Raw genomic sequence first — 56,578 nt, forward strand, 5'->3', positions numbered from 1 at the left:
AAGGTCACCAAGGAGACGTTCACCGACGAGGAGACCGAGCGTGTCCTGTACGGCTTCCTCTCCAAGGCGCTGTACGACAACGGCCTGTACTGCCGCCCGGTTACGGGCAGGGGCGGGGAGGGGAACAGGCTCGCCGCAGGCGCCCCGCCCCCATCCCCACCCCTGCCCCCCCACCCCGCCAGGCGCTACCGCTTCTTGCCGCCCTGCTTGGGATCCAGCAGCCCCGCCCGCCGCAGCGCGTCGGCCATCGCCCCGTTCGCCGGCGCCGCGGCCGGAGCCTGACGACCGCCGCCGCCACCACCGTTGCCGCCGCCACCGCGCCGGTCACGCCCCTGGCCGCCGGCCTGACCGCCACGCGCGCCCGGGCCGCCCTGGCCCTGACCTTGGCCCTGCCGCTGCCGCGGCGGACGCCCGCCGCGCTCACCGGCCGAGCCGCGCTCACCGGCCGGTCCGCGTTCGCCACCGGAACCGGAACCGGCTCCCGCACCCGCCTCGTCGTCCAGCCGCAGAGTCAACGAGATCCGCTTCCGCGGGATGTCGACCTCCATCACCTTCACCCTGACGATGTCCCCCGGCTTCACGACATCGCGGGGGTCCTTCACGAACGTCCTCGACATCGCCGAGACATGCACCAGGCCGTCCTGATGCACCCCGACGTCCACGAACGCGCCGAACGCCGCGACGTTCGTCACGACGCCTTCCAGCACCATTCCGGAGGCCAGGTCGCCGATCTTCTCGACGCCTTCCTTGAAGGTGGCCGTCTTGAAGGCCGGACGCGGGTCGCGCCCCGGCTTCTCCAGCTCCTTGATGATGTCGGTGACGGTCGGCAGCCCGAACTTCTCGTCCACGAAGTCGTCGGCCCGGATGGACCGAAGCACGCCCGTGTTGCCGATCAGTGAGGCGACGTCACTTCCCGTCCGCTTCACCATCGCGCGGACCACCGGATACGCCTCCGGGTGCACACTGGACGCGTCCAGCGGGTCGTCACCCCGGATCCGCAGGAAGCCCGCGCACTGCTCGTACGCCTTCGGGCCCAGCCGGGCCACGTCCTTGAGGCCCTTGCGGGAGCGGAACGGGCCGTTGGCGTCGCGGTGCGCCACGATGTTCTCGGCGAGCCCCGAGCCGATGCCGGAGACCCGCGAAAGCAGCCGGGCCGACGCGGTGTTGGCGTCGACACCGACCCCGTTCACACAGTCCTCGACGACCGCGTCGAGCGACCTCGACAGCTTCACCTCGGACAGGTCGTGCTGGTACTGCCCGACCCCGATGGACTTCGGATCGATCTTCACCAGTTCCGCGAGCGGGTCCTGGAGGCGGCGCGCGATGGACACGGCGCCGCGCAACGAGACGTCCATGTCCGGGAGTTCCTGCGAGGCGAAGGCGGAGGCCGAGTACACGGACGCGCCGGCCTCCGACACCATCACCTTGGTCAGCTTCAACTCCGGGTGCTTGTCGCACAGCTCACCGGCGAGCTTGTCCGTCTCGCGCGATGCCGTGCCGTTGCCGATCGCGATCAGGTCGACGTCGTGCGCCTTCGCCAGCTGCTCCAGCTTGACGAGCGACTGGTCCCACTTGTTGGCCGGGACGTGCGGGTAGATGACATCGGTCGCGACGACCTTGCCGGTCGCGTCGACGACGGCGACCTTCACTCCCGTACGGAATCCGGGGTCGAGCCCCAGTGTGGCCCGCGTCCCGGCCGGCGCGGCGAGCAGCAGATCACGCAGGTTGGACGCGAAGACGCGTACCGCCTCGTCCTCCGCCGCGGTGCGCAGCCGCAGCCGCAGGTCGATCCCGAGGTGGACGAGGATCCGGGTGCGCCAGGCCCAGCGCACGGTGTCGCCCAGCCACTTGTCGCCGGGGCGCCCCCGGTCGTTCACGCCGAAGCGGCGGGCGACCATGTTCTCGTAGCCGGACGGGCCGGGCGCCTCGGACGGCTCCTCCGGTTCCAGGACCAGGTCGAGGACGTCCTCCTTCTCGCCCCGGAGCATCGCCAGCACCCGGTGCGAGGGCAGTGCGGTGAACGGCTCGGTGAAGTCGAAGTAGTCCGCGAACTTGGCGCCGTCCTCCTCCTTGCCGTCCCGCACCTTGGCCGTGAGCCGACCGCGCGTCCACATGCGCTCCCGCAGGTCGCCGATCAGGTCGGCGTCCTCGGAGAAGCGCTCGGTGAGGATGGCGCGGGCCCCCTCCAGAGCCGCCGCGGCGTCCGCGATGCCCTTGTCCGCGTCGACGAAGGACGCGGCCGCGGCGAGCGGGTCCGTCGACGGGTCGTCGAGCAGCCCGGAGGCGAGCGGTTCCAGACCGGCCTCCCGGGCGATCTGGGCCTTGGTCCGCCGCTTCGGCTTGAACGGCAGATAGATGTCCTCAAGGCGTGCCTTCGTGTCGGCCGCCCGGATCCGGGCCTCCAGCGCCTCGTCGAGCTTGCCCTGCTCCCGTACGGATTCGAGGATCGCCGCACGGCGCTCCTCCAGCTCCCGCAGATAGCGCAACCGCTCCTCGAGCGTGCGCAGCTGCGCATCGTCGAGCATCTCGGTCGCTTCCTTGCGGTAGCGCGCGATGAACGGCACGGTCGATCCGCCGTCGAGCAGCTCGACGGCCGCCTTCACCTGTCGCTCGCGTACGCCGAGCTCCTCGGCGATCCTGCCTTCGATGGACGTCGTCACGGTTCTACCGACTCGCCTTCTCCTGCTGGCTGTGCTGGTCGGGCCCGGGGTCGGCCGTGCCGGCCGGCCCGGAGCCGCTCGTCTGCATTGTGCCGGGTGGCCGGGCGCCGTGTCGCCCGACCACCCCAGTTACCGGCCGCCGGTTTCCGGCAGGTCAGCCGGTCGCATCCGACGGGAACGCACCGGCGGCCAGCGCCGTGCCGAGGAATCCGCGTCCCAGCTCGGTCAGCCGGGCCACCCCCGCCCCGCCGAGGTGTTCGTACGGGGCCAGGTCCATCCGGTCCGTCGCCTCCTCGATCCCGGCCCGCAGCGCGGTGCCGGCCTCCGTCAACTCGCCCTCGGCGGTGAGCAGTCCGCGCTCGCGCAGCCGCTCAGACGCCGCCTCCCAGTCGGTGCGGCGCCAGCCGCGGGTGGCCAGGATCCAGCGAGGTGCCATGCCCTTGCCGGTGGCGGTGTGGCTGACGAGCGCCTCCAGCGGGTCGAGGCCGGCGGCAAGCAGCGCCACGAGGTGCGCGTCGCCGCGGTGCTCGCGCAGCAGGGTCGCGGCGTGCCAGTACGCCAGGTGCGGCTCCTCCGGCACCGGAAGATCGGCGTGCGCCGCGTAGAGCGGCCGGGCGTGTCGTGTGCAGCCCTCCGTGGCGCGCAGGGCCAGCTGCGCGGCCTCGGCCAGTTCGGGGGAGGAGATGATCTCCTCGCCGAGCAGCCGGCGCAGCGTCGAGTCGGCGGCACGCAGCCGCGCCGCAAGGACCGCCTCGGGGGAGGCGATGTCCCAGACGGCGGGCACGTGCCTGGCCACGAGCTCGTGGTTGAAGTTGTAGAAGGTGGCGGTGACCGTACCCGGACCGACGGCGCCCAGAGCGGCCGCGCGCGCGGCGAAATAGGCGGCGGAAGGGTCGTCGATCCCGATCCCGCCGAGTTCCTTGCCGAGGTCGGGGGAGAAGTAGAGCGCGGAGTGCAGCGGGTTGAGGGCGTTGTGACAGCGGCGGCCGGCGCGGGGCGGGAGAGTACTCATATCTTCACGTTACCGACTGGTCGGTACGGCCCGGAAGTCCGGGGGGACCGTGACATGCGCCGCATCCGGGCATGGCAGAAAAGGTGGGGATCTCGTCATTGCGGCCAATCGCGGGGGCGCCCAGGATGGCTGACATGAAGCAGCGATCCGTACTCGTCGTCCTCTTCGACGGCATCCAGAGCCTCGATGTGACCGGCCCCCTGGAGGTCTTCGCCGGCGCGTCCCGGTTCCCGGAGGTCTCGTACGAGCTGCGCACCGCCTCCCTGAACGGCGCGCCGGTGCGTTCGTCCTGCGGTCTGACGCTGGTCCCCGACCGCAGTCTCGCCGACGCCGGAACGCCCCACACGCTTCTCGTCCCCGGCGGCCAGGGCACCCGGGACCCCGACCCCGCCCTCGTCGACTGGCTGCGCGAACACGGCCCGTCCCCCGAACGGCTCGTCTCCGTCTGCACCGGTGCCCTGCTCCTCGCAGCGGCCGGACAGCTGGACGGGCACCGGGTGACCACGCACTGGAACGCGTGCGACCGTCTGGCTCGCGCCCACCCGGCGGTCGAGGTCGATCCCGAGCCGATCTTCGTACGCGACGGCCGCCTCGCCACCTCCGCCGGGGTCACCGCGGGCATCGACCTCGCGCTCGCCCTCGTCGAGGAGGACCACGGCCGGGAGGTGGCGCTCACGGTGGCCCGGCACCTGGTGGTCTTTCTGCGCAGACCCGGGAACCAGTCCCAGTTCAGTGCCCAGCTCACCGCCCAGACGGCCCGTCGTGAACCGCTGCGCGAGGTCCAGCACTGGATCACCGAACACCCGGGCGAGGACCTCTCCGTGGACGCCCTCGCCGCCCGCGCCCGGCTCTCCCCGCGTCACTTCGCCCGCGCGTTCCAGACCGAGACCGGGATGACGCCCGGCCGGTACGTCGACCGCGTCCGCCTCGAACAGGCCCGCCGGCTTCTGGAGGACACCACCGACGGCGTCGCGGGGATCTCACGCACCTGCGGATACGGCACGCCGGAGGCGATGCGCCGGGCGTTCGTCAAGGCCCTGGGCGCGGCACCCGCCGAATACCGGCGGCGCTTCAGCTCCCACCCGGCGGGTGAGGCCGCCGACGTCACCGAGTACCTCACTCACTGACCCTCACTCACTGACCGGAAGGCAGGCAGCCACCCATGCAGATCGCCATCCTCCTCTTCGACCGCTTCACGGCGCTGGACGCCGTCGGACCGTACGAGATCCTGTCCCGCGCTCCCGGTGCCGAGACCGTCTTCGCAGCCGAGTCCGCCGGTGCGGTGCACAACGACAGCGGCAGCCTGACGCTGGTCGCCGACCTGGCGCTGGACGACGTCCCGGCCCCCGACCTGGTGATCGTCCCCGGCGGCCCGGGACAGAGCGCTCAGATGGACAACGAGACTCTGCTCGGCTGGCTGCGCCGGGCCGACGCGACCAGCACGTGGACGACCTCGGTCTGCACCGGTTCGCTGTTGCTCGCGGCCGCCGGACTCCTGGACGGGCGGCGCGCCACGTCGCACTGGCTGGCCCTCGAACAGCTGAAGGAGTACGGCGCCGAACCGACCGGCGAACGCGTGGTCACCGATGGCAAGTACGTCACCGCCGCAGGCGTCTCGTCGGGCATCGACATGGGTCTCACCCTGCTCGGCCGGATCGCGGGTGACGAATACGCCCAAGCCGTGCAGCTGCTCACGGAGTACGACCCGCAGCCGCCGTACGACTCGGGATCTCCCGCGAAGGCCCCGGCCGCGGTCGTCGAGGAGTGGCGCGGGAAGAGCCGCTTCATCCTTCGGTAGCAGGGGCGACGTGCTCCCCGTCCGGCCAGGTGAAGCGTGGCGGACGTCGCTCCAGGAATGCGGCGACACCCTCCGCGGTGTCGCCGCTGCGGCGTGCCTGTTCCGCCCAGTGCGCGTCCCGGTCCACCCGCCCCGCGGCGAACTCCTTGGCTGCCGCCTGGGTCAGCCGGGAACGGGACAACAGGGTCGCGACGTAGGCGTCCACCCGCTTGCCCAGCTCGCCGACGGGCAGCACCTCGTCCACGAGACCTGTCCGCAGCGCCCGGTCCGTTCCGATGAGTTCGCCGGAGAACAGCAGGTGCTTGGCCGTCGCCGGGCCGGTCAGCGCGACCAGCCGGCGGGTCGACGACGCCGCGTACACGACCCCGAGTCTGGCCGGAGTGACGCCGAACGACGCACCCTCCTCCGCGAACCGCAGATCACAGGCCGCAGCCAGCTGGCTGCCCCCGCCCACGCAGAAGCCCCGCACCGCGGCGAGCGTCGGGCGGGGGAAGGCGGCCAGCGCCTCCTCGGCGGCCACGGCGAGTCCCTGCGGGGCGCCCGAGGGGTCGCGGAGCGAGGAGATGTCCGCACCCGCGCAGAAGGTGTCGCCGGCGCCGGTCAGCACCAGGGCGCGCACCGACGGGTCGGCGGCCAGCCCTTGGAGCAGCACGGGCAGGGACTGCCACATCGCGGTCGTCATCGCGTTGCGCTTGGCGGGGTTGCTGATGACGACGGTGGCGACGCCGTCCACGACGGTGTGCTCCAGCCGGGGTTCCGTTCGGTCCATACGCCGGATGCTATCCATGCCGTTCGAACCTATGATCAAGAAGGGGTCGCGAAGCAGGCACGCAACCCGAGGAGCTTCAGGTGGCCGATCCCGTGAAAGAGGGCAGGAAGCTCACCCGCAGTTTCAGCGGTCTGGCCCTGCTCGGCGTCCTGCTTGTCGTCGCCGGCCTGGTCGGCCTCGTCTACACGGGCGTGGCGACGCTCACCTCGATGATCCTCTTCGGCTGGCTGTTGCTCATCGGTGGCATGGTCGGGCTGCTCCACGCGATCCAGTCGCGCGGCACCAGCTACTTCTGGCTGGGCGTGGTCGTCGCGGCACTGAACATCGCCGCCGGAGTCGTCGTCATCCGTCATCCCCACGGCACAGCCGAGGCGCTGACCATGTTCGCCGCGCTGCTCTTCCTGACGGGCGGGGTGTTCCGCCTCGTCGGCAGCGTCGTGGTGCGGGGGCCCCAGTTCGGCTGGACGCTGCTGCAGGGCGCGTTCGGGCTGCTGCTCGGGCTGCTCGTCCTCTTCGACTGGCCGCACAGCAGCCTCTATGTGCTCGGCTGCTTCTTCTCGCTCGCTCTGCTCTTCGACGGGCTCGGGCTCATAGCGGTCGGCGTCGGGGGCCGCCGGATCGTGTCGATGGTCTCGGACCAGATGGCGCCCGGCAAAGACATGGACGGGCTGCCGGAGGAAGGTCAGAAGCGGTCCGAAAGTTGACGTATCCGCACTGGTTCGGTCAAGTTCCGTCGATTGGGGTCGACTTCTGTTCAGTGGTACGGACCGAACCGACTACGCCCCGCACCCTGTACTCGACGTGCAGTCACCACCGAGTGGAGAGCGGGTACCGGACAATGGAGAGCCGCGGGAGTGTCCCCGCCCGGCCCGTGTCGTACGAGGGGGTCTGGCGGTTCACCGCCCCGGCCACGGACGTCTCCGTACCCCAGGCCCGGCACGCCGTACGCGATCTGCTGGAACGCCAGGGCGTCCCCCTCGACGACGACATCGCCCAGGGTCTGCTGCTCATCGTCTCCGAGCTGGCGACCAACGCCGTGAAGCATGCCGCGCTGCTCTCGCCGGAACTCGCTGTCGAGGTCGCCGTGGGCGCCGAATGGATCAGGGTGTCCGTCGAGGACAACCACCCCTACCGGCCGACGGCGCTGGAGACGGACTACGCCCAGACCGGTGGGCGAGGCCTGCTGCTGGTCCGTGAGATCACCCGGGAAGCGGGCGGGACCTGCGACGTGGAGCACACCGCAGGCGGCGGAAAGGTCATCTGGGCGGCGCTGCCGCTCAGTACGCGCCTGTGACCCTTCCGCGCCGGCGGCACGCACCTACCAGCCGGCGGCCGGCCCCGTCAGCTCCCGGATCGCGGGACGGGCGGCGTCCAGCACGGTCATGAACCAGGCGGAGAAGGGGGCCTGGGCATGCCGCTCGGTCAGCTCCGCGGCCGTCACGAACACCGTCTCGCCCACCTCTTCCGGGTCCGGGCGCAACCGCTCCTGGGCCATGCCCACGAAGAGGTGGTTGAACTCCTGCTCGACCAGACCCGACGCGGGATCCGGGTGGTTGTAACGCACCGTGCCGGCCTCGGCCAGCAGCGAGGGCGAGATGCCCAGCTCCTCGTAGGTCCGCCGGGCGGCGGCGGCGAAGGGCGCCTCGCCCGGATAGGGGTGGCCGCAGCAGGTGTTGGACCAGACACCGGGGGAGTGGTACTTGCCGAGTGCGCGGCGCTGGAGCAGCAGCCGGCCCTGCTCGTCGAAGAGGAACACGGAGAACGCCCGGTGCAGTTGGCCGGGTGCCTGGTGGGCGGCGAGCTTCTCCGCCGTGCCGATGGTGGTGCCGTTCTCGTCGACCAGTTCGAGCATGATCGCTTCTGCTGCGCCGTTCGACGAGCTGTTCGCCGCGGTGGCTGGTGTGGTCGGCATACCCATCCTTCGCTATGGTCCCGGCCCCGTGCGCCGGTCCCGTCGAGTCTGCTCAAGTCTGCCGTACAAAAGCGGCTTGTCCGCACTTCGGGTCCTGGCATGTCCGGCCCCGCGGCACCGCCCGGGCCCAGGGCCGGACGGGGCATCAGACCCCGAAGGCGGCCGGATACTCAATCGTGCCCTGCGGAACCGGCACGGAATCATCGAGGACCAGGGCCATCATCGCTTCGTCCGGCACCTCGAAGCCCGCCCGGATTCCGTACCGCGACGCGGGCACGAAACCGAACCTCGGGTAGTACTCGGGATGGCCGAGGACCAGGACCAGTGGCTCCCCGCGCCGTCGTGCGGCATCGAGCAGGGCCCGCACCACGGCCTGCCCGGCGCCCTTGCGCTGACAGGCCGGGACGGTGGCCACCGGGGCGAGCGCCAGTGCCGGTACGCCTCCGACCAGACAGCGGCTCAGCAGGGCGCAGGCGGCGAGGGAGCCGTCGGCGGCCTCGGCGACATACGACAGTCCGGGCAGCCAGGCCGACGGGTCCTTGCGCAGGGCGTCGACCAGATCGGCCTCCGCCTCCGTCGGGAACGCGGCGGAGTTGACCGCGTGCACGGCGGCGGTGTCGCCGGCGGTCTCGGGGCGGACCGTCCAGGCGGCGACGGGGCGCGGATGCTCCGGACCGCGGTCGGACGGAGACGAAGGCGCGATGCTGTCGGGGGAGTGGTTGTTGTCGGTCAACGTGGGAAACCCTTGAGTGTGTGGGCTCCGGCCGACGGGCCGACTCGGTGCGAGCCGGAGTGTCAGCCGAGAGGCCCGGAGCGGGAGCGGGACCGGTCGGTGCGCCGGGCGGGCGCCTGCGCGGCGGTCATCAGCCCCAGCTCCTCTCTCGTACACGGAATCTCTCGCGGGCGGAGGTTCGTACGCCGCTCCGAAACCCTACACCTCGAGATCATCCGGCCTCCCCGCCTCAGTGGCAGAGCTTCGCCTCGTGCTCGGCGTGGCCGCTCGGCTCCAGCTGGAACGTGCAGTGCTCGACGTCGAAGTGGTCGCCGAGGCAGCCCTGCAGTTCGTGGAGGAGCTTCTCGTGCCCGATCGAGTCGAGGACCTCCTGATGCACCACCACGTGGGCGGAGAGCACCGGCATTCCCGAGGTGATCGTCCAGGCGTGCAGGTCGTGGACGTCCAGCACCCCGGGCAGGGCCGTGATGTGGTCGCGCACCTCGTCCATGTCGACCCCCGGGGGCGCCGACTCCAGCAGCACGTTCAACGTCTCGCGGAGCAGCTTCACCGTGCGCGGGACGATCATGAGGCCGATGACCAGCGAGGCCACCGGGTCCGCGGCCTGCCAGCCGGTCGCCAGGATGATCCCTGCCGAGACCAGCACGGTGACCGAGCCCAGGGCGTCCGCGAGCACCTCCAGGTAGGCGCCGCGCACATTGAGGCTGTCCTTCTGCCCGCGCACGAGCAACGAAAGCGACACCATGTTCGCGACCAGGCCGACCAGGGCGAAGGCGATCGTCAGCCCGCCCCGCGTCTCGGCCGGGGTGATGAAACGCTCCACCGCCTCGTAGAGCAGATAGCCGCCCACCCCCAGCAGCAGGACACAGTTGGCCAGCGCCGCGAGGATCTCGGCCCGGGCGTAGCCGAAGGTCCGGTTGGGCCCGGCCGGCTTGTTGGCGAAGTGGATGGCCAGCAGCGCCATGCCCAGTCCCAGGGCGTCGGTCGCCATGTGGGCCGCATCGGCGATCAGTGCGAGGGAGCCGGACAGGGCACCTCCGGCGACCTCCATGACCGCCACGGCGAGCGTGATGCCCAGCGCGATCCTCAGCCGGCCCTTGTACGCGGCGGCTGCCGTGCCGGTGGGCGCGGGCCCTCCGTGCGCATGTCCGTGATCGTGCCCTGCCCCCATGGGGACGCCTCCCGGTCGTCTGCGGACCCGGACGTGAGCGGCCCGGGCACTGTCAGTGAACTACGGGTGGGGGGTATCGGGCAACACGGCACTGAACACCGTTGTCAAATGCTCTGACCTGCGGAAATGGTCGCAGGTCAGAGCGGTGGAACCACCCGTCCGGCCGTCTACGACGCGGGGGTTTCGGGATGGTGCAGCAGCCAGCCCTGCCAGGCCGACCCGACCATCTCCCGCACTCCGCGCCGAGCCGTCCAGCCCAGCTCGCCGGACATCCGTTCGCACGAGGCGACCGCTTGCGCGGCGTCCCCGGCCCTGCGCGGCTCGATCTCCGGCTTCAGGTCGTGGCCGGTGACCTCCGCGACCAGATCGGCGAGCTCGCGCACCGAGACGCCCTCGCCTCGGCCGATGTTCACGGTCAGGTCTCCGGGGCCGTCCTGCGCGGCCAGTCGCCGGGCAACGGCCAGGTGGGCGTCGGCCAGGTCGGCCACGTGGATGTAGTCGCGGATGCAGGTGCCGTCGGGTGTGGGGTAGTCGTCACCGAAGATCCGCGGCGCCTCACCGCGCGTCAGCCGGTCGAAGAACATCGGGATCACGTTGAAGACGCCCGTGTCCGACAGGTGCGGCTCGGCGGCGCCCGCCACGTTGAAGTAGCGCAGGCAGCCAGTGGACAGTCCGTGCGCCTGCCCGGCCGCCCGCACCAGCCACTCGCCGGCGAGCTTGGTCTCACCGTACGGATTGATGGGGAGGCAGGGAGCTTCCTCGGTGATGAACTCCACCTCCGGAACGCCGTAGACCGCGGCCGACGACGAGAACAGGAAGCGCCGCACCCCGGCGGCCACGACGGCCTCCAGGAGGACGGTCAGCCCGCCGATGTTCTCCCGGTAGTACAGGAGCGGCTTCTCGACGGATTCGCCGACCTGCTTCCTCGCGGCCAGATGCACCACACCGGTCACCTCGTGCTCCGCGAGCACCCGGTCGAGCAGCGCGCGGTCGGTCGCCGAGCCCCGGACCAGTGGGACGTCGTCGGGCAAGCGGTCCGGATTGCCGGCCGAGAGGTCGTCGACCACGACCACCCGCTCCCCGGCGCTCCTCATCGCCCGCACCACGTGTGCCCCGATGTATCCAGCTCCGCCTGTGATCAGCCATGTCATGCCGGTCAGACTACGACCGACCGTCACCTGGGCGGCAGCGGTGCGTGCCCGGCCCCGCGACGCCGCCCCCTGGGCCGGGCCGGCCCGGGACCGACCGGCGAAGGGTTGTCGCGCACCCGCGTTTTGTCAGGCGAGGCGGCCATCGACGATGATGATCGCGGACGGGTCCGCATGATGCCCGTCCATGCGGAACGGAGCCCGAACGGGCAGTGAAATCCTGCTTCCGTTCATCCGATAGCCTCTGCCGACATGCCGCCGGCCGTATTCAGGGCCGCACTGTCGCGCGCCGACCCGTGTCAGCACCAAGGAGTGAGTTCGTCTGTCGACCGCCATTCTCACAGGTGCTCCGGTGCCCGGATCGTCGCTCCAGGATGATCTGAGGTCACTGGGCTTCGACGTACAGATCGCTGCCGATGTCACCGAGGCGGTCCGGTTGCTGTCCGCGGTTCCGGCCGAGAGCCGCGTCGCCCTCGTCGATCCCCGTTTCGTCGGCCACGTTCACGCCCTGCGGCTCGGACTGACCGACCCCCGTTTCCCGGCCGCCGCCGTGCCCGGTGCGCTCACCGCGCAGCCGGAGGCGCGCCCCGCCCTGGTCAGCGCCCTGCGCACCACCACCACGGCGGTCGGCGCGGGCGTCCCCGCCGGGCCGCCCGGCAGTACCGCCGTGGCCACCGACCGCACCGTGCCGGGGCGGCTCGCAGCCACGATGGACGCCGAGGGCACCGCGGTCCAGCGCCCGGACCTCGGCTCGCTCGTCGCCGCCGTGCCGACGGACGACGCCGCACGCGCCACCGCGCAGTCCGGCGTCGCCGCCGTCGACGACGAGGCGGTCCGGCTGCGCAGCGCCGTGAAGGCCCGCGACGGCTTCTTCACCACGTACTGCATCAGTCCGTACTCGCGCTACATCGCCCGCTGGTGCGCGCGCCGCGGGTTCACCCCGAACCAGGTCACCACCGCGTCCCTGCTGACCGCGCTGATCGCGGCGGCCTGCGCGGCCACCGGCACCCGTGGCGGATACGTCGCCGCCGGGCTGCTGCTCCTCTTCTCCTTCGTGCTGGACTGCACCGACGGGCAGCTCGCCCGCTACTCGCTGCAGTACTCGACGATGGGCGCGTGGCTGGACGCCACCTTCGACCGGGCCAAGGAGTACGCCTACTACGCGGGCCTCGCACTCGGCGCCGCCCGCAACGGTGACGACGTGTGGGCGCTGGCCCTCGGCGCGATGGTGCTCCAGTCCTGCCGTCACGTCATCGACTTCTCGTTCAGCGAGGCGAACCACGACGCGGTAGCGAACGCCAGCCCCACGGCCGCACTCTCGGACAAGCTCGACAGCGTCGGCTGGACGCACTGGGTGCGCCGCATAATCGTGCTCCCGATCGGTGAGCGCTGGGCGATGATCGCCGTACTGACGGCGCTGACCACCCCGCGGATCGTCTTCTACGCACTGCTCGTCGGCTGCGCCTTCGCGGCCTGCTACACCACGGCCGGCAGGCTGCTGCGCTCCCTGACCCGCAAGGCCCGCCGCACCGACCGCGCCGCCCAGGCCCTCGCCGACCTCGCCGACTCCGGTCCGATCGCCCAGCTCGTGGCGGCCCGCGGCCCCCGGATCCCGGGCGCCTGGGGCGCCCCGGTGGTGGCGGTCGTCGGGACCGGCGCGCTGATCGCCGCCGCACTGCAGCAGCCCTTCGGCAGCCGGCAGATGATCGCCGCCGCGGTGTTCTACGCGATCTGCTCGGGCATAGCTGTGGCCCGCCCCCTCAAGGGCGCACTCGACTGGCTCCTGCCCCCTGTCTTCCGCGCGGCGGAGTACTGCACGATGCTCATCCTGGCCGCCCGCAGTGACATCGACGGCGCGCTTCCCGCGGCCTTCGGCCTCGTTTCTGCGGTCGCCTACCATCACTACGACACGGTCTACCGCATTCGAGGCGGCACCGGCGCCCCGCCCCAGTGGCTGGTGCGCACGATCGGCGGGCACGAGGGCCGGACCCTGGTGGTGGCCGTATTCGCAGCCGTGCTCACCGGTGCATCCGGCTTCACCGTGGCCCTCACCGCCCTCGCGGTGGCCATCGCGCTGGTCGTGCTGGTGGAGTCCATCCGGTTCTGGGTGTCCTCCAACGCGCCCGCCGTTCACGACGAAGGAGAACCCGCATGATCGGCCTCGTACTGGCAGCCGGCGCAGGACGGCGCCTTCGCCCCTACACCGACACGCTCCCCAAGGCCCTCGTGCCGGTGGACGGCGACAGGACGGTCCTCGACCTCACGCTGGCCAACTTCGCCGAGATCGGACTCACCGAGGTCGCGATCGTCGTCGGCTACCGCAAGGAGGCCGTCTACGACCGCAAGGCGGAGCTGGAGGCGAAGTACGGCCTTACGCTCACCCTCGTGGACAACGACAAGGCCGAGGAGTGGAACAACGCCTACTCGCTGTGGTGCGCCCGTGAGGTCCTGGGACGCGGGGTGATCCTCGCCAACGGCGACACCGTCCACCCGGTCTCCGTCGAGCGGACCCTGCTGGACGCACGGGGCAACGGCCGGAAGATCATCCTCGCCCTCGACACGGTGAAGAACCTCGCCGACGAGGAGATGAAGGTCATCACGGACGGCGACAAGGGTGTCCGGCGCATCACGAAGCTGATGGACCCCGCCACCGCCACCGGCGAGTACATCGGCGTCACCCTCATCGAGGCAGAGGCCGCCGAGGAGCTCGCCGACGCGCTCAAGGCTACGTTCGAACGCGACCCGGACCTCTACTACGAGGACGGCTACCAGGAGCTCGTCAACCGCGGCTTCACCGTCGACGTGGCCCCCATCGGCGAGGTGACCTGGGTCGAGATCGACAACCACGACGACCTCGCCAGGGGCAGGGAGATCGCGTGCCGGTACTGACCCGACTCATTCCCTCCCCGGTCTTCGTCGACATCAGCCGGGGCGCCATGGACGACCTGGCCGGTCTCCTCGTCGACCAGCGGATCTCCGCGTCCGGCAGGCTCGCGATCGCCATCAGCGGCGGCTCCGGGCAGGCCCTGCGGGAGAAGCTCGCCCCGGCTCTGCCGGGCGCCGACTGGTACTGCGTCGCCGGGGGCGACATCGACTCCGCGGTGAGGCTGGCCGACGAGATCAAGGGCAAGCGCTACGACGCCGTGGTCGGCCTCGGCGGCGGAAAGATCATCGACGTGGCGAAGTACGCCGCGGCCCGGGTCGGCCTGCCGCTTGTCTCGGTCGCCACGAACCTCGCCCACGACGGTCTCTGCTCGCCCGTCGCGACCCTGGACAACGACAACGGCCGGGGGTCCTACGGGGTCCCGATGCCGATCGCCATGGTCATCGACCTCGCGGTGATCCGCGAGGCCCCGGACCGTTTCGTGCGCTCCGGTGTCGGGGACGCGATCTCGAACATCTCCGCGATCGCCGACTGGGAACTGTCGCACGAGGTCAACAACGAGCAGATCGACGGACTGGCCGCCGCCATGGCCCGTACCGCCGGCGAAGCCGTCCTGCGGCACCCCGGCACGGTCGCCGACGACGAGTTCCTCACGGTCCTCGCCGAGTCGCTGGTGCTCTCCGGCATCGCCATCTCGATCAGCGGGGACACCCGCCCGTCGTCCGGCGCCTGCCACGAGATCAGCCACGCCTTCGACCTGCTCTTCCCCAAGCGCGCTGCCAGCCACGGTGAGCAGGTCGGCCTCGGCGCGGCCTTCGCCATGCATCTGCGGGGCGCCCGTGAGGAGTCCAGGCTCTTCGCCGACGTACTCCGACGGCACGGTCTGCCGGTCCTGCCCGAGCAGATCGGCTTCACGGCCGACGAGTTCGTGCAGGCCGTCGACTACGCGCCGCAGACCCGCCCGGGACGCTTCACGGTCCTGGAACACCTCAACCTGTCCACCGACCAGATCAGGGACGCGTACGCCGACTATGCCAAGACCATCAGTAGCTGAACTCCGTCCCGTCGTTCACCCCCCGGGCGTCAAGGACCGGCGCAGCGGCGAACACTGGGCGGGCCGGATATACATGCGCGAGGTCTCGCTGCGTGTGGACCGGTACCTGGTGAACACCAAGGTGACCCCCAACCAGCTGACGTACCTGATGACCATCGCCGGTGTGCTCGCCGCTCCGGCCCTGCTCGTCCCGGGCATTCCCGGCGCGCTGCTCGGCGTCCTCATGGTCCAGCTCTACCTGTTGCTGGACTGTGTCGACGGCGAGCTCGCCCGCTGGAAGAAGCAGTTCTCCCTGGGCGGGGTCTACCTGGACAGGGTCGGCGCCTACCTCTGTGACGCCGCCGTGCTGGTCGGCTTCGGCCTGCGCGCCGCGGACCTGTGGGGCACCGGGCGGATCGACTGGCTGTGGGCCTTCCTGGGCACGCTTGCCGCGCTGGGCGCCATCCTGATCAAGGCCGAGACCGACCTGGTCGGGGTCGCACGCCACCAGGGCGGGCTGCCGCCGGTCAAGGAGGCCGCCTCCGAGCCGCGCTCGTCCGGCATGGCGTTTGCCCGCCGGGCCGCCGGTGCGCTCAAGTTCCACCGGCTGATCCTGTGCGTCGAGGCGTCGCTGGTCATCCTGGTCGCGGCCGTTCTCGACGCGGTCCGGGACGACCTGTTCTTCAGCCGTCTCGCGGTCGCGGTGCTGGCCGGCATCGCCCTGCTGCAGACCCTCCTCCATCTCGTGTCGGTCCTGGCATCGAGCAGGCTGAAGTGAGCACCCCCATGAAACTCGGCGCGGTCATCATCACGATGGGCAACCGCCCGGTCGAGCTGCGCGCCCTGCTCGATTCGGTCGCCGGGCAGGAAGGCGACCGGATCGAGGTCGTCGTCGTCGGCAACGGCTCCGCCGTCCCGGACGTACCCGCGGGCGTGCGGACCGTCGAGCTGCCCGAGAACCTGGGCATCCCCGGCGGCCGCAACGTGGGCATCGAGGCCTTCGGTCCCTCCGGAGCCGATGTCGACGCCCTGCTCTTCCTCGACGACGACGGGCATCTGCCGCGCACCGACACCGCCGAGCTGTGCCGGCAGGCGTTCGAGGCCGATCCGAGGCTCGGCATCATCAGCTTCCGGATCGCCGACCCCGACACCGGTGAAACCCAGCGCCGCCATGTGCCGCGGCTGCGCGCCGCCGACCCGATGCGGTCCTCGCGGGTGACGACCTTCCTCGGCGGCGCCAATGCCGTACGCACCAGGGTCATCGCCGAGGTCGGTCCGCTGCCGGGCGACTTCTTCTACGCGCACGAGGAGACCGACCTCGCCTGGCGGGCGCTGGACGCCGGCTGGCAGATCGACTACCGCGCGGACATGGTCCTCAACCACCCCACGACCGCTCCGTCCCGGCACGCCGTCTACCACCGCATGGTGGCCCGGAACCGGGTCTGGCTGGCCCGGCGCAATCTGCCCGCGCCCCTGGTCCCCGTGTATCTCGGCGTGTGGCTGCTGCTGACCCTGCTCCGCAAGCCCTCGGGCCCGGCGCTGAAGGCATGGTTCGGCGGCTTCCGCGAGGGCTGGTCGACACCCTGCGGACCGCGCCGTCCGATGAAGTGGCGTACGGTGTGGCGGCTGACCAGACTCGGTCGCCCCCCGGTGATCTGAGAGGTCGCCTCTGGGAGCATGAGGCGTATGTTTTCTTGTCGGGACCTGTCCGCCCTGAGCCGCGCCCGCGACTGGCTGCGCGTTTTGAACACGAGAGTTTCATCTGGTGAGTGACACAACCCATGACGGTGCTGTTGCGTTGAGCACCCCGCCATCGGTCGACGACGGCCTGAGCCCTGCCGAACTGGCCGCGAAGTACGGTCTGACGGTCAGCGGCGCCCGGCCCGGGCTCTTCGAGTACATGCGCCAGCTCCGCGGGCGACGCCACTTCATCCTGGCGTTCTCCCGGGCCAAGCTGACCGCTCAGTACAGCCAGGCCAAGCTGGGCCAGCTGTGGCAGGTGGCCACCCCGCTCCTGAACGCCGCGGTGTACTTCCTCATCTTCGGCCTGATCCTCGGCACGAAGAGGGGGATGACGCAGGAGGTCTTCATCCCGTTCCTGGTGACCGGGGTCTTCGTCTTCACCTTCACCCAGAGCTCGGTGATGGCCGGGGTCCGCGCCATCTCCGGCAACCTCGGACTGGTGCGGGCGCTGCACTTCCCGCGTGCCTCGCTGCCCATCTCGTTCTCGCTGCAGCAGCTCCAGCAGCTGATGTACTCGATGATCGTGCTGGTCGCCGTCACCGTCGGGTTCGGCAGCTACCCGAGACTGTCCTGGCTGCTGGTGATTCCCGCGCTGGTCCTGCAGTTCTTCTTCAACACCGGACTGGCACTGAGCATGGCGCGGCTCGGGGCCAAGACGCCCGACCTGGCCCAGCTGATGCCGTTCGTGATGCGGACCTGGATGTACGCCTCCGGCGTCATGTTCTCGATCCCGGTGATGCTGGCGGACAAGCCGGCCTGGATCGGTGATGTGCTGCAGTACAACCCGGCGGCCATCTACATGGACCTGGTCCGGTTCGCCCTGATCGACGGTTACGGCTCCGAGAACCTGCCGGAGCACGTCTGGGTGGTGGGTCTCGCCTGGGCGCTCGTGGTGGGTGCCGGAGGCTTTGTGTACTTCTGGAAGGCAGAGGAGCGGTACGGCCGTGGCTGAGGACAACACCGCGGGGCGCGTCCCCACTGTGATCGCCGACGATGTGCACATCGTGTACCGCGTCAACGGCGGCGGCGGTGGCAAGGGCGGTGCCACCGCGGCACTGAGCCGGATACTGCGCCGCGGCAAGGGCGAGGAGCGCGGGATCCGCAAGGTGCACGCCGTGCGCGGCGTCTCCTTCACCTCGTACCGGGGCGAGGCCATCGGTCTCATCGGGACGAACGGCTCCGGCAAGTCCACCCTGCTGCGGGCCATCGCCGGACTGCTGCCGACCGAACACGGCAAGGTGTACACGGACGGTCAGCCGTCGCTGCTGGGCGTGAACGCGGCGCTGATGAGCGACCTGACGGGCGAGCGCAACGTCGTGCTCGGCGGGCTCGCGATGGGGATGAGCCGCGAGGAGATCCGCGAACGCTACGACAGCATCGTCGAATTCTCCGGCATCAACGAGAAGGGCGACTTCATCACCCTGCCGATGCGGACGTACTCCTCCGGTATGGCCGCCCGGCTGCGCTTCTCCATCGCCGCCGCCAAGAACCATGACGTCCTCATGATCGACGAGGCGTTGGCGACCGGTGACCGGAAGTTCCAGATCCGCTCCGAGGCGCGTATCCGGGAGCTCCGCAAGGAGGCCGGCACCGTCTTCCTGGTCAGTCACAGCAACAAGTCGATCAGGGACACCTGCGACCGGGTGCTGTGGCTGGAAAAGGGCGAACTGCTGATGGACGGCCCGACCGACGAGGTCCTCAAGGCGTACGAGCGCGAGACCGGCAAGTAGGGCGTCGCCGCCTTCACCCACCGCAGCGGCCTCTGCCGGAGCCTTCCGGCAGAGGCCGCTGCGCTGCCTCCGGATCGTGGGCCCGTCCCGGGCCTCCACGGCTCGCCGTACGGGGCCCGGCAAGATCTCCTCCCGCCGGATGACGTCAATTTCCTTGCGCGAGGGGAAAGTTGACAGGGCATAGCTCGAAGGTGCCGCGCGCCCCGCACCCCGGCGTATGGATGAGCGTTGTACAACGTAAGCTGTAGCGGTGCTGATTCGTAGCAAGTGGGGCGATACCGCCTGGGTGGACGGCCCGTAGTCGTCCTCCGCACTGGGGAGAGCGGGCGGCGTGTCCGGAATGGGATGTTTTGGGTCAGCAGTGTAGAACGGGAGATGTGACGGCTATGACGGAAGATCTCCAGCTCCGAGGTGCTCACGCCGTCCCCGCGCAGGGCGGTACGCAGTGAGCCGTACCCGACAGGCGCGGCTTGATTCCGCCGTACCCGGAACCCTTGACAAGGCCGCCGACGAGAATTTTCCGGTGGCCCCCTTCTTCCTGCCGCGGGCCTGGCGCGACGACTTGATGGCCGTCTACGGCTTCGCCCGGCTCGTCGACGACATCGGTGACGGCGACCTCGCCCCCGGCGGCGCCGACGCACGGCACCTCGGTCTCGATCCGGCCGAGGGCGAGGACCGGCTGGCGATGCTGGACGCGCTCGAGGCCGACCTGCGCAGGATCTTCGCCGCCACCGGTGAGACCCCGCACCACCCGCTCCTGCAGGCGCTGCGCCCCACCGTGCGGCGGCGCGCCCTCACCCCCGAACCCTTCCTCGGCCTCATCGAGGCCAACCGGCAGGACCAGAAGATCCGTCGCTACGGGACGTACGAGGAGCTACTCGCCTATTGCGAGCTCTCTGCCAACCCCGTCGGCCGCCTGGTCCTCCAGCTCACCGGAACCGCGAGTCCCGAGCGCGTCCGCCGTTCCGACGCCGTCTGCACCGCGCTGCAGATCGTCGAGCATCTCCAGGACGTCACCGAGGACCTCGGCCGTGACCGGATCTATCTGCCGGCCGACGACATGGCCAGGTTCCATGTCACCGAATCCGACCTGGCGGCCCCCTCCGGGGGCGCAGCGGTACGGGCACTGATCGCGTACGAAGCCGAACGCGCCGGGAATCTGCTGAATGAGGGCACCCCTCTGGTGGGTAGCGTCCACGGCAGGCTCAAGCTGCTTCTCGCCGGATTCGTGGGAGGGGGGCGTGCCGCCCTCACCGCGATCGCGGCCGCCGGGTTCGACGTACTGCCCGGACCCCCCAAACCCACCAAGCCCAGCCTGCTGCGCGAGGTGGGAGTTGTTTTGCGAAGAGCGCGTAGAGAGGGGTGAGCCGGACCGTGGAGGGACAGACGACGTACATGTCGGCACCGGTACAGGCCGCATACAGTTACTGCGAGGCGGTCACCGGACAGCAGGCGCGTAACTTCGCGTACGGCATCAGGCTGCTGCCCGTCGAGAAGCGACAGGCCATGTCGGCCCTGTACGCCTTCTCCCGGCGGGTGGACGACATCGGTGACGGCGAACTCGAGCCGGAGACCAAGCATGTCCGCCTGGAGGGCACCCGTGCGGTGCTGGACCGGATCCGCGACGGAGCGGTCGACGAGGACGACACCGACCCGGTGGCCGTCGCGCTCGCCGATGCCGCCCGCCGGTTCCCGCTGCCGCTCGAAGGGCTCGACGAGCTGATCGACGGCGTGCTGATGGACGTGCGCGGTGCGACCTACGAGACGTGGGACGACCTCAAGATCTACTGCCGGTGTGTCGCGGGCGCCATCGGCCGCCTCAGCCTGGGCGTCTTCGGTACGGAACCCGGCGCCCCGGGCGTCGAGCGCGCCGCCGAGTACGCCGACACGCTCGGCCTCGCGCTCCAGCTGACGAACATCCTGCGCGACGTGCGCGAGGACGCGGGCAACGGGCGCACCTACCTGCCCGCCGACGACCTCGCCAAGTTCGGCTGCTCCGCGGGCTTCCACCGGGCCACCCCGCCGCCCGGCTCCGACTTCGCCGGGCTGGTCCACTTCGAGGTCAGGCGTGCCCGGGCCCTGTTCGCCGAGGGCTACCGGCTGCTGCCGATGCTCGACCGGCGCAGCGGTGCCTGTGTGGCGGCCATGGCCGGCATCTACCGCCGGCTCCTCGACCGGATCGAGCGCGACCCCGAGGCGGTGCTGCGCGGCCGGGTCTCGCTCCCGGGCCACGAGAAGGCGTATGTGGCGGTGCGCGGACTGTCGGGTCTCGACGCGCGCCACATTTCACGCCGCACGACCAGGGGGCGTGTCTGAATGCGTCACACGGACATCTCGCGCACCATGTGCATCATGGATGATCACTCCGCACGACGGGCAACCCACTGCCACGCGGATGCGTCCCTGACGGAGAAGACCTGGCGAGAGGGGGACGCATGACGGACGACGCGATGCGTTCCTCCCGCGCGGTCGTGATCGGCGGCGGGCTCGCCGGCATCACCTCCGCCCTGCGCCTGGCCGACGGCGGGCTTGACGTGACCCTGCTGGAAGGGCGGCCCAGGCTCGGCGGCCTCGCCTTCTCCTTCCGGCGCGGGGAGCTGACGGTCGACAACGGCCAGCACGTCTATCTGCGCTGCTGCACCGCCTACCGCTGGTTCCTCGACCGGGTCGACGGCACGCGTCTGGCCCCGCTGCAAAACCGTTTGGACGTGCCGGTTCTCGATGTGGGACGGCCCTCGGGGCCCCGACTCGGACGGCTGCGCCGCAACGGCCTGCCGGTTCCGTTCCACCTTGCCGCCGGACTTGCCGCCTACCCGCACCTCTCGCTCGTCGAGCGCGCGAGCGTCGGACGGGCCGCGCTGGCGCTCGGCCGGCTGGACCCGGACGACCCCGCACTCGACGACACCGACTTCGGCAGCTGGCTCGCCCGGCACGGTCAGTCGCCCCGCACCGTCGAAGCCCTGTGGGACCTGGTCGGCGTGGCCACGCTCAACGCCACCGCACCGAACTCCTCGCTGGCCCTGGCCGCGAAGGTGTTCAAGACCGGACTCCTCTCCGAGCCCGGCGCCGCCGACATCGGCTGGGCGTCCGTGCCGCTCGGGGACGTACACGACACGCTCAGCCGCAAGGCCCTGGACTCCGCCGGTGTCCGCACCGAACTGCGGACGAAGGCCGGCGCGCTCACCCGTACCGACGACGGACGCTGGGTTGTCGACACCGGCGCCGAGCGGATCGAGGCGGACACCGTCGTGCTGGCCGTACCGCAGCGCGAGACGTACGACCTGCTGCCCGAGGGCGCCCTCGACGAACCGGAGCGGCTGCTGGAGATCGGCACCTCGCCGATTCTCAACGTGCACGTGGTCTACGACCGCAAGGTGCTCAGGCAGCCGTTCTTCACCGCTCTCGGCTCGCCGGTCCAGTGGGTCTTCGACCGGACAGAGGCCTCCGGTCTCACCGGACCCGGCCAGTACCTCGCGGTTTCCCAGTCCGCGGCCGAGGAGGAGATCGACCTGCCCGTCGCCGAGCTCCGCGCGCGCTATCTGCCCGAGCTGGAGCGGCTCCTGCCCGCCGCCCGCGGGGCCGGCATCAGGGACTTCTTCGTCACCCGGGAGCGTACGGCGACCTTCGCGCCCGCTCCGGGCGTCGGCCGGCTGCGACCGGGGACACGCACTCGCGCCCCCGGCCTCTTCCTGGCCGGCGCATGGACGGCAACCGGATGGCCCGCCACGATGGAGGGCGCCGTCCGTAGCGGTGCCGGCGCCGCGGACGCCGCACTCCTGGCGCTCGGCCACCCCCACGAACATCCGCTGCAGGAGGCGGCATGAGCAGTACCACCGGAACAAGAGGAGAGTCAGTGACCCCGGCGAATCCGGCTTCCGACACCGTGGCGCACACCACGGACGTCACCGCGCTTCTGGAGCGCGGACGGGCCCTTTCCACGCCGGTGCTCCGGGCCGCCGTTGACCGGCTCGCACCGCCCATGGACACCGTGGCCGCCTATCACTTCGGCTGGATCGACGCCCAGGGCAGGCCTTCCGACGGCGACGGCGGCAAGGCCGTCCGCCCGGCGCTGGCCCTGCTGTCCGCCGAGGCGGCCGGAGCCGCGGCCGAGGCCGGCATCCCCGGCGCCGTGGCCGTCGAGCTGGTACACAACTTCTCGCTGCTGCACGACGACCTGATGGACGGCGACGAGCAGCGGCGCCACCGCGACACGGTCTGGAAGGTGCACGGCCCCGCCCAGGCGATCCTGGTCGGTGACGCACTGTTCGCACTGGCCAACGAGATCCTGCTGGAGCTCGGGACTGCCGAGGCTGGCCGTGCGGCCCGACGGCTGACCTCGGCCACCCGCAAGCTCATCGACGGGCAGGCCCAGGACATCTCCTACGAGCACCGCGAGCGGGTCACCGTCGAGGAGTGCCTGGAGATGGAGGGCAACAAGACGGGCGCCCTGCTCGCCTGCGCCTGCTCCATCGGGGCAGTGCTCGGCGGCGCCGACGACCGGACCGCCGACGTCCTGGAGGAGTACGGCTACCACCTCGGCCTCGCCTTCCAGGCGGTCGACGACCTGCTGGGGATCTGGGGCGACCCGGACTCCACCGGCAAGCAGACCTGGAGCGATCTGCGCCAGCGCAAGAAGTCCCTGCCGGTCGTCGCCGCGCTCGCCGCGGGCGGGCCGGCCTCGGAGCGCCTGGGCGAACTGCTCGCCGCCGACGCGAAGAGCAGCGACTTCGACAGCTTCTCCGAGGAGGAGTTCGCCGCCCGTGCGGCACTCATCGAGGAGGCGGGCGGCCGCGAGTGGACCGCCCAGGAGGCCCGTCGTCAGCATGCGGTCGCCATCGAGGCGCTGCATGGTGTGGACATGCCCGAAACAGTGCGGGCGCAGCTCACGGCGCTCGCGGACTTCGTCGTCGTACGAAAGAGATGATGACCATCCCCACAATATGACTCGCAGTCGCCGGCCGGTGTCCGTCACGGGCACCGGCCGACGGAGACCCCAGCACAGCAGAGGACCAACTGCACGAAGGGGAAGCCATGACAGCGACGACCGACGGAAGCACCGGGGCTGTGGACCCCAGCGCAGCCTCGGCCAGTAGACCGACAACCGAATCAACCATCGCCGCGGACGACGTACTCGCCGCCGCGCGGCGGGCCGCGGAACGCTCGGTGGAGCACCTCCTCGGCAGGCAGGACGAGCAGGGCTGGTGGAAGGGAGACCTCGCCACCAACGTCACCATGGACGCCGAGGACCTCCTGCTCCGGCAGTTCCTCGGTATTCAGGATCCCGCCACGGTCCAGGCGGCCGGCCGCTTCATCCGCGGTGAACAGCTCGGCGACGGCACCTGGACCACCTTCCACGGCGGCCCCGGGGACCTCTCCGCCACCATCGAGGCGTACGTGGCACTGCGTCTGGCAGGGGACCGGCCGGACGAACCGCACATGGCCCGTGCTGCCGGATGGGTCAGGGAACAGGGCGGGATCGCGGCGAGCCGCGTGTTCACCCGGATCTGGCTGGCCCTCTTCGGCTGGTGGAAATGGGACGACCTGCCGGAACTCCCGCCCGAACTGATGTTCTTCCCCAAGTGGGTCCCGCTCAACATCTACGACTTCGGCTGCTGGGCCCGCCAGACCATCGTGCCCCTCACCGTCGTCTCCGCGAAGCGGCCGGTACGGCCCGCACCCTTCGCCCTGGACGAACTGCACACGGATCCCGGCGAACCGAACCCTCCCCGCCGCCCCGCCCCGGCCGCCAGCTGGGACGGCGTCTTCCAGCGCCTCGACAAGGCGCTGCACCTCTATCACCGGGTCGCCCCGCGCAGGCTGCGCAAGCTCGCCATGAACGCGGCCGCCCGCTGGATCATCGAACGCCAGGAGAACGACGGCTGCTGGGGCGGCATCCAGCCGCCCGCCGTGTACTCCGTCATCGCTCTGCATCTGCTCGGCTACGACCTCGACCACCCCGTGATGCGGGCCGGGCTCGAGTCGCTCGACCGGTTCGCGGTCTGGCGCGAGGACGGCGCCCGCATGATCGAGGCCTGTCAGTCCCCGGTCTGGGACACCTGTCTCGCCACCATCGCGCTCGCCGACGCCGGGGTCGGCGCCGACCACCCCGCGTTGGTGAAGGCGGCGGACTGGATGCTCGGCGAGGAGATCGTGCGACCCGGTGACTGGTCCGTGCGCAGGCCCCAACTGGCCCCGGGCGGATGGGCGTTCGAGTTCCACAACGACAACTACCCCGATATCGACGACACCGCGGAAGTGGTCCTCGCGCTGCGCCGGGTCCGCCACCCGGACCAGGCGCGGGTCGAGGCCGCCATCGAGCGCGGGGTGCGCTGGAACGTCGGCATGCAGTCCCGCAACGGCGCCTGGGGGGCTTTCGACGCCGACAACACCAGCGCGTTCCCCAACCGGCTGCCGTTCTGCGACTTCGGCGAGGTCATCGACCCGCCGTCCGCCGACGTGACCGGGCACGTGGTGGAGATGCTCGCCATCGAGGGCCACTCCGGGCATCCCGCGACCCGGCGGGGAATCGAGTGGCTGCTCGCCGAACAGGAGGCGGCCGGCGGCTGGTTCGGCCGCTGGGGCGTCAACTACGTCTACGGGACCGGGTCGGTGGTGCCCGCCCTGGTCGCCGCAGGGCTGCCCGCCTCGCACCCCTCCATCCGGCGCGCGGTCGGCTGGCTGGAATCCGTCCAGAACGACGACGGTGGCTGGGGCGAGGACCTGCGTTCGTACGACGAGGACAAGTGGATCGGCCACGGAGCCTCGACGGCGTCCCAGACGGGCTGGGCCCTGCTCGCCCTGCTCGCCGCCGGACGACGGGACACCGTGGCCGTCACCCGCGGGGTCACCTGGCTGGCCGAGACCCAGCAGGCCGACGGTTCCTGGGACGAGCCGTACTTCACCGGGACCGGCTTCCCGTGGGACTTCTCCATCAACTACCACCTCTACCGTCAGGTCTTCCCGCTCACCGCACTCGGACGGTATGTGCACGGCGACCCGTTCGCGGGCCGCACGGCGGTCCGTGAGGGGGCCTGATGGGCGATGCCCCGGGGCCGGCCGGCCCCACCGCTCCGCTGCTCATCGCCTGCGCGCTGGGCATCGAGCACCTGGCCCTGCGCACCGGCAGGGCCAGGGCGGGCGCCGCACCGGGCCCGGTGACCGTACTGCGTACGGGCATGGGGCCGAAGGCGGCCGAAACGGCCGTGGCGCGGGCGCTCGGTGAAGGCCGGGCGCTCGGCGCCGCTGTCATCGCCTCAGGGTTCTGTGCCGGACTCGCACCCGGTATGCACCCCGGGGACCTGGTGGTGGCCGACGAGACCCGGGCGGACGGGCAGTCGGTCGCCTGCACCGGCACGGAACTGCTCGCCGACGCCCTTGCCAGGGCCGTACCCGGACGCACCGTCCACACCGGTCCGCTGACCGGCTCCGATCATGTCGTCCGAGGGCATGAGCGGGCCGCGCTGCGGGCCACCGGAGCGATCGCGGTGGACATGGAGTCCGCCGCGACCCTGCGCATCGCCCTGCGGTCCGGACCACGCCCGGTTGCGGCCGTACGGGTGGTCGTGGACGCTCCGGAGCATGAGCTCGTCCGCATCGGCACGGTCCGCGGTGGAATATCGGCATTCCGCGTTCTTCGTGCAGTCCTGCCGGCTTTCTATGAATGGCACCGATCTTTACTGCTCCCCAGGAGGTGAGCTAGATGGCCATGCCGCTCCGTCAGTCCATCAAGGTTGCGACGTACCTCATTGAACAGAAGCTCCGAAAGCGGGAGAAGTTCCCGCTGATTGTCGAGCTGGAGCCGTTGTTCGCCTGCAACCTCGCCTGCGAGGGCTGCGGGAAGATCCAGCACCCGGCCGGAGTCCTCAAGCAGCGCATGCCGGTGGCCCAGGCCGTCGGCGCCGTGCTCGAATCGGGCGCCCCGATGGTTTCCATCGCGGGCGGCGAGCCGCTGATGCATCCGCAGATCGACGAGATCGTCCGGCAACTGGTGGCGAAGAAGAAGTACGTCTTCCTCTGCACCAACGCGATGCTGATGCGCAAGAAGCTCGAAAAGTTCACCCCCTCGCCCTACTTCGCGTTCGCCGTCCACATCGACGGACTGCGCGAGCGTCACGACGAGTCGGTCGCCAAGGAAGGGGTGTTCGACGAGGCGGTCGCGGCGATGAAGGAGGCCAAGCAGCGCGGCTTCCGCGTCACGACCAACTCCACGTTCTTCAACACCGACACACCCCAGACCATCATCGAGGTCCTCAACTTCCTCAACGACGACCTGAAGGTCGACGAGATGATGATCTCGCCCGCCTACGCCTACGAGAAGGCACCCGACCAGGAGCACTTCCTGGGTGTCGAACAGACCCGCGAGCTGTTCAAGAAGTCCTTCGCGGGCGGCAACCGGGCCAGGTGGCGGCTCAACCACTCGCCGCTCTTCCTGGACTTCCTGGAGGGCAAGGCCGACTTCCCGTGCACGGCGTGGGCCATCCCGAACTACTCGCTCTTCGGCTGGCAGCGGCCCTGCTACCTGATGAGCGACGGGTACGTGCCGACGTACCGGCAGCTGATCGAGGAGACCGACTGGGACAAGTACGGCCGCGGCAAGGACCCGCGCTGCGCCAACTGCATGGCGCACTGCGGCTACGAGCCCACCGCCGTACTCGCCACCATGGGGTCGCTCAAGGAATCCCTGCGTGCCGCGCGGGAGACCATCGGCGGGAACCGGTGAGGTGACGAACGCCGGAGAGCCGATCGCACCGGCTCTCCCCGGGCTGCCCGCCCGGCCGCTCGCGATGCGCCGCCCCTCGCGGCGCATCCAGGCCGGGCAGGCAGCCGTCGGCGGGTGAGATCCCGCCGAGCGCATGGACGGCGTGGGGGCACCGACGGGGGTCCCCACCTCACCGTGAGCCGCTGACAGGACCAGAGAGGGGGCCCGGGCATGACGCTGTTGCAGTCCATCCGGGGGCCGCGCGATCTCAAGGCGCTGAACGAACCGCAGCTCGGTGAACTAGCCGAGGACATCAGGAAGTTCCTCGTCCAGGCGGTGGCCAGGACCGGTGGCCATCTCGGCCCGAACCTCGGCGTGGTGGAGCTCTCCATCGCCCTGCACCGGGTTTTCGACTCGCCCGTGGACCGGATTCTGTGGGACACCGGCCATCAGAGCTACGTACACAAGCTGCTCACCGGGCGGCAGGACTTCTCCAAGCTGCGCGGCAGGGGAGGCCTCTCCGGCTACCCCTCGCGTGCCGAGTCCGAGCACGACGTCATCGAGAACTCGCACGCTTCCACCGTGCTCGGCTGGGCCGACGGCCTCGCCAAGGCCAACGAGGTGCTGGGCAAGGAGGACCACGTCGTCGCGGTCATCGGTGACGGCGCACTCACCGGCGGCATGGCCTGGGAGGCGCTGAACAACATCGCCGCCGCCAAGGACCGCCCCCTGATCATCGTCGTCAACGACAACGAGCGCTCCTACGCCCCGACCATCGGCGGCCTCGCCAACCACCTCGCGACCCTGCGCACCACGGACGGCTACGAACGCTTCCTGTCCTGGGGCAAGGACGTCCTGCAGCAGACACCCGTCGTCGGGAAGCCGCTGTACGAGTCACTGCACGGGGCCAAGAAGGGGTTCAAGGACACCTTCGCCCCGCAGGGCATGTTCGAGGACCTCGGGCTGAAGTACATCGGCCCGATCGACGGCCACGACACCGCCGCCGTCGAGTCCGCGCTCCACCGCGCGAAACGCTTCCACGGCCCCGTGCTCGTGCACTGCCTCACGGAGAAGGGCCGCGGCTACCTTCCCGCGCTCCGGGACGAGGCCGACCGCTTCCACACCGTCGGCGCGATGGACCCGCTGACCTGCGCCCCGCTGGTTCCCGCGGCCGGACAGTCCTGGACGTCCGTGTTCGGCGACGAGATCGCCGCGATCGGCGCGGAGCGCCCGGAAGTCGTCGCCATCACGGCGGCGATGCTGCACCCCGTCGGGCTGACGAGGTTCGCCGAGGCGTTTCCCGACCGGGTCTGGGACGTGGGGATCGCCGAGCAGCACGCGACGGTCTCGGCGGCCGGGCTGGCGACGGGCGGACTGCACCCGGTGGTCGCCGTGTACGCCACCTTCCTCAACCGGGCCTTCGACCAGTTGCTGATGGACGTCGCCCTGCACAGGTGCGGTGTGACGTTCGTGCTCGACCGGGCCGGGGTCACCGGACCCGACGGGGCCTCCCACAACGGCATGTGGGACATGTCCCTGCTGCAGGTCGTACCGGGTCTGCGGATCGCGGCACCGCGCGACGCCGAACGGCTGCGGGCCGAACTGCGCGAGGCCGTCGGCGTCGACGACGCACCGACCCTGATTCGGTTCCCGAAGGAGTCGGTGGGGGAGCCGGTCCCCTCGATCGGCACGATCGGCGGCATGGATGTCCTGCACCGCGCCGAGGACGCCGATGTGCTGCTGGTCGCGGTCGGCGTGATGGCCCCCGTCTGCCTGCAGGCCGCCGATCTGCTGAAGGGCGGCGGGATCCGCTGCACCGTGGTCGACCCCCGCTGGGTCAAGCCGGTCGACGAGCAGCTTGCGCCACTCGCCGCGAAGCACCGGCTCGTCGCCGTGGTCGAGGACAACAGCAGGGCCGGAGGCGTCGGCTCGGCAGTCGGACAGGCGCTGCGGGATGCCGGGGTCGACGTACCGCTGCGGACGTTCGGCATCCCCGACCAGTTCCTCGCCCACGGGAAGCGGGCCGAGGTGCTGGCAGACATCGGTCTCACACCGGTCGAGATCGCGGGCCGGATCAGCGCCGTGCCGGCCGTCCGGCGCGGCGCTGATCCGGACACGGACACGGGGCACAACGTTCACGTCCGGGGCGCGGAAACGGGCACGGACACCGGGCACAACGTCTCGGGCGACGGGCACAAGGAGAGCGGGGCATGAAGGACGACGGGCCCAAGGGCTTCGATCTGGCGCGGCTCCTCGCGGAGCGCGGGGCCGAACGCTACGAGCTGCACACGAAGTACCTCAACCACCAGCTTCCGCGCATGCTGCACACCATCGGCTTCGACAAGGTCTACGAACGGGCCGAGGGCGCGCACTTCTGGGACGAGGAGGGCAACGACTACCTGGACATGCTCGCCGGGTTCGGGGTGATGGGGCTCGGCAGGCACCACCCTGTCGTACGCAAGGCGCTGCACGACGTCCTGGACGCCTCGCTGGCCGATCTCACCCGGTTCGACTGCCAGCCGCTGCCGGGCCTGCTGGCCGAGAAGCTGCTCACCCACAGCCCGCACCTGGACCGGGTGTTCTTCGGCAACAGCGGCACGGAGGCCGTGGAGACGGCCCTCAAATTCGCCCGGTACGCCACGGGGAAGCCGAGGATCCTGTACTGCACGCACGCCTTCCACGGGCTGACCACCGGCTCGCTCTCGGTCAACGGCGAGGCCGGCTTCCGGGACGGCTTCGCCCCGCTGCTGCCCGACACCGCCATCGAGCTCGGTGACCTCGACGCCCTGCGCCGTGAGCTCAAGCGCGGCGATGTGGCCGGACTCGTCGTCGAGCCGATCCAGGGCAAGGGCGTGCACGCCTCGCCGCCCGGGTTCCTGCGTGAGGCGCAGGAACTGCTGCACAAGCACAAGGCCCTGCTCATCGCGGACGAGGTGCAGACCGGTCTGGGCAGGACCGGGGACTTCTACGCGTACCAGCACGAGGAAGGCGTGGAACCCGACCTGGTCTGCGTCGCCAAGGCACTCTCCGGCGGCTATGTGCCCGTCGGCGCGACGCTCGGAAAGGACTGGATCTTCAAACGCGTCTACTCCTCGATGGACCGGGTCCTGGTCCACTCCGCGAGCTTCGGCTCCAACGCCCAGGCGATGGCGGCCGGGCTCGCGGTCCTCGCGGTGATGGAGGACGAGGAGACGGTGGCGCACGCGCGCCGCACCGGTGATCTGCTGCGCGAACGGCTGGCCGCGCTGGTCGGGCGGTACGAGCTGCTGCACGAGGTGCGGGGGCGCGGGCTGATGATCGGCATCGAGTTCGGCCGGCCGAGCTCGCTCAAGCTGCGCAGCCGCTGGACCATGCTGCAGGCGGCCCGCAAGGGGCTCTTCGCGCAGATGGTCGTCGTGCCGCTGCTCCAGAAGCACCGGATCCTGACCCAGGTCTCCGGAGACCATCTCGAAGTGATCAAGCTGATTCCGCCGCTGGTGATCGACGACGCGGACGTGGACCGCTTTGTGAGTGCCTTCACGGCCGTGATGGACGACGCGCACAGTGGCGGCGGGCTGATGTGGGACTTCGGGCGGACCCTGGTGAAGCAGGCCGTCGCCAACCGCTGATCAGCAGCGGATCCGTCGGCCGGGCCCGGGTGGCGGACCGGGGCTTCCGGCTTTTGCCTCGGAGGCAAGAAATTTGCCTCCGAGGAAAGTTCCTGGCCCAATGGAAGCATGAATCCTCCAGAAGGAGGGGTGGCCGACGAGCTGCCCGGGGTCGCGCCCCGCCTGCGCGACCTGCGCCGCAGCCGTGGTCTCACCCTGGAGACGGCCGCCCAGCGGGCCGGGCTCTCGCCCGCCCACCTGTCCCGGCTCGAAACGGGCCGGCGCCAGCCGTCGCTGCCCATGCTGCTCGGACTTGCCAGAATCTACGGTACGACGGTCTCCGAGCTGCTGGGCGAGATCCCCCCGGAACGTGACGCGATCGTCCGCGGCCGCAGGTTCGAGGGAGCCGAGGCCGACGGCTGGATGTACCAGCAGGCCGGCGGTCCCGGCCGGGCGATGCAGGCACTGCGTGTCCGGGTCCCGCACGGCGCCCAGGGCGACCTGGTGCGCGTCCATCCCGGCGAGGAGTGGCTGTACGTCCTGGCCGGGCATCTCAGGGTGACCCTCGGGGAAACGGTCCATGACCTCGCCCCCGGGGACAGCGCGCACTTCGACTCGCTCACCCCGCACCGGATCGCGGCCGTGGACCGCGAGGGTGCCGAGCTGCTGTTCGTCCACACCCTGCTGCAGAGCCCCGCCGCCGAGCTGTGTCTCGGCAGCGGGATCCACCGTCGCTGAGGCTTCGCCCCCGCCACCGGCACGCCGATGGCCAGAGAGGACTTGTCATGTCCGATTCCGAGAACTTCGACCCGCTCGGCCCGGGGCGGCCCAAGAACTACGACCCGCAGGAGAAGAAGTTGCCTCGCGGGCTCGTCATCAGGCTGTTCGCCTATCTGGTGGCCGGGCACGTCATCGCGGGCTTCCTCTACCTGCTGTTCGCCGTGGGGATGCACAACCAGTAGCCGTGGGGGTGCGCAACCGGTAGGAGCTGGGATGCGCAACCGGTTGCAGTGGGTGTGCGCCACCGGCAGTCGCGGGGGTGCGCGGCCGGTGGCTGCGGGCCGCCCGGCCGGTCAGGCCTCGTCGAGCAGGCGCTCGCGCAGCCGCTCGCGTGTCTGCGGGGTGATCTTCAGGCCGTCGGCGAGGTACCGGTCGGTGCTGCCCCAGGTCTCGTCGATGGTGGTGAAGGCCGCGGCGAGGTAGTCGGGGTGGGCGCCGAAGAGCGGATTGAGCAGCTCCATCACCTCGGCGGACATTCCGGTGGGAGAGGTGTCGCTGCGGCGGACCTTGTAGCGGCGGTGTGCGTCGTTGGACTTGAGGTAGTCGGACTCGATGGCATCGCGTTCGACGCCGACGGCGAGCAGGGACACCGCGATGGAGAGACCCGCACGGTCCTTGCCCGCGGCGCAGTGCATCAGCGCGGGCACGCTGTCCTCGGCGAGGGCGTGCAGTACCCGGCTGTGCTCGGCCGTGCGGTCCAGGATGATCCGGCGGTACGACGCGATCATGCGATGGGACCCCTTGCCGTCGGCCAGGATCGACCGCAGCTCGTCGATGTCGCCGTCGCGCACCATCCGCCAGAACTCCGCGCCGTCGGCCGGGTCGGTGAGCGGGATGCTCACGTTGCGCACGCCCGGCAGCTCGATGTCCAGGCCGTCCAGCTTGTGGTCGGCGCCGTTGCGGAAGTCGAAGACGGTGTGCAGGCCGAGACCGGAGAGGAACGTGGCGTCCTCGGCCGTGGCGTGTGCCAGGTGACCGCTGCGGTAGAGCCGCCCGTACCGCACCCGGCGGCCGTCAGAGGTGGGCAGCCCGCCCACGTCACGGAAGTTGCGGACACCCGCCAGCTCGGGCTCCGTCGACGGGGTCTGCGGCAGCTGCTGCGTCACGGTCACTCCTGGAGGCTCTGCCGCGGGCGCGTGTCGCCCGCGGGTCCACTCTCGTGACGATACGACATTGATTCCTCGGGCAATCATCTTGGTCGCGCCCCTGTTCCGGGGTCGCGCGACGGTCCACGTGCCCGGCTGCGAGGGTCCGGGGCGCAAGGCTCTCCTGGTCGCGGCACGGCCGATGAGTGAGGCATGTCCGTATTGGGGCTTTTGGTAGAACATGCCCTGTTTGTGCGGGAGATGGCCACCCTCTCGTGAGCGGGATCATATCCGTGACGGTGTGTGGCTGCGGCGCCGTGGGGTATTCCGGACGCCGCGCGGAAATTCAAGATCCTTAATCCACGGAGTGTGACCGGAATTCCGTGTCGTATTTCCGGAGCGGAATCCGAAGTGGAACCCGTGGCTTGTTTCTGTCGTCCCGGCTCGCTTACGTTCACTGTCAATCCGGACGGACCGCCTAATCCTGCCGCCGCCCGGAATTCGCACCCACTCACCGCGTGGCAGGAGCGGGGGAACCAGGTAAGCCGCCGACCGGGAAACCGGCCGGCTCGGGGTGAAGTCGCGCCCGCCGCGACCGGACATCTCCAGTCCGAACCCGACAGCTCACCTCGTAGGCGCCGGAGAGGAAAACCTTCATGCCCATATCGGGTAAGCACCGCCGTCCCAAGTCCAGCACCATCGCCCGTGGCGTCGTCGCCGCGAGCGCCGGCGGAGCCGTCATCGCGCTTCCGCTGCTCGGCGCCACCGGTGCCAACGCCGCGGAGCAGACCGCTCCCGCCACCTCGAAGTCGGCCGCCGCGCACGCCACCCCGGCCAAGCCGGTCGCGAAGAAGCAGGCCGGCACCACGTCCTACTCCGTGGTCTCCGGCGACTACCTGTCGAAGATCGCCGCCCAGCACAAGCTCAAGGGCGGCTGGGAGAAGCTGTACCAGGACAACCGCAAGGTCGTCGGCGACGACCCGAGCCTGATCTTCCCGGGCATGAAGCTGACCCTCGGCGGCAAGTCCGCGAGCCAGGCCTCCACCACCTCCACGGGCTCCACCACGCCGTCGAAGGCCGCGCCCAAGGCTCCGGTCAAGACCGAGACGAAGGCCGCCACGGCCTCCAACTCGTCCTCTTCCTCCTCCGGCGCCTCGTCGTCCGAGGAGTCCTCGGCCCCGGCCGCCCAGAGCAACGACTCCGGCTACGTCCACCCGGTTCCGGGCAACCACACCACCGCCTACCGCGCCTCCGGTGCCAACTGGTCCAGCGGCAGCCACACCGGCATCGACTTCCCCGTGTCCACCGGCACGAGCGTGAAGGCGATCACCTCCGGCACCGTCGTCACCGCCGGCTGGGGCGGCGCGTACGGCAACGAGGTCGTCATCAAGCACGCCGACGGCCACTACTCGCAGTACGGCCACATGTCCTCGCTCTCCGTCTCGGCGGGCCAGACCGTGACCGCGGGCCAGCAGGTCGGCCTGTCCGGCTCCACCGGCAACGCCACCGGCCCGCACCTCCACTTCGAGGTCCGCACGGGCCCGGCGTACGGCTCGGACATCGACCCGATCGCGTACCTGGCGTCGCACGGGATCAACGTCTGATCCAGCAACACCGGTCCGGTGAACCGGACCTGAGCAATGCATAGAGGGACGGTGCGCGGCGGCGCACCGTCCCTCTGCTTATTCCCTCTTTACTAAAAACTGACCGGGTGGTCTATCTCACCACCCGTCAACCCCGTATTACGGTCGCGTAGGTCACATTCGGCGGTGCAGGATATGCCCTTGTGGCAGACGATTCGAACAACATCCAGCAGGGCGTCATCAACCGACAGGGCGCCATCGGGTCGTACGCGGCGATTGGCGACAGCTTCACCGAGGGAGTCGGTGACCCCGGCCCGGACGGAACCTTCGTCGGCTGGGCGGACCGGTTCGCGGTACTCCTCGCGGACCAGCTCCCGGACCCCGAAGCGGCGGCGGGCATCGCGGCCCCCGCGCACGGGAACTTCAGATACGCCAATCTCGCCGTACGAGGACGCCTCCTCGACCAGATAGTCGAGGAGCAGGTGCCGCGCGCAAGGGAACTCGCCCCCGATCTGGTGAGCTTCTGCGCCGGCGGCAACGACATCATCCGGCCGGGCACCGACCCCGACGACGTGGCCGAGCGCTTCGAGCGCGCGGTCGCCGAGCTGACCCGGTCGGTCGGCACCGTCATGGTCACCACCGGCTTCGACACACGTGACGTTCCCGTGCTGCGCCATCTGCGCGGCAAGATCGCCACCTACACCGCCCATGTGCGGTCCATCGCCGACCGCTACGACTGCCCGGTGCTCGACCTCTGGTCCCTGCGTTCGGTGCAGGACCGCCGGGCCTGGGACAACGACCGGCTGCACCTGTCGCCCGAGGGGCACACCAGGGTCGCGCTGCGCGCCGCCCAGGTCCTCGGCCTCGACGTGCCCGCCGACCCGGACCAGGAGTGGCCGCCGCAGGCACAGCGCGGAACGCTCGAAGTGCGGCGCGACGACATCCACTGGGCACGCGAGTACCTGGTGCCGTGGATCGGACGCCGGCTGCGCGGCGAGTCCTCGGGAGACCACGTGGAGGCCAAGCGGCCCGACCTGCTGCCGCTCTGAGAGTCCGCTGTCCTCAGTCGCCCCGGGCTCCCGGAGTACCGGCCGCGGCGGCCGAGGGCGGCGGCAGCGCCGGTATGCGCTCCAGCACTCCGCCGGCGAAGACGTCGTACAGCGGCAGCGTCTCCAGGTGCACATAGCCGATGTGGCAGTCGCAGAGGGCGAGCGGGCAGGCCCGGGGTCCCAGCGCCGTGCGGTAGCTGCCGTCGTAGAGATTGCCGAGCTCGGCGCGGACGAAGTGGCAGCGGCGCACCGTACCCTCACCGTCCACCGAGATCACCGACTCACCGGTCCGGCAGGGCAGACCTGCCGAACGGTGCGGATGGCGGCTGTACGGGAACAGCGGATCGATCGCCGTCCACCGGTCCGCCTCCTGGTCCGTGTAGGTCTGCCCCTCGGCGGCGTTGACCCAGAGGTAGACCTCGTCGGGAAGGGCCGCCCGCAGCCGCCGCGCCTCGTCGAGATGACCGTCGAGCCCGACGACACCCACGCTGTGGCGGATCCCCAGGGACGTCAGCTCCCCGCACCGGCCGAGAAACCGTTCGTACGGTGTCTGGCCCGGGTGGTAGGTGCACCAGAGCGCGATCTTCTCGCGGCCCGCGGTGCCCGCCGCCGCCAGCCACTGCGTACGGCCGCTGAGATTCGTCTGGATCGCGACCCGGCGGACGTGCGGCAACCGGGCCATCTCGACCACCGCCCGGCGGTACCAGGAGCGCACCAGCCCCTCCCCCCAGGGAGTGAAGAGCACCGAGATCCGGTCACCGGTCTGCGCCGCCGCCCACGCGGTGAAGCGTTCCAGCGCGGCCCGGTCGGCCCGCAGCTGCTCCCGGCTGTCGCGCCGCTTGGCGAACGGGCAGTACGGGCAGTCGTAGTCGCATGACGCGAGAGGGCCGCGGTAGAGAATCGTCAGGTCCATGCGGGGCTCACTTCAGCTCGTACGCGGCCATCGCGGCCCGCACGGCAGGGGAGAAGAGGTCGGGGCCCAGCGCGTCCGAATGGGCGAGCCCCTCGGGCGACAGGCGCAGCAGGCCGGCGGCGGCCCCGTCCCGGTCGAGCCAGCCCCGGGCCTCGAACCGGGCGAGCTCCTCGGGAAAGTCCTCGACCGGGTCCGTGCCGAAGCGCTCGCGGTACTCGGACACCCGCAGGCCCTCGGCCTGCAGGACGGACTGCAGGAGGTGGCGGCGGCGCGCCTCGTCGCCGTCGGTGAACCGGCCCACCTCGGCGTGCGAGAAGTCCTCGGTGGCCGTGTAACCGTCGATGATCGCCCGCACCTCGCGCATCTCCACCGCGTAGTCGAAGGAGTAGTGCAGCCGGGAGGTGTACGAACGGGCGCCGCAGCCCAGGCCGATCATGCCGTCGGTCTGGCAGGCGTAGTCGTCGGGGCCTTCGGTCCGCGGGGCGTCGGCGCGGCGGAACATCCGCATCGACACCTGCTCGTAGCCGTGGGCGAGGAGGTGATCGCGGCCGGCCCGGTACAGCCGCAGCCGCTGCTCGTCCCAGGCCGCGTCCACCGCGGCCTCCTCGGCGGCCCCGAGCCTGCCCAGGCCGGTCAGCGGACGGACGTAGAGCGGGTAGAGGTACAGCTCCTCCGGCTGCCACCGGAGCGCGGCGTCCAGCGAGGTGCGCCAGCTCCGTTCGGTCTGGCCGTCGATGCCGTAGATCAGGTCGATGTTGAGGACGGGGATGCGGGTGTCCCTGATCAGGTCGAGGGCCGCCTCGACGTCGGCGCGCCGCTGCGGACGGACCGCCGCACGGGCCTCGGCCTCGACGAAGCTCTGTACGCCGATGCTGATCCTGGTCGTCCCCCGGTCGGCGAGGACCGCCAGCCGGTCGGCAGTGGCGGTCGACGGGGACGTCTCGACGGACAGCGGAACGGAGCGCAGGTCGGCGCCCATGCGCTTCTCCGCGATGTCGCACAGGCGCTCCAGCTCGCCGGCGGCCAGGAAGGTGGGCGTCCCGCCGCCGAACGCGGCGGCGGCGAAGCGCACCGGTTCCCCGTCGCCCAGCGCGTCCCGTACGGCCGTCGCCTGCCGGTCCAGCGCATCGAGATAGCGGGTGGTGAGCTCGTCGGGCGCACCGATCCGGGTGAAGAGGTTGCAGAAGCCGCAGCGGACCTCGCAGAAGGGTATGTGGAGGTAGAGCGAGAGCGCGTCCTTCTGCTCGCCCGCCCACAGGTCTCTCAGCGCGGGCCGCCCGCCGGGGTGGCCGGAGAGCTTCTCGTACGCCGTCTTGTGCGGATAGGCGTAGACGTAACTCCGGTACGGGCGGGTGGTGTGCGGACTGGTCATCGTGCGGTGGCCCCCGGTTCCAGGAAGAAATGCGCGTACGGAACGGTCCAGACGGACTCGTGACCGAGCCGGTGACCGGTGTAGCCGTCGTCGCCGTACGCCGTGCCGTGGTCGGAGCAGACGACGGCGAAGGCCCGGCGGCGGCTGCTCGCCGCGGCGAAGAGCCGTCCGATGTGGGCGTCCACGTACTCCAGTGCGGCCGCATGGGTGGCGCGGCTGTCGCCGGCGTCACGGGTGGCGCCCGGCCGGTGGAACCAGTTCGGCTGGTGCAGCGCCGACACATTGACGAAGAGGAACAGCCGCTGTCCGTCCGGGAGCCCCCGGACTACCTGCTCGGCGCGGGCCACCTGCGCCTCGAACGAGGTGGGCGAGGCCACGCCGAACTCCGGCTCCCAGTAGGCCTCCTGGAACATCCCGGGCAGCACCGAGCCGAGCGGCGCCCGCCGGTTGAAGAACCCCACTCCGCCGATGCACACCGTGCGGTATCCCGCCCCGGCGAGAGCGGAGACCAGGTCGGGTGCGTCGAAGACGAAGGTGCGCTCCGCCGTGGTCTCGCTGCCGGCGAACCGTGCGGCGAACAGCCGGGGATGCGGCCCGGGGGCGGCCGGCGTGGGCAGGAACCCCGCGAAGATCGCCTGGTGCGAGGCGTAGGTGAAGCTCCCCGGGGCATGCCGCTTCTCCCAGACGCCACCCGGCAGATGCCGGGCCAGGTTCGGGATGCGCCCGGCGGCGGCGAGCTCCGCCGCGACGTCGTACCGCAGGGTGTCCAGGGTGACGAGCAGCAGATCGTGGGTGCCCACGACCTCGCTCATGTCGGGGCCGATGGCGTCCGTGACGCCGGAGGTCGATTCAGGGTGTTGCGCTGACACGGTGGTTCCTTGCTCGGTTCAGTACGGCGGCGACCTGCGCCGCATAGGTGTCCAGGCCCTCGGCGCCGCTGCCCGGCAGGCCGGTCAGCCGCGGCAGCAGATCGCCGAAGGCGTTGACCTCGCCGACGGCGAAGCGCCGCCAGCCGGTGGCGGGCAGCAGATCGACGCCCACGCACAGCGTGTCCGGGAAGGCGGCGGCCGCCCTCTCGCACACGGCCAGGGCCTCGGCCCAGCTGCCGCCCGCCGCCTCGACAGCGGCCCGCACCCGGTCGAGATCGCCGCGCTCACCGCCGAGGTGAAGGTTGGTCATGGGGGAGCGGCTGGTGCGGACGACGGCGTGAGTCGCGCGGCCGTCGACCACCACGACCCGCAGATCCGCGACCCGGCCCCGCTGCGAGGCCTTGGGAAGCCAGCGCTCGATGTGCAGACCGTCGGGTGCGAGTGCGTCGACGATTGCCGCCACCTCGCGTTCCGTCGTGCAGCGCCGCACCTTGAGCGAGTTGTAGAGCCGTCCGGCCGGGTCGCGCTCGACCGAGGTGGTGGCCCGGGTACGGCCGGGGCCGGCCGTATCCACGGCCATCACCCCGGAGGCGGAGGAACCGTGCGCGGGTTTCACGAACACGCGCGGCATGCGGTGGTCCGCCATCAGCTCACGCACATCGGCCCAGCCCTGGACACGGCGTGCACCCGGTCCCGATGTCGGCGAGGCGGGGACGGGAACACCCGCGGCATCCAGGACACCGTGGCACAGACGCTTGTCGAACAGCACCGCGATGTCGCCGGGGCTGTCCAGCAGGAGCGCACCGGAGGTCGTCGCAGCCCGCGCCACATCCCGTACGGCGGCGGTGAAGCGCGAGTACCAGAGGGCCGAGCCCTCCACCCTGGTCGGGTCGTCGACACCGCGCAGCATCCGCTCGACCTCGGCGTCCTCGCCGGGCGAGTCGATGCGCACCGTCTCCCCGGGCAGGAAGACGGCCTTCCCCTTCAGCGCGTCGAGCCAGGACACCGTGCGGGCCGGCGGCAGACCGGCAGCACGCACGGCGTCCTGGAAGAGGCCGACCCGGCGGCTGCCGGGATTGCCGACGACCGCCAGGCGCGGCGCGCTACTCGCTGACCGCGACATAACGGGGCTCGTCGTCCTCGGGATCCCAGTAGTCCGCCTCGTCGAGCTCGACGTGGACGCCCTCGCGGGCACACAGCTCCCGGACCCGGGACGTCACCGGTTCGGTGAGGTAGTGGTGGTGCAGGTCGAGCGAGGTCAGATGGGTGAGCGGCTGACCGTTGAGAAGAGCCGTGGCCCCCGTGTCACTGAGCGTGCCCATGGAGAGCGAGAGGGACTCCAGCTGCGCGACGACCGGGGCGGACGCCACCGCCGCGGCGATCTCGTCCTGGATCTCGCTGTTCTGCAGCCCGAGATGGCGCAGCCGGGGAAGGCCGCTGCCGGAGAGGACGGGCCTCATGTCCTCCACCGTCGCGTCGCCGCCGTACCAGGAGGCACCGAACCAGAACTCCAGCCGCTCCAGAGCGGGCAGTTCGCTGGCGCCGACCGCACGGACGACATGGCCGGGCAGCCCTCCCGACTCGAACCTCAGCGACTTCAGGGCCAGGTGCCGCACCGGACGCAGCTGAAGCTTCTCCTCCTCGGGAACGGCGTCACCGCCGCCACGCACCACCAGCTCCTCAAGGCGCGGGTACGCCTCGACCAATGACGTGATGTCCGACATCTCCAGCCAGGACACCTCGCACTCCTCGCCTACGACATCGGCGAGGAACAGCGCGCGCAGCGCCGGGAAGCGTGCGGCGTCGGAGACGATCAGTTCCGCCACGGGAGCGAACGAGGTGTAGCCGTCCGGCCACCAGGGGCCGATCAGCAGGGCACGGACTGCGGCGGGATCGACCGTGTCCAGGAAACGCTGCCAGATCCCCGGGAACGCGGGTCCCTCCCAGGCGCAGTCCAGCCGCCAGGCCACCGAGCCGGACTCGGGCAGCGACGCCGGGGTCGAGCCCTCCTCACCGGGCGGCGGCAGTGTGAAGACGGGCAGGCCGTGGAAGGTCTCGGGGTGCTCGATATCCGTCATCGCGCCATCACTCCGACACGGTGACGTACCGGCCCGCAGCCCCGCCGTCACCCCATGGCTTGCAACGCTCCGACAGATCCACCCGCACGCCGTGCGGCTCCAGGGCCTCCGCGACCCGGCGCTCCATCGGCTCGGTGAGGAAGTGGTGGTGCAGATCGAGGACCTCGAGATGCGTCAGCGGCTGGCCCTCCAGCAGGGCTGCGGCGCCCTCGTCACCGAGGGTGCCGCAGGACAGATCCAGGGTGCGCAGCCGGGCCACGAGCGGGGCCGAGGCGACGGCGGCCGCGATCTCGTTCTCCACCTCGCTGTTGCGCAGGCCGAGATGGTGCAGGGCCGGGAAGCGTGTCCCCGACAGCAGCGGCGCGAGAGCAGACACCTCGGTGTCGCCTCCGTAGGCGGAGACACCCAGCCAGAGGTCGAGCCGCTCCAGCGCGGGCAGTTCGCTGTCCAGCACCCCGCGCACCACGTGGGCCGGCAGCCCGCCGGTCTCGATGGTGAGCGAACGCAGCCGCTCGTGCTTAGTGGCGGGGAAGACGAGCTCGGAACCGCCGCGCACCCCGAGCTCCACCAGCGCGGGAAAAGCGGTCAGCAGCGCAGTGACATCACTCTGTTCGATCCAGGAGATCTCCGCCTCCTCCATCGTCAGATCGCCGACGAACACCGCTTCCAGCGATGTCAGCCGCTCGGCTGCGGCAATCACGAGGCCGATGGGATACGACGACTTCTCCTCGTACGACTCGCCCCACTGCCCGATGATCAGCGCGCGGACACCGGCCGGGTCCACCTCGTCCAGGAACGCGGCGAACTCCTGCTCCCAGGTGCGGTCCTCGTCCTCGTACGGCTCGACGAAGACGCGCCAGGCCGCCGCTTCGGCGGCCGGCCGGGGGCTGTCGCTCGCCCCGGACCGGAAATCGACGGCCGGAAGGCCGAGCAGCTCGTGCAGGTGGTCCACATCGGACATGGCCCTGATCTCCTGATGACGGCAACGGTTTGATGTGCGCAAGGTCTATCAAGGCCCACTGACAACGGGCCGACCGGGCCCCCGCCGACGGTGCTCACCGGTCGATTGTCAGACCCCCGCCGTAGCGTTTTCCACGTGGCCGGCACAGCAGGTGCCGACTCCGGAGGGGAGACGTCTGTGTACCGGCAGGGCGATGTACTGATCATGGCGCTGGAGGAGTCCGCGGTGCCCGCGAACCTCCTGGAGGCACCGGGCGAACTGCGCGACGGACGCGGCCGGCTGGTCCTCGCGCTCGGCGAGGTCACCGGACATGCGCACGCCGTGCCGGGGCCGGGACGGCTGATCCGGGAGGGCGGAGTGTTCGGCCCGATGCTGCTCCATCTGCCCGACGGAGGACGTGTGGTGCACGAGGAGCACGCGGTGATCTCGTTGCCGAAGGGCTGGTTCCGGGTCGTGCGCCAGCGCGAGTACGCGCCGGGGGCGGTCCGCATCGTCGCGGACTGAGGAACGGACATCAGGAAGCGCAAGAGCACCGGAAGGCATGAGCACCGGAAGCGCATGAGCATCCGGAAGCGTATGAGTATCCGCAGCACAGGGACACAGGAACAGGGGACGGGGAGAACGATGCAGTACGTGGACTCATGGCGGGCCGTGGCGGCGGCGACCGGCGCGGCGGACCGGACGGCGGCCGAGGACGGGGTCCGGCTGGCCTACCGCAGTGCGGGTCTGGCCGAGCCGGAGGAGTTCGTCTGGGCCGACTCGCCCAGGGCAGCCGTCGAGGCGGTGGAGAAACTGACCGATCCGGGGCGCTCGGTCCGTGAGGACGTGCGGACCCGTCCCTGGGCGGAGGAACGGCGTCGGATGTACGACGAGTTGGGTCCGGCCGGCTGGTCCGCGCTGTGGTCCGCCACCGGCGCCCAGCTCTGGGAGACCACGTCGGCGCTCGCCGACCGCATACGGGCGGGCGTGGTGGCGGATCTCGCCGTGCAGCCCGAGGACGAGTCGGATGTCAGGCTGGTGCTGCTCGACGCCGTCCTGGGCCAGCACGACGCGGCCTGGCTCGCCGCCTTCGACGGCCGGGGCCACCGGCTCGACGGACTCGCGGCCGTCGCGAGGAACGCGGGCTGGTGGTGGCCCTACGAGCGCACCGTGGTGATGAGTGAACGCCCCGAGACGCTGCACCGGGACGAGGCGGGCCGGCTGGACAGCGGCGACGGCCCAGCGCTTGCCTACGGCGACGGCTTCGCCCTGTACGCCTGGCGCGGCATGCCCGTCCCCGCCGCATTCCTCGCGGAGCTGGGCGCGCTGACACCTGAGCGGATCCGTGCCGAGGACAACGCGGAACTGCGCCGTGTGATGCTGGAGTTCTACGGATACGACCGCTATCTCACCGAATCCGGCGCCGAACCGCTGCACCGGGACGAGACGGGCATTCTCTGGCGGATCGCGCTCAGTGGCGACGAGGACGTGGTCATGGTGGAGGTGGTCAACTCCACTCCCGAGCCGGACGGGACACATCGCACGTACTGGCTCCGGGTGCCGCCGCACACAAGGACAGCGAAGGAGGGCGTCGCGTGGACGTTCGGACTCCAGGGCGAAACCTACGCGCCGGTGCGCCAGACCTGACCGGCACTCAGGGGAAGGGCAGAAGCGCCGGCGGCGGATCGGGTGCAAGCCGCCGAACCCGCCATGCCGCCAGCCATGTCGCCCGCCGAGCCGTCAGGCGGTCAGGGCCTCGTGGTCGATGCCCAGTTCACGGGCGAGCGCCTCCTCGGCCCACTCCAGCATCGTGGACCGGGACAGCGGACCCGCGTACGACGTCATCTGGACCGCCAGACCGTCCAGGAGCGCGGTCAGCCGCCAGGCCACGGACATCGGGTCGTCGCAGCGGAACTCGCCCGCGGCCGCGCCCTCGTCGATGACCTCGGCCAGCTCCGCCTTCCACTGCTGGTCGAGATCACCCGCGACATTGCGCAGCGCCGGGTCACGGAGAGAGGCTGCCCAGCCCTCGATCCACAGGCGCCAGCCCTTGGCCTGGCCCGTCGGCGCGTACCACCGCACGGCGGCACGCAGTCGGCGGACCGCGGTGGTGCGCCGGCTCAGCAGCTTGCGCAGTTGAGCCAGATCGGCCTCGGCGGCGTGCGCGAAGGCGGCGGCGACCAGCTTCTCCTTGGTGGAGAAGTGGTAGAGCACAAGGGCGTTGCTCACGTTGAGCACGGACGCCACGTCGGCGATTCGCACCGCCGCGACACCTCGTACCTCGATCTGCTCGACGGCAGCACGCAGTAGCTCCTCGCGTCGCTCCGCCACACCCAACCGGACTCTTGCCACAGCGTCACCCTAACCAATGCCCACTCCGGCGCAGGCCGGGGGCGGGACCGGAACCGGCCCCGCTCCCTGGCCACTTGTGTTCGTCCGCTGCTGTCCGGTGCGGTCGGCACCGCGTGTCCGCGGGGCCCGAGTCGCGGGCGTCGGCCCGACAGGCCGGCCTGCGTGGCCGAGCGGCCTCTCGCGATCGGCTGTGTCCGCACTGTTCGACGGCAGCCCGTGGTCGAGATCCAGCAGCCGGCCCCCCTGGTGTTGCGATCATGGCCGGAGCGGTCCCGCTACTCACTGGTCTCCCGGGTGCCAAGGAATCCGGTCACCGGATCGGGGGATGAGCGGGTGGCATCGGCGTTCAGCCTGAACCAGTCCTCACGGACTGCGCCGGCCGCGCAGCGCAGGCGCCTGTCGGTTGGACCGGGCGGGACCGGGCGGGACCGGGCGGGACCGGGCGGGACCAGGCTGGGTCGGGTGGGACCAGGCTGGGTCGGGCTGGATCGGGTGGGACCAGGCTGGAGCGGGCTGGATCGGGTGGGACCAGGCGGGACCAGGCGGGATACGCGCTGACATGGGTGGCAGGGTGCGGTGTCAGGGCTCGTGAGCCCAGCGTGATCCACGAGAGAGGTCCTGGGCCACGGGGGTCCGGAACCGCGGTCAGCGGTACCAGCCGAAGCGGTCGGCCATCACCGGCAGCCGGTCGGCGACGACGGCGTGCGCCGCCGCGCGCGGAGTGCAGCCGTCCGCCGCGGCGCGGGCCAGTACGAGTTCGATGAGAGCGCGCATCGCGCGCCGGATGTGTGCGAAGGCCTCGTCCGCGTCGGCGCCGATGTCACCGAACAACGTCCACCACCACCAGGCGTTGGTGCCGGAGTTGACGACCACATCTGGCAGCACCGTGATCCCGCGTGCGGTGAGCAGTGCTTCCGCCTCGGGCAGGACCGGCATGTTGGCCGCCTCGACCACCCAACGGGCCTTGATCCGGGCCTGGTTCGTCAGGTCGACGGCGTAGGAGACGGCCGCGGGCACGAGCACGTCCGCGTCCTGCGCCAGCCAGGCCTCGGCGGGCAGCTCCCGATCGGTGGCGCGCAGCACGCCGCGGTCCACCGTGCCGTATGCGTCGCGGGCGGCCAGGAGTGCCTCGACGTCGAGACCGGCCGGATTCGCGATCGTGCCCTTGATGTCGGCGACGGCGACCACGCGCAGGCCGGCCCGGGACAGGAACCGTGCGGTCGCCCCGCCCATGGTGCCCAGCCCCTGGAGCGAGACCCGCGCGTCGCCGTACGCGATCCCGGCCCCGTCCAGCGCGGCGAGCGCGGACTCGGCGACTCCGCAGCCACCGGCCAGCTCGTCCAGGCCGATGCCGTCCACCTCGACGGCAAAGGCGTCGGCCAGCCGCCGGCGCGCCGCGGCCTCGTCGTCGAGCAGCGGGTAGACCGCCTGGACGGTGGAGACGAGCCCGGCCTCCACGGCGGCCCGGTCGACCAGGTCCTGGGTGAGCCCGAGGTCCTCGCCGGTCGTCCAGATGTTCTCCACGTAAGGACGCATCGCCCGCAGGTAGCGCACCAGGATGCCGTACGCCGCCGGGTCGCGGGGGTCGCAGTCGATGCCGCCCTTTGCGCCGCCGAGAGGTATGTAGCGCGCACCGGACCGGTCCGCATCGAAGTGGAGCGCTTCCTTCATGGTCATGCCGCGGGCGAGCCCGGCCACCTCGTCCAGCGTGCAGCCCGCCCGCATGCGCAGCCCGCCACTGGACACCCCACGCACCAGACGGTCCACGACGAGGTGCCCGTGGCGACCCGTGACGTGGTCCGTCCAGGTCAGCGAGATCAACGGGGCGGGCGGGGACACCGGAGGTGTCGTCATCGGGGTACTCCTCGGTCGCGGCGATCGGGGCGGGCCCGGGACGGTGCCATGGATACCGGGGAGCGGACCCGCTGCCCCCGATACCGGCCGACGATCATCTACTGAATCGCCAGTCAGTATCGGGAGGCGGAAGCGCGCTGTCAACGCGGCCTGCGCGGCATGGCCGCTCCATGGCCGAAGCGCGCCGTCCGGACGCGCCCGGCGGTTGCGCCTCGCACCGGTTCTTGAGGCCCTGGCCGGTGAGACCGAGGGCCGAATTCGACCGCGACCGCATGTTCTCCACCGCGACCGTCGTCGTCAGCCCGACGAGCGCCCTCCCGCCGAGCGAACCGCGCAGCCGGTCCGCCATCTCGTCCTCCACCTGCGGCGGAGTGACGGTCATGGCCTCCGCGTGAGCCGGCACATCGCGCTCCAGCGGGGAGTGGACGTCGCTGTCGCGCCAGGCCGGGATCTCACTGGGCTTGCGCGGATCCATGCCCTGGCTGGGGCTCACCCGGTACCCGAAGTCCATGCACCAGTCGCGCCCGATGGTGGCCGCGGTCGCCATCACCGCCGGCGTCTTGAGCTGCGCGTCCAGCTTCTTCCAGTGGCCCACGGACAGCTCCTGCCGGGAGCAGGCCCACAGCACCCCGGTGTGGTGGGCGCCGGCACGCAGGGGACCGGCGACCTTTCCGTACGCGCGGTTCGAGTGCCACGAGACGGCGCGGAACAGGAGGCTGCGGGGTGGGTCGAGCGAGATGCGGGCGGTCATGACCGGTCTCCTCGGGTGCGACTCGGTGCCGGCGGAGGCGGTGGGGGCGGTGAGGGCGCCGCCGTCGAGCTGCTGGCACGGGTGAGACGGGCGGGGGCCGCGCGATGCGACATCGCCAGGCCAGGGGTGGCGCGTAGTGGCCGGATCCGGACGTATGCGGAACGGGCCTCACCGGATGCGGAATCCTGCGGGCGGGCCGGGCGTTGGATTCGGCATGACGGGATTCGATGCGCAACAGCAGGGGCTGCTACGGCTGCTCGCCGAGGAGGACGGCGGCGTGCTGGTCACGCTCAGGCGGGACGGCAGACCACAGCTGTCCAATGTGAACCACTTCTACTACCCCGACGAGCGCATCGTCCGTGTCTCGGTCACCGAGGGTCGGGCGAAGACCCGGAACCTGCTGCGGGACCCGCGGGCGAGCTACCACGTGACCAGTCAGGACCGCTGGGCCTGGACGGTCGTGGACGGCACGGCCGAGCTCACGCCGGTGGCCGCCGAACCGGACGACGCCACCGTGGCGGAACTGATCACCCTCTACCGCGACGTCCGCGGCGAGCACCCCGACTGGGACGACTACCGCAAGGCCATGATCAGGGACCGCCGGATCGTCCTGCGGCTCCACGTCGAGCACGTGTACGGACAGCAGCGTGGCTGAACGACTCCTTCCGGAGCGCCATCCCGTTGGGTGCTCTGCTCTCGCACAGTCGTCCCCCCTGTCCATAATGAGACGATACCGACTCCCTCAGGAGATCTTGTGACCGGCGCTGACTCCACACTCCCGCTCCGCACCAGGCTGCGTGCGCTGCGTCCCGCCGCCTTCGGGGCCGACCCGGGCGGCGCCCGTATGGAGCGCATCCGTCGTTCCCCCAACTTCGCCGACGGGGTCTTCCAGAACCCGGTGGGGGCGCGGACCAGACCTTCCGGGTCCGCCCTGGAATTCGCGAAGGTGTACTTCCGCAAGGAGGAGCGGGTGCTCAGGGCGCCGACCGGGACCGTCCCCGTGCACGCCACGACCCTCGCCGACCTCGCCGAGCCCCCCGCCTCCGGTCTCCGGCTCACCTGGATGGGGCATTCCAGCGTGCTCGCCGAGATCGACGGACGGCGGGTGCTCTTCGACCCGGTCTGGGGTGAGCGCTGCTCGCCCTTCGCCTTCGCCGGTCCCAAGCGCGTCCACCCCGCACCGCTGCCGCTCGGCGCCCTCGGCCCGGTCGACGTGGTGGTGATCTCGCACGACCACTACGACCACCTCGACCTCCCGACGATCCGCTCCCTCGCGGACACGGCCACGGTCTTCGCGGTGCCGCTCGGCGTCGGCGCGCACCTGGAGCGCTGGGGCGTGCCCCTGGACCGGATCCACGAGCTCGACTGGAACGAGTCCACGACCGTCGCCGGAATCAGCCTGACCGCGACGCCGGCCCGGCACTTCTGCGGCCGTGGTCTGCGCAACCAGCAGCACACGCTCTGGGCCTCCTGGGCCGTCGCCGGGCCCGAGCACCGGATCTACCACAGCGGTGACACCGGCTATTTCCCCGGGTTCAAGGAGATCGGCGCCGAGCACGGCCCCTTCGACGCCACCATGATCCAGATCGGCGCGTACAGCCAGTACTGGCCGAAGGACCAGACGGACAGCAAGCCGGAACCCGGCGCCTGGCCGGACATCCACATGAGCCCCGACGAGGGGGTCCAGGCCCATCTCGACCTCCAGGGCGACGACCCGTCGGCCGGCGTCATGCTGCCGATCCACTGGGGCACGTTCAACCTCGCCCTGCATCCGTGGGCCGAACCCGCCGAATGGTCCATGCGGGCCACGCAGTTCGCCGGCGTGACGATGGCGGCCCCGCGACCGGGCCAGCCGTTCGAACCGGCCGACCCGCCCGCCGTCGAGCCTTGGTGGCGCGGTGTGGCCGCCGAACCGGCACCGGGGTGGGGCAACTGGCCCCCCGTGCACGTACAGCTTCCCGGCGGGGCCAGGACCGCTGCCGCCCCCGGCCGCGACCGGGACCGGGCGGCCCAGGCCTGACGGCCCAGGCCTGACGGCCGCCGCGTCGGCGCCGCGGTGACCCTGGTGGCCCCGGCGCAGGACCGTCTACCAGGATCGCCGTCACGGTGACTTACGAACGGCCCGGAGCGTCACCAGGATCGCCGTCATGGTGACGCCGAACGGCCCGGTGCGTCACCGGGGTGGCGGTCACGGTGACCTCCGAGCCGCCCGGTGCGTCACCGGCCGGCTCGCACGGTGACGGCCGAACGGCCCGATGTGTCACCGAGACTGCCCCCGCAGTGACGTCCGAACGGGGTGGGAGGGCGGTCGAACGGCGGTACGCTGCGCCCGGAGGAGCTCATTTCCCGGGGGAGCGGCCATGCTGCGGGTGTACTTCACGTCCGAGGACCTGGCACGGGTCAGGGTGGCTCCCGGTCCGGACTTCCTCTGGGAGATCAGCAACAGTGTGCAGACCCTGCAGCGGCGCGACGGCGAAAGGGTGTTCGGCGCCTGGCGCCGCTGGGTGCGACCGCGGCTCTCCGAAAGCCCCCGGCTGCTTTCGTCGTTACTGCCCCCGCGTGGCTACTCGCCCGACTTCCTCACCCCGACGTCCGGTGACCGGGCCACCCTGCAGGGAGCCCTCGACACCCTGATGAGCACCCCGCGGCCACGGCTGCGGACCGATCTGACCCACTTGGCTTCCTCGCTCCAACTACCCGCCTGGGTGCGTTCGTTGGCCGGTGGCGACACCGATACCCTGCGGCGTCTGGCTGGAGCTCTGGGTACGTACCAGCGCGAAGCGCTCGCACCGTACTGGCAGCGCGTCCACGCCCATATCGACGCCGACCGCGCGGTCCGGCTGCACAGCCTGCTCGACGGGGGAACCGAGGGCCTGCTGGCCGGGCTCGGGCCGCAGTTCCGCTGGCGTCCGCCCGTCCTGGAAGTGACGTATCCCGTCGATCAGCACCTGCGCCTGCGCGGCCGGGGGCTCGTACTGCAGCCGTCGTTCTTCTGCTGGCCGACGCCGATCACGCTGGCCGACGGGGACCTGCCGCCCGTTCTCGTCTATCCGATCCACCACGCGGCGGACTGGGCCGGACCGGCCCCGGCCGCAGCCTCGGGGTCCCGTTCCGCGGAGAGCTCCGGGCCACTGGGTCCCCTGCTCGGGCACACCCGTGCGGGCATCCTGCGGGCCACCCGCACCGGATGTTCCACCGTCGAGGCGGCCCGGCTCCTGGACGTGACGCACCCGGCCGTCAGCCAGCACCTGAACGTGCTGCGTGCGGCGGGACTGGTGGCGACGGTGCGCAAGTCCGGACGCTCCTTCCATGTCGCGACCGCCGAAGGAAGGGCCCTGCTGGCCGCGGAGGAGCGGGCCCGCCGGTTGCCGGAGCGCGGAGTGTGAAGCCCGGAAAGCGACGCCCTGAAGTGTGACGGTCATCCGCTGAAGCGCGACGGGTTTTCACTTAAGCGCGACAGCCGTCCGCTTAAGCGCGACGGTCATCCGCTGGAGCGCGACGGGTTTTCACCGAAGCGTGACGGGCATTCAAGTGTCGCCGTAAGTCTGAACTTTCGTCGCTTGCGCCCTTCGTGCGGCAGCGGCGACGCTGATTCCGCTGTCCCGTACAGCTGAGCGGTTCCCGAATCCGTTTCTGCCCGCAAGGCCACCCCCACCCTCCTCAGGAGCCTGCATGCGCAAGAGACTTGTCTCCTCCGCGATCGCCGTCGCCGCTGTCGGAGCTCTGCTCCAGCCCACCCTGGCCCAGGCGTCACCCGTACCGCACACCCCGTCCGTGTCCGTGCTCGCGCACGGCTCGAAGGCCGGCACGGCCGTCGTGAGCGGACACAACCAGCCGGGCACCCGGCTGGAAGTGGCCGCCGGACGCACCCAGAGCGCGCACTGGCTGCAGATCGACTACCAGGTCCAGGAGACCGGCTACTGGTGCGGCCCGGCCGCCACCCGCATCGCGCTCTCCGCCCGGATGGCCCCGCCCAGCCAGGGGGACCTGGCCTGGCAGCTCGGCACCACCCAGAACGGCACCGACCACATCGGCCAGGTCACGGGCGTGCTCAACTCGAACCTCGGCGGTGGCTGGTACGAGACCAAGGAGATGCCGAACGACCCGCCCACCCAGGCCCAGCGGGACCTGCTCTGGTACGACATCGTCTTCGACATCGACCGCAACTACCCGCTGGTGGCCAATATCGTGGCCCCGCCCGGCAACCAGCCGCCCGGCTATCCGTCGAACCAGACGATCTACCACTACTTCACCGTCTTCGGCTACGACGAGGTGGACCGCACCGTTCTCATAGCCGACCCCGCCTCCTTCAGCGGCAACCAGATCTACTGGATCTCCTTCGATCAGCTGGCCACGCTGATCCCGCCGAAGGGGTACTCGGCATGAGCGCGAACGAGAACCGGCCCACGCGCCGGAGCGTCATCAGGGCAGCCGGCGGGCTCTCCGCGGCGATGGCGCTCGGCGCCGGGAGTCTTCTCGCCACGGCAACGGCGGCCAGTGCCGCGGGCGACGGCTTCGGGCTGCGCATCGTGGACCGCAACGAGGACGATCCCCGCATGCGCTACTTCCGGTTCGCGACGGACGCGATCGGCTGGAACCCGGGAGTGAACGTCCTGCTCCCCGACGGCTACCACACCAGTGGCCGCCGCTACCCGGTGCTCTACCTGCTGCACGGGGGCGGCACGGACCAGGACTTCATCACGTTCGACCGTGCGGGCATCCGGGCCTGGACTGCGGGAAGGCCGGTCATCGTAGTGATGCCCGACGGCGGCCACGCGGGCTGGTACTCCAACCCGGTCAGCTCCAACGCCGGTCCCCGGAACTGGGAGACCTTCCACATCGCTCAGCTGCTGCCCTGGATCGACGCGAACTTCCGTACGTACGCCGAGTACGACGGCCGGGCAGTCGCCGGATTCTCGATGGGCGGCTTCGGCGCGCTGAAGTACGCGGCCAAGTACTACGGCCACTTCGCCTCGGTGAGCGCCCACTCCGGCCCCGCCAGTCTGCGCCGTGACGCGGGCCTGGTCGGCCACTGGGCCAACGCCTCCTCCGCGGCGGTGGAACTGGCCGGCGGCACGGTCTACGGCGTACCGCTGTGGGACCAGGCCCGGGTCAGTGCCGACAATCCGGTCGAGCGGATCGAGAGCTACCGGAACAAGCGGGTCTTCCTGGTCGCGGGCACCAGCCCCGACCCGGTCAACTGGTTCGACCAGGTCAACGAGAACCAAGTGCTGGCCGGCCAACGTGAGTTCCGCGCACTTCTCGGCGGCGCCGGCATCCCGCACGAATGGCACGAGGAGCCCGGCGGGCACGTCTTCCGCGACTACATGTTCCAGCGCGACCTCGACGGGATCATCGCCCGGCTCCGCAAGGCGTAGCGGGCCGCACCCCCCCAACGAGCCCCCTCGACGGCGGTCGAGGGGGCTTGCCGCGTCCGCGGGCAGGGCGACGCGGGCAGCTGCTGCGGCGTCGTCCGGCTGTCGGTGGTACCGCCGACCGGGTGTCGGATCGCCGGGTACTCACCAGGAGAAATCGGTCGCTCGTACGAGACGTCATACCAGAGCGGGACGGATGGCGGGCAAGTTCCACAACTGCCCGTCGCGGCCTCGCACGGGGCGACTACCGTGTGTGCCCGGTGATCAACGGTGGGCTCATGTTTTCCGAGCCTGCCCGGCCGATGACCCGAGAATGACCGACCACCGTAGGTGTCACCACATGAATGCCGATTCCTGGTGCCCCACGTACCGAGGACGCTGATGTCTCAACTTCGCGCACCCGACGCGCGACCGGAACGACGAGAGGGCGGGCGGCACGGCCGACCGGGTCCCCGTTCCCACTCGGCCGCGGCCAGGCCGCGCGCTGCCCGGCCGTCTCCCGAGGCGCGTATACGCCCCCAACTCCTGCGTACCGCAGTTCTGCCCGCCGCCGCCGTCGCACTCGCCGGCGCCGCAGCCGTCATCTACACCGCTCGTGCCGGCGGTGTCCGGCCGTCCACGGAGCTCTGGACGGCGCTCGGCGCCGCGGGCGGGCTGGCGGTCGGCGCCATGGTGGCCGCCTTCCTGGCCGCCAACCGGGTCGCGACCACCGTCCTCGGCCGCTGCCTGGCCCTGCGCCGGGCCAGCGCACAGGGCCAGGCCGACCTGCAACGGGTGGTGGAACAGCTCCGCAACGGCGAACCCGTGCCCGCGCGGCGTCCCGCGCAGCCCGTCGCCCCCGGCAGCGACGGCTTCGAGCTGCTCGCGCAGGAGCTCGGGCGCCAGCAGGAGGGAGCCGTGGCCGCCGTCGTCCAGGCGTCCCGGCTGACCGAGCACACCGGCGAGGACCAGAAGGTGGAGGTCTTCGTCAATCTCGCCCGACGGCTGCAGTCACTCGTGCACCGCGAGATCCAGCTGCTCGACGAGCTGGAGCACCAGGTCGAGGACCCCGATCTGCTCAAGGGGCTCTTCCACGTCGACCACCTGGCCACGCGCATCCGCAGGCACGCCGAGAACCTCGCCGTACTCGGCGGCGCCGTCTCCCGGCGGCAGTGGAGCAACCCGGTCACCATGACGGAGGTGCTGCGCTCGGCGATCGCCGAGGTCGAACAGTATCCGCGGGTCAAACTCGTACCCCCGATCGACGGCACGCTCCGCGGGCACGCGGTGGCCGACGTGATCCACCTGCTGGCCGAACTGGTGGAGAACGCCACCGTGTTCTCCGCCCCGCAGACCCAGGTCCTGCTCCGCGCCCAGCGCGTCACCGCGGGTCTCGCCCTGGAGGTGGAGGACCGGGGACTCGGTATGCCGGGCGACGAGCAGAAGCGGATGAACGCTCTGCTGGCCGACCCCGACCAGGTCAATGTCGCCCGTCTGCTCCAGGACGGCCGGATCGGCCTGTTCGTGGTGGCCTCCCTGGCTCGCAGGCACGGGATCGCCGTGCGGCTCCAGAGCAACATCTACGGCGGCACCCAGGCCGTGCTCGTCCTCCCGCAGTCCTTGCTCGGCGCCGACGACGGGTCCGGCGAGGCCACCGGCGCACCGGCCCCGCCTCTCGGCCCCGTGCATCGTCCGCCGCCCCCTGACGACACCGCAGGGCGCCGCAACCAGGCCCCCGAAACGGCACCCGCCCCCGAACCGGAGCGTCGTCCCTACGTACCGCAACAGCAGCAGCTGAGGCTGCACCAGGCTTCGAAGCGGACGCCGCACCAGGGCGAGGGCCCCCCGCTGCCGCTGCGTGCCGAACGCCTCGACCGGCCCACCCCCACGGATCCCCCTTCCGGCATCCGTTCCACGGACGACGAGGTCCCCGCACTCCCTCAGGAGACCGGGGCCGTGCGCGGCACGATGGGCAGGCCCCAGCTCCCCAGGCGGGCCAACCAGGAACACCTGGTCCCGCAGCTCAGGGAGACTCCCGCACCGCGCACCGAGGAGGAGCCGACCCTGCACGACCCGGGTCTGGTGGCAGCCTTCCGGCGCGGCATCGACCTCGCCGAGGCGCGTCAGGAGTCCGAGGCGGAGGACGCACCGGACGCCGGCTCAGGATTCGTGTCGTCCCCTGACGCCGGCGGGCCCGGGGACGAGCGGACCGGCCGGGGAGCTCCGGCACCGGTCCGTGCACCCCTGGACCCGCTCCCGGTCCGCGGTGCCGCGCCCGTGGAACTCCTCAGGGCCGGCTCGTACCACAGCGATCAAGACCCACTCGAAGCGCACATGAACACCACCAAGGAGTAGATGCACCATGGCGACCGATATGCCGTCCGGTCAGGTCTCGGACCTCGACTGGCTGCTGAGCGGGCTGGTACAGCGCGTGCCGTACACGCGCAGCGCGGTCCTGCTCTCCGCCGACGGGCTGGTGAAATCCCTCCACGGCATGGACGCCGACAGCGCCGACCACATGGCCGCGCTGGCCGCCGGCCTGTACTCGCTCGGCCGCAGCGCCGGGGCCAGGTTCGGGGACAACGGAGAAGTCCGCCAGGTGGTGGTGGAGCTCGACTCGACGCTCCTGTTCGTCGCCACCGCCGGCTCCGGCACCTGTCTGGCCGTGCTCGCCGGAAGGAACGCCGACGCCGCCGTGCTGGGCTACGAGATGACGATGCTGGTCAAGAGCGTCCGGCCCTATCTGATGACCCCGACGAGACAAGCGGCCGGGGTGCCGGGCGCCACGGGGCTGTGACCGTGCCGGCCACGCAGGACGGGCCGTTGCTCGACGATGCGGCAGGCCGCCTCATCCGCCCCTACACCGTGAGCAACGGCCGCACCCGTCCTACGACCGTGCTCGATCTGCTCTCCCTCGTGATGGCCACCGGGACCGTCCCGCAGACCCACCTCGGCCCCGAGCACTCCGTGGCGCTCGGGCTGTGCGGCGGTCCCACCTCGGTGGCCGAGATCGCCGCACACCTGCGGCTGCCGGCGGTCGTCACCAAGGTCCTGCTCTCGGACCTCGTCGACTGCGGCGCGGTCACCGCGCACCCGCCCGCCTTCCATGACATGCCCACCGACCGATCCCTGCTGGAGGCAGTACTCGATGGCTTACGACGACAGCTCTGACGGCTTCGACGGCTCCGACCCGTACGCGGGGACCGCAAGCCCCGGACACGTCGGATACGCGGACGCCCCGGGCGGCGGGTACACGGCCCCGCCGGGCGGAACGGGCTACGGGAGCGGGTTCGGCACGTCCGGATACGAGGAGGTACCCGGCGCGTCCGGATACGCGGAGGCCCCCGGCAGCCCCGAGGGCTTCCCCGTCGCGCTCAAGGTGCTGGTGGCGGGCGGATTCGGCGTCGGCAAGACGACGTTCGTCGGCGCGGTCAGCGAGATCGCGCCCCTCAGTACGGAGGAACTGCTGACCCAGGTCAGTGCCGCGACGGACAGCCTCGAAGGTATCGAGTCCAAGACCTCCACCACTGTGGCGATGGACTTCGGCCGCATCACGCTGGACGAGCAGCATGTGCTCTATCTGTTCGGCACACCCGGACAGGAGCGCTTCTGGTTCATGTGGGACGAACTCTCCCAGGGCGCCCTCGGAGCGGTCGTGATCGCCGACACCCGGAGACTGGAGGAGTGCTTCGCGGCCGTCGACTTCTTCGAACGGCGCGGGATCGGATTCATCGTCGCGGTGAACGAGTTCGACGGTGCCTTCCGGTACGGCCCGGAGGAGGTGCGGGCGGCCCTCGACCTCGCGCCGGCGGTCCCGGTCGTCATCTGCGACGCACGCATCGCGAGTTCGGGCACCGGCGCGCTGGTCACCCTGGTCCAGCACCTCATCAACGCCACCGCGGAAGCCGCCCCACTGACCGGCTACGGAAGCTACGGAGCCCATCCGTGACGACTCCGAACGCCCTCGGACGGCTGCTGCTGACGCCCGTCGACGGCGACGCCCGGGTCCGGACCCAGCGGCTGCGCAGCCTCGGGCTGGGGGAGCGGTCCGACGCCTCGTTCGACAACTTCGACGCCTTTGCCGACCGGGTGGCCGAAGTGACCGAGGTGCCCTTCTCGATGGTCAACTTCATCGACGGGAACCGCCAGTTCTTCGCCGGGCTGCACACCCCGGCGGGCACCTGGAAGGGCTCCGACCTGGGGGCCGCCGCGGCCGGAAGCGGCCGCAGGGGCCGCTACGTGGCCATCGATCACGGCTTCTGCCCGCACGTCGTGGTCCGGCGTAAGGCGCTGGTCCTGGAGGACGTGTGCGACTACCCGCGCTTCGCCGGAAATCCGGTCGTCGACGACATAGGTATCCGCTCCTACCTCGGAGCGCCGCTCATCGACCGTACGGGCATCGCCCTGGGCGCCGTCTGCGCCGTCGACATCGTGCCCCGCCCGTGGGGGCGGGCGGGGCTCGACACGATCAAGTCCCTGGCGCAGGAGCTCGTCGGGCACATCCACCAGCGGGAGGAGAACATCCTCGGGCTCTGAACGCCCCCGACGACAGGTCCGTGGTCAGGCCTCGACCGTGCGGCCGTCCAGGAAGGTGAGCACGACCGAGTCACCGTCCACCCGCACCCGCACGGCCGTGCGCAGCGCCTCGGGATGAACGGTGTCGCGGGACAGCACGACGAGCGAGACATGGACGCTGCGGCCGCCCGCGTGCGGCGCGCTG

54 protein-coding genes and 1 riboswitch (1 of these 55 cut by a window edge) are annotated in these 56,578 nt (G+C 70.9%); of the genes, 36 read left to right on the forward strand and 18 right to left on the reverse strand.

The window, feature by feature from the left end; genetic code table 11:
• Positions 1-185 precede the first annotated feature (185 nt).
• Together ABT025_RS15750 and ABT025_RS15755 are read right to left on the reverse strand one after the other, a co-directional pair.
• Positions 186-2,660 carry a Tex family protein gene (locus tag ABT025_RS15750; protein ID WP_350994202.1) on the reverse strand — a complete coding sequence of 825 codons (2,475 nt, stop codon included), beginning with the start codon at positions 2,658-2,660 and terminating at the stop codon, positions 186-188.
• Positions 2,661-2,814: 154 nt separating this feature from the next.
• Complete coding sequence (locus ABT025_RS15755; RefSeq protein ID WP_350994204.1) at positions 2,815-3,672, reverse strand: SCO6745 family protein; 858 nt, start codon at positions 3,670-3,672, stop codon at positions 2,815-2,817.
• 134 nt (positions 3,673-3,806) lie between these two features.
• Here ABT025_RS15755 and ABT025_RS15760 point away from each other — a divergent pair, with 134 nt between their 5' ends.
• Positions 3,807-4,799, forward strand: a complete 993-nt coding sequence (locus tag ABT025_RS15760; RefSeq protein WP_350994206.1) for a GlxA family transcriptional regulator — start codon at positions 3,807-3,809, stop codon at positions 4,797-4,799.
• A 35-nt stretch (positions 4,800-4,834) separates the two neighbouring features.
• Positions 4,835-5,470, forward strand: coding sequence for a DJ-1/PfpI family protein (locus ABT025_RS15765; RefSeq protein WP_350994208.1), 636 nt, complete (start codon positions 4,835-4,837; stop codon positions 5,468-5,470).
• Here ABT025_RS15765 and ABT025_RS15770 read toward each other — a convergent pair.
• The gene (locus ABT025_RS15770; protein WP_350994210.1) at positions 5,457-6,239 is read right to left on the reverse strand and encodes an enoyl-CoA hydratase/isomerase family protein; all 783 of its coding nucleotides are present in this window, start codon (positions 6,237-6,239) and stop codon (positions 5,457-5,459) included. The genes ABT025_RS15765 and ABT025_RS15770 overlap by 14 nt on opposite strands.
• A gap of 80 nt (positions 6,240-6,319) precedes the next feature.
• Between ABT025_RS15770 and ABT025_RS15775 the strand changes: the two genes are divergently transcribed.
• Together ABT025_RS15775 and ABT025_RS15780 are read left to right on the forward strand one after the other, a co-directional pair.
• Positions 6,320-6,943, forward strand: coding sequence for an HdeD family acid-resistance protein (locus ABT025_RS15775; RefSeq protein WP_350994212.1), 624 nt, complete (start codon positions 6,320-6,322; stop codon positions 6,941-6,943).
• A 134-nt stretch (positions 6,944-7,077) separates the two neighbouring features.
• Positions 7,078-7,533: an ATP-binding protein gene (locus ABT025_RS15780; protein WP_328897555.1), complete on the forward strand. Its 456-nt coding sequence runs from the start codon at positions 7,078-7,080 to the stop codon at positions 7,531-7,533.
• A 24-nt stretch (positions 7,534-7,557) separates the two neighbouring features.
• Here ABT025_RS15780 and idi read toward each other — a convergent pair whose 3' ends face one another.
• From idi to galE, 4 genes are all read right to left on the reverse strand, one after another.
• The gene (gene idi, locus ABT025_RS15785) at positions 7,558-8,151 is read right to left on the reverse strand and encodes an isopentenyl-diphosphate Delta-isomerase (RefSeq protein ID WP_350994214.1); all 594 of its coding nucleotides are present in this window, start codon (positions 8,149-8,151) and stop codon (positions 7,558-7,560) included.
• A 145-nt stretch (positions 8,152-8,296) separates the two neighbouring features.
• Positions 8,297-8,884, reverse strand: coding sequence for a GNAT family N-acetyltransferase (locus ABT025_RS15790; protein ID WP_502971954.1), 588 nt, complete (start codon positions 8,882-8,884; stop codon positions 8,297-8,299).
• A 229-nt stretch (positions 8,885-9,113) separates the two neighbouring features.
• The gene (locus ABT025_RS15795) at positions 9,114-10,055 is read right to left on the reverse strand and encodes a cation diffusion facilitator family transporter (protein ID WP_350994216.1); all 942 of its coding nucleotides are present in this window, start codon (positions 10,053-10,055) and stop codon (positions 9,114-9,116) included.
• A 167-nt stretch (positions 10,056-10,222) separates the two neighbouring features.
• A complete protein-coding gene (gene galE / locus ABT025_RS15800) occupies positions 10,223-11,206 on the reverse strand; it encodes a UDP-glucose 4-epimerase GalE (protein ID WP_350994218.1) in 984 nt (327 codons plus the stop codon).
• Between the two features lie 349 nt (positions 11,207-11,555).
• On the opposite strand from galE, the gene ABT025_RS15805 reads away from it, so the two are divergent.
• From ABT025_RS15805 to ABT025_RS15890, 18 genes are all read left to right on the forward strand, one after another.
• Entirely contained in the window at positions 11,556-13,358 is a 1,803-nt protein-coding gene (locus ABT025_RS15805; RefSeq protein ID WP_350994220.1) for a DUF5941 domain-containing protein, read from the forward strand.
• Positions 13,355-14,092 (forward strand): phosphocholine cytidylyltransferase family protein, encoded by a 738-nt coding sequence (locus ABT025_RS15810; RefSeq protein ID WP_350994222.1) that lies wholly within the window; start codon positions 13,355-13,357, stop codon positions 14,090-14,092. The genes ABT025_RS15805 and ABT025_RS15810 overlap by 4 nt, the downstream gene beginning before the upstream one ends.
• Positions 14,080-15,141 (forward strand): iron-containing alcohol dehydrogenase family protein, encoded by a 1,062-nt coding sequence (locus ABT025_RS15815; protein WP_350994224.1) that lies wholly within the window; start codon positions 14,080-14,082, stop codon positions 15,139-15,141. The genes ABT025_RS15810 and ABT025_RS15815 overlap by 13 nt, the downstream gene beginning before the upstream one ends.
• The gene (locus ABT025_RS15820; RefSeq protein ID WP_326740249.1) at positions 15,119-15,898 is read left to right on the forward strand and encodes a CDP-alcohol phosphatidyltransferase family protein; all 780 of its coding nucleotides are present in this window, start codon (positions 15,119-15,121) and stop codon (positions 15,896-15,898) included. The genes ABT025_RS15815 and ABT025_RS15820 overlap by 23 nt, the downstream gene beginning before the upstream one ends.
• Positions 15,899-15,906: 8 nt before the next feature.
• The gene (locus tag ABT025_RS15825; protein WP_350994356.1) at positions 15,907-16,779 is read left to right on the forward strand and encodes a glycosyltransferase family 2 protein; all 873 of its coding nucleotides are present in this window, start codon (positions 15,907-15,909) and stop codon (positions 16,777-16,779) included.
• Between the two features lie 106 nt (positions 16,780-16,885).
• Entirely contained in the window at positions 16,886-17,815 is a 930-nt protein-coding gene (locus tag ABT025_RS15830) for an ABC transporter permease (protein ID WP_350994226.1), read from the forward strand.
• Positions 17,808-18,593: an ABC transporter ATP-binding protein gene (locus ABT025_RS15835; RefSeq protein ID WP_350994228.1), complete on the forward strand. Its 786-nt coding sequence runs from the start codon at positions 17,808-17,810 to the stop codon at positions 18,591-18,593. The genes ABT025_RS15830 and ABT025_RS15835 overlap by 8 nt, the downstream gene beginning before the upstream one ends.
• A gap of 445 nt (positions 18,594-19,038) precedes the next feature.
• Positions 19,039-19,959 (forward strand): squalene synthase HpnC, encoded by a 921-nt coding sequence (hpnC, locus tag ABT025_RS15840; RefSeq protein ID WP_350994230.1) that lies wholly within the window; start codon positions 19,039-19,041, stop codon positions 19,957-19,959.
• Between the two features lie 29 nt (positions 19,960-19,988).
• Positions 19,989-20,909 carry a presqualene diphosphate synthase HpnD gene (gene hpnD / locus ABT025_RS15845; RefSeq protein ID WP_350994232.1) on the forward strand — a complete coding sequence of 307 codons (921 nt, stop codon included), beginning with the start codon at positions 19,989-19,991 and terminating at the stop codon, positions 20,907-20,909.
• 119 nt (positions 20,910-21,028) lie between these two features.
• Positions 21,029-22,417: a hydroxysqualene dehydroxylase HpnE gene (gene hpnE, locus ABT025_RS15850; RefSeq protein ID WP_350994234.1), complete on the forward strand. Its 1,389-nt coding sequence runs from the start codon at positions 21,029-21,031 to the stop codon at positions 22,415-22,417.
• Positions 22,414-23,517 carry a polyprenyl synthetase family protein gene (locus ABT025_RS15855; protein WP_350994236.1) on the forward strand — a complete coding sequence of 368 codons (1,104 nt, stop codon included), beginning with the start codon at positions 22,414-22,416 and terminating at the stop codon, positions 23,515-23,517. Before hpnE ends, ABT025_RS15855 begins: the two co-directional genes overlap by 4 nt.
• 107 nt (positions 23,518-23,624) lie before the next feature.
• Positions 23,625-25,628: a squalene--hopene cyclase gene (gene shc, locus ABT025_RS15860; RefSeq protein WP_350994240.1), complete on the forward strand. Its 2,004-nt coding sequence runs from the start codon at positions 23,625-23,627 to the stop codon at positions 25,626-25,628.
• A complete protein-coding gene (locus tag ABT025_RS15865; RefSeq protein ID WP_350994242.1) occupies positions 25,628-26,287 on the forward strand; it encodes a phosphorylase family protein in 660 nt (219 codons plus the stop codon). Before shc ends, ABT025_RS15865 begins: the two co-directional genes overlap by 1 nt.
• A gap of 5 nt (positions 26,288-26,292) precedes the next feature.
• Entirely contained in the window at positions 26,293-27,312 is a 1,020-nt protein-coding gene (gene hpnH / locus ABT025_RS15870) for an adenosyl-hopene transferase HpnH (RefSeq protein ID WP_328897569.1), read from the forward strand.
• Between the two features lie 210 nt (positions 27,313-27,522).
• Positions 27,523-29,505, forward strand: a complete 1,983-nt coding sequence (gene dxs / locus ABT025_RS15875; protein ID WP_350994244.1) for a 1-deoxy-D-xylulose-5-phosphate synthase — start codon at positions 27,523-27,525, stop codon at positions 29,503-29,505.
• Positions 29,502-30,899, forward strand: coding sequence for an aspartate aminotransferase family protein (locus ABT025_RS15880; protein ID WP_350994246.1), 1,398 nt, complete (start codon positions 29,502-29,504; stop codon positions 30,897-30,899). Before dxs ends, ABT025_RS15880 begins: the two co-directional genes overlap by 4 nt.
• Before the next feature lie 108 nt (positions 30,900-31,007).
• Positions 31,008-31,616: a helix-turn-helix domain-containing protein gene (locus ABT025_RS15885; RefSeq protein ID WP_350994248.1), complete on the forward strand. Its 609-nt coding sequence runs from the start codon at positions 31,008-31,010 to the stop codon at positions 31,614-31,616.
• 47 nt (positions 31,617-31,663) lie between these two features.
• Positions 31,664-31,840, forward strand: a complete 177-nt coding sequence (locus ABT025_RS15890) for a DUF6126 family protein (RefSeq protein WP_350994250.1) — start codon at positions 31,664-31,666, stop codon at positions 31,838-31,840.
• 111 nt (positions 31,841-31,951) lie between these two features.
• On the opposite strand, the gene ABT025_RS15895 is transcribed toward ABT025_RS15890, so the two are convergent.
• Positions 31,952-32,764, reverse strand: coding sequence for a tyrosine-protein phosphatase (locus ABT025_RS15895; protein ID WP_350994252.1), 813 nt, complete (start codon positions 32,762-32,764; stop codon positions 31,952-31,954).
• A 473-nt stretch (positions 32,765-33,237) separates the two neighbouring features.
• Positions 33,238-33,394: riboswitch (cyclic di-AMP (ydaO/yuaA leader) on the forward strand.
• A gap of 5 nt (positions 33,395-33,399) precedes the next feature.
• Between ABT025_RS15895 and ABT025_RS15900 the strand changes: the two genes are divergently transcribed.
• The gene (locus tag ABT025_RS15900) at positions 33,400-34,347 is read left to right on the forward strand and encodes a M23 family metallopeptidase (protein ID WP_350994254.1); all 948 of its coding nucleotides are present in this window, start codon (positions 33,400-33,402) and stop codon (positions 34,345-34,347) included.
• A gap of 182 nt (positions 34,348-34,529) precedes the next feature.
• The gene (locus tag ABT025_RS15905) at positions 34,530-35,375 is read left to right on the forward strand and encodes an SGNH/GDSL hydrolase family protein (RefSeq protein WP_350994256.1); all 846 of its coding nucleotides are present in this window, start codon (positions 34,530-34,532) and stop codon (positions 35,373-35,375) included.
• 13 nt (positions 35,376-35,388) lie between these two features.
• Here the strand turns inward: ABT025_RS15905 and ABT025_RS15910 are convergent, their stop codons facing one another.
• Genes ABT025_RS15910 through ABT025_RS15935 form a run of 6 tightly spaced genes read right to left on the reverse strand, consistent with a single transcriptional unit; the run spans position 35,389 to position 41,568 of the window.
• Positions 35,389-36,288, reverse strand: coding sequence for an STM4011 family radical SAM protein (locus ABT025_RS15910; RefSeq protein ID WP_350994258.1), 900 nt, complete (start codon positions 36,286-36,288; stop codon positions 35,389-35,391).
• 7 nt (positions 36,289-36,295) lie between these two features.
• Entirely contained in the window at positions 36,296-37,660 is a 1,365-nt protein-coding gene (locus tag ABT025_RS15915; RefSeq protein ID WP_350994259.1) for an STM4012 family radical SAM protein, read from the reverse strand.
• Positions 37,657-38,472 (reverse strand): STM4013/SEN3800 family hydrolase, encoded by an 816-nt coding sequence (locus ABT025_RS15920; protein WP_350994359.1) that lies wholly within the window; start codon positions 38,470-38,472, stop codon positions 37,657-37,659. The genes ABT025_RS15915 and ABT025_RS15920 overlap by 4 nt, the downstream gene beginning before the upstream one ends.
• Positions 38,473-38,509: 37 nt before the next feature.
• A complete protein-coding gene (locus ABT025_RS15925; protein ID WP_350994261.1) occupies positions 38,510-39,652 on the reverse strand; it encodes an STM4014 family protein in 1,143 nt (380 codons plus the stop codon).
• Positions 39,633-40,607, reverse strand: coding sequence for an STM4015 family protein (locus ABT025_RS15930; protein ID WP_350994263.1), 975 nt, complete (start codon positions 40,605-40,607; stop codon positions 39,633-39,635). The genes ABT025_RS15925 and ABT025_RS15930 overlap by 20 nt, the downstream gene beginning before the upstream one ends.
• 7 nt (positions 40,608-40,614) lie before the next feature.
• Complete coding sequence (locus ABT025_RS15935) at positions 40,615-41,568, reverse strand: STM4015 family protein (RefSeq protein ID WP_350994265.1); 954 nt, start codon at positions 41,566-41,568, stop codon at positions 40,615-40,617.
• Positions 41,569-41,745: 177 nt separating this feature from the next.
• On the opposite strand from ABT025_RS15935, the gene ABT025_RS15940 reads away from it, so the two are divergent.
• Both ABT025_RS15940 and ABT025_RS15945 read left to right on the forward strand, forming a co-directional pair.
• Complete coding sequence (locus ABT025_RS15940; RefSeq protein WP_136330525.1) at positions 41,746-42,072, forward strand: DUF8820 family protein; 327 nt, start codon at positions 41,746-41,748, stop codon at positions 42,070-42,072.
• A gap of 120 nt (positions 42,073-42,192) precedes the next feature.
• Positions 42,193-43,194: a DUF6745 domain-containing protein gene (locus ABT025_RS15945; RefSeq protein WP_350994267.1), complete on the forward strand. Its 1,002-nt coding sequence runs from the start codon at positions 42,193-42,195 to the stop codon at positions 43,192-43,194.
• A 93-nt stretch (positions 43,195-43,287) separates the two neighbouring features.
• On the opposite strand, the gene ABT025_RS15950 is transcribed toward ABT025_RS15945, so the two are convergent.
• The 3 genes from ABT025_RS15950 to ABT025_RS15960 all read right to left on the reverse strand — a co-directional run bounded on the left by ABT025_RS15950 (position 43,288) and on the right by ABT025_RS15960 (position 46,504).
• Entirely contained in the window at positions 43,288-43,878 is a 591-nt protein-coding gene (locus ABT025_RS15950) for a TetR/AcrR family transcriptional regulator (protein WP_350994361.1), read from the reverse strand.
• A 666-nt stretch (positions 43,879-44,544) separates the two neighbouring features.
• On the reverse strand, positions 44,545-45,753 hold the full coding sequence (locus ABT025_RS15955) for a glutamate dehydrogenase (protein ID WP_350994269.1): 1,209 nt from the start codon (positions 45,751-45,753) through the stop codon (positions 44,545-44,547).
• A gap of 94 nt (positions 45,754-45,847) precedes the next feature.
• Positions 45,848-46,504, reverse strand: coding sequence for a carboxymuconolactone decarboxylase family protein (locus ABT025_RS15960; RefSeq protein ID WP_350994270.1), 657 nt, complete (start codon positions 46,502-46,504; stop codon positions 45,848-45,850).
• 214 nt (positions 46,505-46,718) lie between these two features.
• Here ABT025_RS15960 and ABT025_RS15965 point away from each other — a divergent pair, with 214 nt between their 5' ends.
• The 10 genes from ABT025_RS15965 (at position 46,719) to ABT025_RS16010 (ending at position 56,394) form a co-directional block, all read left to right on the forward strand.
• Complete coding sequence (locus tag ABT025_RS15965) at positions 46,719-47,159, forward strand: PPOX class F420-dependent oxidoreductase (protein WP_350994272.1); 441 nt, start codon at positions 46,719-46,721, stop codon at positions 47,157-47,159.
• A gap of 99 nt (positions 47,160-47,258) precedes the next feature.
• Positions 47,259-48,524, forward strand: coding sequence for an MBL fold metallo-hydrolase (locus tag ABT025_RS15970; protein WP_350994274.1), 1,266 nt, complete (start codon positions 47,259-47,261; stop codon positions 48,522-48,524).
• A 340-nt stretch (positions 48,525-48,864) separates the two neighbouring features.
• Positions 48,865-49,890, forward strand: coding sequence for an ArsR/SmtB family transcription factor (locus ABT025_RS15975; RefSeq protein WP_350994276.1), 1,026 nt, complete (start codon positions 48,865-48,867; stop codon positions 49,888-49,890).
• A 286-nt stretch (positions 49,891-50,176) separates the two neighbouring features.
• Positions 50,177-50,890, forward strand: a complete 714-nt coding sequence (locus tag ABT025_RS15980) for a C39 family peptidase (protein ID WP_350994278.1) — start codon at positions 50,177-50,179, stop codon at positions 50,888-50,890.
• Positions 50,887-51,882 carry an alpha/beta hydrolase gene (locus ABT025_RS15985; protein WP_350994279.1) on the forward strand — a complete coding sequence of 332 codons (996 nt, stop codon included), beginning with the start codon at positions 50,887-50,889 and terminating at the stop codon, positions 51,880-51,882. Before ABT025_RS15980 ends, ABT025_RS15985 begins: the two co-directional genes overlap by 4 nt.
• Positions 51,883-52,260: 378 nt before the next feature.
• Positions 52,261-54,213, forward strand: a complete 1,953-nt coding sequence (locus tag ABT025_RS15990) for a sensor histidine kinase (protein WP_350994281.1) — start codon at positions 52,261-52,263, stop codon at positions 54,211-54,213.
• Between the two features lie 7 nt (positions 54,214-54,220).
• Positions 54,221-54,655 (forward strand): roadblock/LC7 domain-containing protein, encoded by a 435-nt coding sequence (locus tag ABT025_RS15995; RefSeq protein WP_350994283.1) that lies wholly within the window; start codon positions 54,221-54,223, stop codon positions 54,653-54,655.
• 2 nt (positions 54,656-54,657) lie between these two features.
• Positions 54,658-55,029, forward strand: a complete 372-nt coding sequence (locus ABT025_RS16000) for a DUF742 domain-containing protein (RefSeq protein WP_148017001.1) — start codon at positions 54,658-54,660, stop codon at positions 55,027-55,029.
• Positions 55,030-55,237: 208 nt separating this feature from the next.
• Entirely contained in the window at positions 55,238-55,807 is a 570-nt protein-coding gene (locus ABT025_RS16005; RefSeq protein WP_350994363.1) for a GTP-binding protein, read from the forward strand.
• Positions 55,804-56,394, forward strand: a complete 591-nt coding sequence (locus tag ABT025_RS16010; RefSeq protein WP_350994285.1) for a GAF domain-containing protein — start codon at positions 55,804-55,806, stop codon at positions 56,392-56,394. The genes ABT025_RS16005 and ABT025_RS16010 overlap by 4 nt, the downstream gene beginning before the upstream one ends.
• A 24-nt stretch (positions 56,395-56,418) precedes the next feature.
• Here the strand turns inward: ABT025_RS16010 and ABT025_RS16015 are convergent, their stop codons facing one another.
• A protein-coding gene (locus ABT025_RS16015; protein WP_350994287.1) for a DUF2264 domain-containing protein crosses the window boundary here: on the reverse strand, positions 56,419-56,578 show its end. It continues 1,772 nt past the right edge of the window; the window shows 160 of its 1,932 coding nt (coding positions 1,773-1,932); its start codon lies beyond the right edge, outside the window — the gene reads right to left on this strand; its stop codon occupies positions 56,419-56,421.

Origin of the sequence: Streptomyces sp. NPDC002809 (assembly GCF_040295435.1) — a bacterium.
Classification (GTDB): Bacteria; Actinomycetota; Actinomycetes; order Streptomycetales; family Streptomycetaceae; genus Streptomyces.

What these genes read in the sequence shown, in the direction of transcription:
- ABT025_RS15755 (WP_350994204.1), bottom strand. Translation starts at nt 3,672, where the DNA reads ATGAGTACTCTCCCGCCCCGCGCCGGCCGCCGCTGTCACAACGCCCTC.
- ABT025_RS15760 (WP_350994206.1), top strand. Translation starts at nt 3,807, where the DNA reads ATGAAGCAGCGATCCGTACTCGTCGTCCTCTTCGACGGCATCCAGAGC.
- ABT025_RS15765 (WP_350994208.1), top strand. Translation starts at nt 4,835, where the DNA reads ATGCAGATCGCCATCCTCCTCTTCGACCGCTTCACGGCGCTGGACGCC.
- ABT025_RS15770 (WP_350994210.1), bottom strand. Translation starts at nt 6,239, where the DNA reads ATGGACCGAACGGAACCCCGGCTGGAGCACACCGTCGTGGACGGCGTC.
- ABT025_RS15780 (WP_328897555.1), top strand. Translation starts at nt 7,078, where the DNA reads ATGGAGAGCCGCGGGAGTGTCCCCGCCCGGCCCGTGTCGTACGAGGGG.
- idi (WP_350994214.1), bottom strand. Translation starts at nt 8,151, where the DNA reads ATGCCGACCACACCAGCCACCGCGGCGAACAGCTCGTCGAACGGCGCA.
- ABT025_RS15795 (WP_350994216.1), bottom strand. Translation starts at nt 10,055, where the DNA reads ATGGGGGCAGGGCACGATCACGGACATGCGCACGGAGGGCCCGCGCCC.
- galE (WP_350994218.1), bottom strand. Translation starts at nt 11,206, where the DNA reads ATGACATGGCTGATCACAGGCGGAGCTGGATACATCGGGGCACACGTG.
- ABT025_RS15810 (WP_350994222.1), top strand. Translation starts at nt 13,355, where the DNA reads ATGATCGGCCTCGTACTGGCAGCCGGCGCAGGACGGCGCCTTCGCCCC.
- ABT025_RS15820 (WP_326740249.1), top strand. Translation starts at nt 15,119, where the DNA reads ATGCCAAGACCATCAGTAGCTGAACTCCGTCCCGTCGTTCACCCCCCG.
- ABT025_RS15825 (WP_350994356.1), top strand. Translation starts at nt 15,907, where the DNA reads ATGAAACTCGGCGCGGTCATCATCACGATGGGCAACCGCCCGGTCGAG.
- hpnD (WP_350994232.1), top strand. Translation starts at nt 19,989, where the DNA reads ATGTCGGCACCGGTACAGGCCGCATACAGTTACTGCGAGGCGGTCACC.
- hpnE (WP_350994234.1), top strand. Translation starts at nt 21,029, where the DNA reads ATGACGGACGACGCGATGCGTTCCTCCCGCGCGGTCGTGATCGGCGGC.
- ABT025_RS15855 (WP_350994236.1), top strand. Translation starts at nt 22,414, where the DNA reads ATGAGCAGTACCACCGGAACAAGAGGAGAGTCAGTGACCCCGGCGAAT.
- shc (WP_350994240.1), top strand. Translation starts at nt 23,625, where the DNA reads ATGACAGCGACGACCGACGGAAGCACCGGGGCTGTGGACCCCAGCGCA.
- ABT025_RS15865 (WP_350994242.1), top strand. Translation starts at nt 25,628, where the DNA reads ATGGGCGATGCCCCGGGGCCGGCCGGCCCCACCGCTCCGCTGCTCATC.
- hpnH (WP_328897569.1), top strand. Translation starts at nt 26,293, where the DNA reads ATGGCCATGCCGCTCCGTCAGTCCATCAAGGTTGCGACGTACCTCATT.
- dxs (WP_350994244.1), top strand. Translation starts at nt 27,523, where the DNA reads ATGACGCTGTTGCAGTCCATCCGGGGGCCGCGCGATCTCAAGGCGCTG.
- ABT025_RS15880 (WP_350994246.1), top strand. Translation starts at nt 29,502, where the DNA reads ATGAAGGACGACGGGCCCAAGGGCTTCGATCTGGCGCGGCTCCTCGCG.
- ABT025_RS15885 (WP_350994248.1), top strand. Translation starts at nt 31,008, where the DNA reads ATGAATCCTCCAGAAGGAGGGGTGGCCGACGAGCTGCCCGGGGTCGCG.
- ABT025_RS15890 (WP_350994250.1), top strand. Translation starts at nt 31,664, where the DNA reads ATGTCCGATTCCGAGAACTTCGACCCGCTCGGCCCGGGGCGGCCCAAG.
- ABT025_RS15900 (WP_350994254.1), top strand. Translation starts at nt 33,400, where the DNA reads ATGCCCATATCGGGTAAGCACCGCCGTCCCAAGTCCAGCACCATCGCC.
- ABT025_RS15910 (WP_350994258.1), bottom strand. Translation starts at nt 36,288, where the DNA reads ATGGACCTGACGATTCTCTACCGCGGCCCTCTCGCGTCATGCGACTAC.
- ABT025_RS15915 (WP_350994259.1), bottom strand. Translation starts at nt 37,660, where the DNA reads ATGACCAGTCCGCACACCACCCGCCCGTACCGGAGTTACGTCTACGCC.
- ABT025_RS15920 (WP_350994359.1), bottom strand. Translation starts at nt 38,472, where the DNA reads ATGAGCGAGGTCGTGGGCACCCACGATCTGCTGCTCGTCACCCTGGAC.
- ABT025_RS15925 (WP_350994261.1), bottom strand. Translation starts at nt 39,652, where the DNA reads ATGTCGCGGTCAGCGAGTAGCGCGCCGCGCCTGGCGGTCGTCGGCAAT.
- ABT025_RS15930 (WP_350994263.1), bottom strand. Translation starts at nt 40,607, where the DNA reads ATGACGGATATCGAGCACCCCGAGACCTTCCACGGCCTGCCCGTCTTC.
- ABT025_RS15935 (WP_350994265.1), bottom strand. Translation starts at nt 41,568, where the DNA reads ATGTCCGATGTGGACCACCTGCACGAGCTGCTCGGCCTTCCGGCCGTC.
- ABT025_RS15945 (WP_350994267.1), top strand. Translation starts at nt 42,193, where the DNA reads ATGCAGTACGTGGACTCATGGCGGGCCGTGGCGGCGGCGACCGGCGCG.
- ABT025_RS15955 (WP_350994269.1), bottom strand. Translation starts at nt 45,753, where the DNA reads ATGACGACACCTCCGGTGTCCCCGCCCGCCCCGTTGATCTCGCTGACC.
- ABT025_RS15960 (WP_350994270.1), bottom strand. Translation starts at nt 46,504, where the DNA reads ATGACCGCCCGCATCTCGCTCGACCCACCCCGCAGCCTCCTGTTCCGC.
- ABT025_RS15965 (WP_350994272.1), top strand. Translation starts at nt 46,719, where the DNA reads ATGACGGGATTCGATGCGCAACAGCAGGGGCTGCTACGGCTGCTCGCC.
- ABT025_RS15975 (WP_350994276.1), top strand. Translation starts at nt 48,865, where the DNA reads ATGCTGCGGGTGTACTTCACGTCCGAGGACCTGGCACGGGTCAGGGTG.
- ABT025_RS15980 (WP_350994278.1), top strand. Translation starts at nt 50,177, where the DNA reads ATGCGCAAGAGACTTGTCTCCTCCGCGATCGCCGTCGCCGCTGTCGGA.
- ABT025_RS15985 (WP_350994279.1), top strand. Translation starts at nt 50,887, where the DNA reads ATGAGCGCGAACGAGAACCGGCCCACGCGCCGGAGCGTCATCAGGGCA.
- ABT025_RS15990 (WP_350994281.1), top strand. Translation starts at nt 52,261, where the DNA reads ATGTCTCAACTTCGCGCACCCGACGCGCGACCGGAACGACGAGAGGGC.
- ABT025_RS15995 (WP_350994283.1), top strand. Translation starts at nt 54,221, where the DNA reads ATGGCGACCGATATGCCGTCCGGTCAGGTCTCGGACCTCGACTGGCTG.